The following is a 57,671-nucleotide window of genomic DNA, read 5'->3' as shown; positions in this document are numbered from 1 at the left end:
GTAACTTAATAGAAAATTATTGTTTGACATGTAAAATTTCTACTATAATAGGTTATCAATAATGAACGGTGGTTGTTATGTCAACAGATTACAATATTAGCTTAACTGACAATGCATTAAGGAAAATCCACTCCCTTGTAGAACAGGAAGGAGATGAGAGTTCTATTTTGCGGGTTGCAGTTTCAGGTGGTGGATGCTCTGGCTTCAAGTATAATTTTCTTATGGATCAAATAAATAAGGAGATGTTTTTGGATGACGATTTTGACGATGACGAAGATAGCGAGGATTATAGAAGCCACTCCAGTTTTAGTGAAAAAGGTAAAGATATAGTAATTAATGATGAGAATGGAAACCCTGTATTAATGGTTGATAATTGTTCAGCGAAATTTTTAAATAACTCAACTATAGATTATACTGAAGATCTAAGTGGTTCTGGTTTTCAAATCAAGAATGCTCTCGCTAAGTCTCGATGTGGGTGTGGTAACAGTTTCTCGGTCTAATTCTCCCTCCTGGATCTTTTTATAATATGGGTGGTGGTGTAACACTAGGGCTAGCTTCTGTAAGTAAGAGCTTCAAAAAAAGTCCTGCTATTGTAGAAGATATCAATCTGAGTCTTACAAGAGGGCAAGTAGTTGCATTGATTGGTAGTTCGGGATCAGGAAAAACAACTATACTACAAATTGCAGGTCTATTGGATAAGCCAACTTTAGGTGTAGTGACAGTAGATGGAGTAAATTGTACGCAAGCCAGCAATAAATATAAAACTCATGTAAGAAGAAATTTTCTTAGCTTTGTTTATCAATTTCACTATTTATTACAGGAGTTATCAGTGTTGGAAAACGTTATGCTTCCTCAGCTTATTGCAAGAAAAAGCAAAACTGAAGCAAAAAAAAAATCGCAAGCAATATTAGAGAAATTTGGTCTGGAAAATAAAGCAAGTAGTATATTATCTGAAATTTCTGGTGGAGAAAGGCAGAGGGTTGCAATTGCAAGGAGCATTGTAAACTCTCCAAAGCTTTTACTTGCAGATGAGCCAACGGGAAATTTAGACCCAATAAATTCTTTGAATGTATTTTTGCTGTTACATTCATATGTAAAGGAAAATAACAGCTCTATGCTTATAGTAACACACAATTATGTTCTTGCAGAAAAAGCAGATCACATTTTTCAGCTAAAAAACCGATCATTAGTAAAGCTGTGAATGGAAGAAACAGTACAATACAAAGCTACCTATAACTTGTACTTATTTAACCAATGATCATTAACGGAGTATAATTCGCACGAAATACTTTTATTGCTTTTTATACACGGACTCTTTAATTTACGCTGTTTACTTAGGAAGCATCCTGACAGCATAAACATCGCTAAAACGAGAAATAATAATTGCCTAAACATAACAAGACTTTTTTTATTTATATTAATACATTCATTTCTCTCATTTGTAAAGTTAGGCATATTCTTTTACCCTTATATCTTTTTTACTTTTTTTGAGGAAGTGACTGCACTGTTTAAGCGTAGTTTTATATAATTATCTATAATTTGAGCTACTTCCTCTTCTTTATCCCTTAAAAAGTGGTTAGTATCGTCTACTATATGGTATTCCATATGGTTATTTTTTACCGAATTTATTAACCTTTGTGCTAATTCTGTTACATCGCTTTCTTCTGAAATTGTATCATTATTACTTTGTATTATAAGTCCAGGAACTGGGCAAGGAGAGAGAAAAGAGAAATCGTATTTAGTTGCTGGAAGAGAAAGGGCAACAAAACTTACTATCTCTGGACGGCGCATTGTCAACTGCATAGCTACCCATGCTCCAAAAGAAAAACCGACTATCCAAATTGGAACGTTGTTAGAGTTATGCTCCTGAAGCCAATCAATAGCTACTGCAGCATCAGTTAATTCTCCTATACCCTTATCAAAAATTCCGGTAGATTTTCCGACGCCACGAAAATTAATTGTCAATGCAGAAAAGTTATTATCGATAAAAGATTCATATATACTATGTATAATCTTACTATCCATACTACCACCATATTGGGGATGGTGATGTAAAATTAGCACAACCGGTGCATTGGTATCTTTGCTTTGATGGTATCTACCTTCTATCTTTTTTGTTGAATTGTTTAAAAAGACTTCTACCATGATGACTCCTAATAAAAACTTGTTTTGACAGGGGTTGATAATGTAAATTATTTATTAATTATGTATTAATTTTGCTGTTTTTGCAATAAATTTTTATTGTGTTAAAGTTAACATACATAATTGGTTGATGGTAAGTGACAAATAAGCTTGTGAGTTTATTCTCCCTGGAAGATAGTAGTTACGTGTATGCTGATTATAATGCAACTGCTCCAGTGAGTAAAAATGTAAAAAAAAGTATACTTGAGATTTTGTCAAAACAAACACTAAATCCATCATCCCTGCATAAAAGAGGACAAGAAGCGAGGAAGATTCTTAAAGAGGTAAGAGATAACGTACGTGATGCTCTTAGCATTTCAGATGATAAAGAAATAGTTTTTACGTCTGGTGCAACTGAAGCAAACAACCTCATCATGAGAGGAATGAAAGGCTATCTGCATGTAATTTCAGCTACAGAGCATCCTTCAATTCTTAATTCTGCATATAATCCACATATAATACCCGTTAATCAAGAGGGTATTGTTGACTTTTTAGAGCTAGAAAAAATTCTAAGCGAACTTGAAGGGAATAAAGTAATAATTTCAGTGATGATGGCTAATAACGAAACTGGAGTTATCCAGCCTGTTAAGGAAATAGCTAAAATAGCACATAAATTCGGGGCAATCTGTCACACTGACGCTGCTCAAAGTGTTGGGAAAATCGAATTAAATATGGAAGATTTAGAAGTGGATTTACTTACTTTATCTGCTCACAAATTTGGTGGTATAGCAGGTAGTGGAGTTTTAATATTTGACAAAAAGCTTGTAATAGAACCTACTATAATAGGTGGTGGGCAAGAAAAAGGATTGCGTGGTGGTACAGAAAATATTATTGCAATAGTAGGTCTTTCTGCTGCATTGCAAAACATTCCAGATCTTCTATCAAAGATGGATGAAGTAGAGAAGCTGCGTGATCAATTGGAGTGTGGGTTATTAAGTCTTGTCAGTGATATCAAGATCTTTGGCAGAAATTCTAAAAGATTGCCAAATACAAGTTTCATTTATATGCCGAGAGTGAAGAATGATCTGCAGCTCATGCACTTTGACTTAAATAATATTGCAGTCAGTAATGGTTCTGCATGTTCTTCTGGAAAAGTTGGACCTTCTCATGTTTTGCTTGCAATGGGAGCAACAAAAGAGCAAGCAGAATGTTCAATTAGAATCAGTATAGGTCCAGAGGTTAAACCGCGAGACATAGAAAAAATAGTGGATTGTTGGTATAGTGTCTATAAGAAGAATGCTTTAGTAAATGCAAAAACTACTTTCACCATTCCCCTTAAATCATGATAGAGGGAATGGTGAAAGTAATTTCTATTGCCAGAGGTTGTTATAATAGTTAAATGCTGCTGAAAACCGATTTACTTATAGTTATGGAAGAAATTCTCTAATTGCATACCACACCATTCAATTGTAGTATGTCATTTTTTACTTGATAAAAACGCTGTATTATATTATAATATATCATCAAGAGATAATAAGGAGTTACATATGTCTTATATGAAAAACGAACAGGATATTCGCTCTCAGGGCTTTTATTATAGTGCTGGACTCAGGAGTTACCTAACTAAAGTATACAATTATATGGCTTTAGCTTTAGGTGTTACAGGGCTTGTTGCGTTTTTAACAGTGTTTTCTGGTCTTTTCCAGGTGATTTATTCCAATCTTGTTCTATCGCTTGTGGTAATGCTATCTCCAGTTGCATTGGTGTTTTATATGTCTTTTAGGCTTCAACACCTAAGTGCTCAGTCAACACTTACTGTATTTTTTCTATTCTCAGTTTTAATGGGAATTTCTTTATCTCATATTTTTATAATTTATACTGCAGAAAATATAGCGAGAGCATTTTTCATTACATCGATCATGTTTGGTTCTATGGCTTTATATGGTAATACTACAAAAAAAGATCTGACCAGTATGGGTTCTTTTTTGATTATGGGAATCTGGGGATTAATCATTGCATCTATAGTTAATCTGTTCCTTGGGAGTAGTCCACTCTATTTTGCAATATCATTTGTGTCAGTAATAGTGTTTACTTTAATGACCGCGTACGATGCTCAGAGAATCAAAGATGTTTATTATAGGTATAATGATGGCTCAGAGGTTGCAACTACTAAGCTGGCAGTACTTGGTGCAACTAATCTTTACTTTGACTTCATCAATATATTCTTCAATTTACTCAGGTTACTTAATTTATTCAACAATAAGGATTAGATGATTTCCATTTTTAATGGGAAATAATGAAAATTCTATAGTTTTTTTCCTAGTATCTTTAGTGGTATTGATGCTGTGTCTTGCATATGCTTCAGTGCCATTGTATAGTATCTTTTGCAAAGCTACTGGATATGGTGGCACAACGAGAAAAGCAACTAATACGACAATAAATGCAACTGACCAAAAAATCAGGGTTTACTTCAATGCTGATGTAATGTCCGGTCTGCCTTGGGAATTTAAATCAGAAACTAACTACATTGATACGAATATAGGGCAAAAAAGTTTAGTGTTTTATTATGCAGAAAATTTATCTGACCAGCCTTCACTTGGAATGGCAGTGTATAATGTCACACCTTTTAAAGCAGGTAAGTATTTTAATAAAGTTGCATGCTTCTGCTTTGAAGAACAAATTTTGCAGCCAAAACAAAAAGCAGCTATGCCAGTATCCTTTTACATAGACCCTGAAATAATTCGTGACAATAGTACAAAAGATTTAAGTGAAATAACGCTATCGTATACGTTTTTTAAGCTTAAATAACAAACCTTTTTCTATAAATAAGTTATGCAACAGATCTATTGAATTGAGCAGCGGCTCTTATTTACTTTTTGTACACTGACTACTTGTGTTTCAGTGCTTGGTGTAATCAATTCCCATTTCTCATTATTTACTTTACAAGTATTCTAGTAATCAGCTAACTCTTTATTACTTTTTACAGAGACTGGCATTTCTATGTTGGGATTTTTTTCTAATGTATGCTTAATTAGAATCTCATAGCAATTCTTGTATTCAATTGGCCTATCTCTACCATATAATTTAGCAACATAGTCTAAGGTGGTATTTCCACCGTAGTTTTCATTTGGGCTATCATTTACTCCCGCTTTTATTAGAGCCTTTAATATGTCCGGAGAATGGGTCAAAACACAGGTATGTAAATATCCTTTTTCGTTTTGCACATTAGCTCCTGCTTTTATTAAAACTTGCGCTAGATTTGTTAAAGTGTACGGTTTATAGTTAATGGCGATGGAAAAAAGACTATCTATTGGAAAGCCATCATAATCTTTCAAGTCAAATCTGTGATTAATATCAAATCCTTTTTTTCCTAAGAAAGATATAAATATTTACAATACTCTCCTTTTTTATCTGATTTTTGCATTTTACATTTTAACCTTTCTTTTATTTTTATTATTGGTATCTAAATCGTCATCTTCATCCACTTCACACAACACATTGAATAAAACACCATAAAGCCAAGTTTCTCTATTTGTCATAATTTGTGCCTAAAAACTATTAACATACGCTCATGTAGAGTATAAACTCTAAATAATATTTTACAAAATATTAATTGCTAGATAACATAATTAAAGTTTTTGTCTTACATTTATCATGATTAGAGCTATACAAATTAAAAAAACTGGGGGGCCAGAAGTATTAGAATTTGTAGATAAGAGCATAGGTGAGCCAAAAGATGAGGAAGTCTTAATACGTCATACAACTATCGGCTTAAATCGTTATGATTTAGAACATAGAAAAGGTATGCGCAAAATTAAAGATCTGCCATCAGTACTTGGAGTAGAGGCAGTAGGAGTTGTTGAAAAGCTTGGTAAAAAAATTAGTGATGGACTTAAGGTTGGAGATAGAGTTGGATATTGCACAGCTCCTCCAGAGGCATATTGTGAAAAGCGCATTGTACATCAGAAATATTTGATAAAAATTCCGAATGATATACCTGATGAAGTTGCTGCTGCAGTATTGTTTAAAGGTATGACAGCTCACTATTTAGTTAATCAATCTTATAGAATCAGGCCTGGTGCTTTTGTACTAGTTCATGGAGCTAATGGTGGTTTGGGGCAAATAATATGCCAATGGGCAAAGGATAAAAAAGGTGTAGTGATAGGTTCTATAAGCTCTGACGAAAAAATGAAGATAGCTTTACAAAGTGGCTGCACATACGCAATAAACTACAATGATAAAGACTTCGTTTCTAAAATCATGGAGATTACGAAAAATAGAGGAGTAGGTGCGGTGTATGACCCTATAGGTTACGCTACAAGCAAGCTCTCTTTTGAATCTTTAGGTAAGTTTGGCATATATGTTTCCTATGGGCAGATATCAGGTAATGCTCCTATTAATTTCTCTTTACTTAGTTCGCGTTCGTTATTTGCAGCTGGAACTTTGATATATCACTACAAGCACAATAGACTTACGTTAGTGCTTACTGCAATGGAAATTTTTGAAATGATAAGAAAAAAACTTTTAATTGTACGAATTAATAAAAAATATAAATTTGATGAAATAATAGAGGCTCATCGTGACATGGAAAATAGAAAAGTAAGTGGGCTAAATATTATCAAAGTTTCTTAAATAACTTAGTAACCTAAAATAATTATTCATTAAGTCATATCAACAAGAATTTCACATGGTTAATTTTCTTTTTGGGAGAGTTAAAAGCATACAGCTGTAGCTAAACTGACTGAGATTTTTACCGGACTAGTTTGAAAAACTTGTCATTCTGCTACTCTTTAGTGGCGTGGTAATGCAATGTTTTATCTATAGATACTATGTTCACAGTAGTTTCAAAAGAAGCTTAGTAAATAAGTTATATTTCAAATTAGATTTGGTGTCACATCTAACATTATAAGTATTATCACTTCAATAGTATATGGAGCTGTTATTTTTCTTTTAAATGAATGATTTTTTTCTATTTTACTCTAGTTTTAGAGTTGAGGTTATAGTACTTAGAAAGTTTACATTGCTTTATGAATTGTCTCTGTTGTTCTGATATATCCAGTAATCATAAGTTCTCCTTTAATGGCATTTTGTTCTCATATTTTATATACCATTATACTCTGGGACCATACATATAAGGCTAAAGTGTGCTGAAAGTTAATTAAAATTACTTAATAAATTGACTATATAAACTAAAAATGCTAGTATTATATTATTAATTTTAAATAAGAGTAAATATTATGGGCTATACAAGAACACAACTAAAACAGGCAAGGCAAGCAAAAAGTAACCTAGAAAAGAAAATTGAATCAAAACTAGAACTAGCAATAGCACTAGGAATGGCAGCTGTTACTGGGACTCTTGCAGGTTTAGCTCTAAGTTATGTTAACTTGCCACATCTCATTGCAGGTAGAATCATTGGTTCTGCAATGTTATTAGTATGCTGTGTAATCAGTGCTTGTTCTTTCTCAAAAACTACAAATCTCAACGATATACCAGAAAGCATGTCCGAAGAAAATAAACAAATTTTGAGAGAATATAGCAACAGTGCTGAATATAAAATTAAAAATTATGCATGTACTATCAGTAGTATTGGTGTTTTTTTTTGGAGTTGGAGCAGGACTAGTTGCTCTTGGTTTTACATCACCAGCAGCTATAGGTGCTTTAACTTTTGTAGTGAGTATGATTCCTTGTATTTCTTTAAATTTCTTAATTGATAAAGCAATTGAGTGCTTTTTTCCAGAAGGAAATAAACAGCCAGGTAGCTCATTTGATAGCGATGTGAAGATTGTTGATGATATGTGCAGGAAAGTATTTTAAGAAACGATAGATAGAAGTTTTTGAAGAGGATTTAGCCCATTTTTTTGTGTTAAGTATAATTGAATTATCCGCTCAAGTCCTAATCCTGCATAGCTAGTTGATTTTCCCATCCAAGAATCATTTTATTGGCTTGCCTTAATGTTTCAATAGAAGGCAAATCTTCTGTGCTGAGTGGTAGACGGACAGTTTTGTGTTTTATAAGCCCAATATCATGCAAGAGTGCTTTAGTAGGTATTGGGTTACTGGCGGTAAATAACGCTTCGCAAGTCTGTTGCCACACATCTACCTGAGAGTTTTTACTACTCAGACATTGCTTAACATATTTATGTACTACACTTGGCCAAACATTGGCAGCAACAGAAATCAGACCAGCTGCACCCTTAGCAGCCATATCAAATATCATATTATCGTCCCCACAAAACACCTCAATATTTGGTGCAACTTTCTTATACTGAGTTAAAGTATCAACGGTGCAACTTGAATCTTTGATAGCCCAAAATTTTTCGTGGCTGGATAAATTACGTACAGTTTCAGCGTGAAGACTCACTCCTGCTCTTGATGGAATATTGTAAAGCATTGCTGGCACATGTGCTTTTTCAAGCAGCTTTTCAAACCATAAAGTTTGCCCCATGATTCCAGGCTTTGCATAAATGGGAGTTGTCATTAGATAGCCATGAATAGGCATACCCTTGCAAAAATCAAGCCATTCAAAAGTCTGATATAGATTCACTCCTGGTACACCAATTATAATTTTCGTATTTAATTTTAGCTCACATACAAATTCAACTAAGGTGCGCTTTTCAGAATCAGTAAGTGATAAGCTTTCACCTGTGCTACCGAGCAACACTACACCATTTTTAGCTTGAGCCTGCATTGCAAGCAAGCACTGCAAACTTTGGTAATCTATGCTATCTCCATTAGAATTAAAAGGAGTAACATAAGCAGTCCATAAAAATGTAGGTTTCAATTGAAGTTATTAAAATGGTATTTCATCATCGATTAGTTCATCTTTTATATCGTTGTCAAAACTTCCTTGTTTATCTTTTTGTTCTGTTTCATTTTGTTTGTATTCACTTGGCTTGTAATCAAAGTTTGACATACTGTTTCGTGAATCTAAAAGGGTAAGGGCACTATTAAAGTTGTATAGCACCACCTCTGTTGTGTACTTTTCAGTACCATTTTGGTCAGTCCATTTTCTAGTTCTCAGAGAGCCTTCAACGTATACTTTACTACCTTTCCGTGCAAAGTCTTTAATAATTTTTACTAGTCCTTCACTAAAAATTACAATATTATGCCATTCTTTCTTTTCAGAGCGAGTACCAGAAAATTTGTCAGTCCAACTTTCAGACGTGGCTATTGAAAAACTTGCTATCTCTTTTCCATTTTGTGTAGTCCTAATTTCAGGATCTTTTCCTAAATTACCAACTAATATGACTTTATTTATAGTACCATTAGACATAATTATGCTTTAAAATAAACATCTTTATTATCTTATGTGAGAGTATTATTGTCAAATTTAATTAGAAACGCGCTTGGAGGGATTCGAACCCACGACCTTTGCCTCCGGAGGGCAACGCTCTATCCAATTGAGCTACAAGCGCAGATGTATTAGATTATTTAATAGATAAACTGTCTAAATCAAATTTTTGTTCTGGATAAAGAGTAAACATAATACCTTCATGTCCAAAATTTACATTTTTAGAATTGCTTATCCTTTCTTTTGTTATCTTTTGGTTTACAGCCCATGAAAAAGTTACATAATTTTCAGTTACTGAGTGCACTTTTAAATCCTTAGTATTTATAAACAACTTTCCATTTACCCATATTTTCCATGTATCAGGGGAAAAGTATAAAATTGAATCTAAACTGACTACTTTACAATTGAAATTTTCTTCCTCTGTAACTCCTGAAGACTGTAAGTTAAATTTTTCCATCTCACTAACTATTCTATTAATCCGCTCTTCATCAAATAAAATGCTTTTTATGCTACCATATTGCGATAAAGTACTTTCTGCTGCCTCTTTTATTATATCGTCTCGATCTATATAGCTTAGTTTATAATTGTTGATAAAAAAACACTCCTTCGCACGCAAATTTGCTATATCAATAGAATCATTTATTTCTTGATTTCCAACTTTTAAAATACTTTTTAAGTACTTCTTTTCTATAATCATTCCATTATTGGAATGATGACAGACCATTTCATCATTGCCTTGTCTTTCTATATATACACATAAATTTTCACTATTTAACCCTAATATTTTATGCTCAATAAAATCTTCATCACTAATATGCTGTTGGCAAGAATATTTTTTACAAATCCCTATATTTTCTACAAGATCTTCACAATTGCAATATGCACTAACATTAAAAAATAGCAGCGTAAAAATAAAAAACAACTTTATATTCATCTACTTAATATAGTATACCAATCAAAAAGTATACTAGCTCTCACTATCTCTATCATATTACCACTTAAAATCTGGTTTATATCTGCAGAATCTATATTTCTCTGCTTATTCAAGGTAAGAGATCTGATCATAACATAATCAGGAAGATTTGGAATAGACTGTAGAAATAAAAAAATATGCTTATCGCTAATTGAGCTTAAACTTAGAACCACTTCACTTCTTATTACTTTTGTACGTTCACTTTTATTGTGGAGTTCATCTTCTTCAGGTATAGAAATTGATATTTCAGGTTCTAACATGTAGTGTTTTTTATATAGCTTGTGAAGCTCAAAATTTAAATTTGTAACATATCTGCTACTATGTAAGTTTGAAGAAGAAATTCTTTTCCATAAATCTAGATTTTTATTTAGAACGACTTCTTTCTTTTGAATTTCAATGATCTGTAAATTAATAGAGTGTATTTCCTCAGCTGCAGTTTGATTTTTATTATAAACCTTTTTGTTATAGAGAATAAAACACGTTGATAACCCTATTAATACAATAGATAATAATAAATAATATATGCACTGAATTATAGCTTTTCTTTTTAGTTGAGAGATAGTCATCAATCTACATTGCCTCTCCTATTTCAACAAACACGTCCAACCAATATTCTATTAAATGATTTGCTTTTGATGAAACAAATAGATACCACCAGTTTTGATTAAATTTATTCGGTTTTTCGACCAAGAGAATAGAATTTATATCGTTATTATGAGCAAAATGCTCTACTTTTGTTTTTGCTGATAGATAAGCACTAATCCTATTTACTCTTGGGATAGAATGTAGCAAATAGTTCTGATCAGTGTGATTGAGAACCAGATATAAGGGTGCTTTTTTATCTGATGAGAGACATGAAATTAAGTCAGAAACAGCTTTATTATTTTTGTCCTTAGCAAAAAATCTTTTATTTAAAGTATCATTTTAAAAATATAGTAACATTGTGCCTTCTTTTCCTATAGAAAACATAAACTTACTTTTGGGTTTTGACCTAAACATATTAACAAAGTGTATACTCATCTAGAATTAAAAAGGTAATTTATTGAAATTCATTAAACATTAGATGACAATATTACTTATATTATAAGTTTTTATTAAAATTAGTAGTAATATTAACCTTTTTGTATGATGAAGGTTTTTTATATTTGTGCTAGACACAACTTAACCTGACAAACGAGGATTAATTATATCTCAGCTTGATATTTTATTCTCCAACAGACTGAAAATTGAGTTGAGCTAAAGACTTGATTTGACTCACTTTGTTGCACATTACCATTTAGTATACTTGAACTGAACATTTTCAGTGAATCCATCTGTCATGACTGAAACTTTTGTATTCATATTTATTTTTAAGTAATTTACTAGCTCATCAACTAATATATCAGGAGCAGAAGCACCTGCAGTAATTCCTATTTTTTCTGCGCCCTGCAACCAATTTTTGTTCATACATTTATAATTATCAATCAAATAGGCTCTTTTTCCTCTGGAAATACACAGGTCTAATAAACGGTTTGAATTTGAACTGTTTTTGCTTCCTACAATTAACACTACGTCTGTAATTTTAGCCAATTTTTTAACAGCGTTCTGCCTATTTTGTGTTGCATAGCATATATCTTTTAAGTCGGGGCCTGTAATGCTTGGAAATCTGAGCTTCAGTGTAGCAATAATTTCTTTGGTATCGTCAATACTTAACGTGGTTTGTGTTACATAAGATAAATTATCTGGATCTTTGATTTGTAAATTGTATACGTCTTGCATAGTTTGCACTAGAGATATAGGATTACTTACTCTTCCTATAATTCCCTTAACTTCTGGATGATTTTCATGTCCAATTAGAATTAATTCTTTACCACTATCCTCATACCTTTTTGCCTCTTTATGTACTTTGCTAACTAATGGACATGTTGCATCAATCACTTGAACACCCTTTCTTTTTGCCTCATCCTCTATACTTTTCGACACTCCATGTGCGCTAAAGATCAATATTCCTCTATTGTCTTTAATGTCTTCTATGCTGCTTACAAAAACCACTCCTTGTTTCTTGAAGTCCTCTACTATATACTTATTATGAACGATTTCGTGTAGTACATAAACTTGGCGTTCATTTTTGTATTTCTCTAAAGTGATTGCTAATATGTCTACAGCTCTTTTAACCCCTGCACAGAAACCGCGTGGTTCAGCTAAGATAATCTCCATTTTTTTTTAAATCAAGTAAGTATGTAAACATTGCTAAAAAGTAAGCTCCGCTCACTATGTTTCATATCATGACTGCTTTACTATAATTTTAAATTTATCATTACCAAGATTCTTATTAATATACCAGGAACCTTCATCTTTAATTACAAATTCGGGACCCTTGAGGTCTTTTGTTATTGTCCTTCCATCTTGGTAATCCATGGCAATATGGATATCGAATGTAACGATGTCTAGATTTATTATAGCTTTTTTCCCACTGTATGAATTTAGACTAAACTTGCCCAACATGACATCATTGATACTCACTTCTCCTGCATAAGTATCACACTTACCATCTACACAACAATCACTTTCAATATAAAAAAGATCTGACATATTTATATCTATAAAAAAAAGAACTAAACTTACATACTAAATATAGCTTACCGTTAATAAGCAATTACAGATTACTTTGGCTACAACAATAATGCAACTGGAAGTATAACATAATTAATTGTATAAGAAACTACACTTTAGAGAAATGGTTGTTTGGTTTTTTTATTAATTTTTTTCACCATACCGTCAATCATGTGTTTTATTCCTTGATATACAGAGTGTGTACTTTCATCACTACGCATATAAGCAGAGCAGGAAAATATATTATGCTTTTCGTCTTCTATTGATAGCTTTGTATCGCATGTTATATGTTCGCCGCCGAGCTTCTCTATCAACTGGTCTTTGTCGTCTCCTATAGTTACCTTAATCTTACTTTCTTCTTTACCTATCTTGCTACTTAAAATAAAAACAATAATGGCTGAAGATATACATATAGCTCCTATTGTTTTTTTTGCAACAAAGAACTCTGAGACTAATCTTTCAAACTCAGGCATTACTGTTTTATTTTCGGCTAAGTCAGATAAATTTTTCGCAACTCCATATCCACCAGGTACGACTAGCATGTCAAAATTTTCAGCTTTAGCTTCTCTTAAATCATTTATCTCACCTCTTGCAATTCTTGCTGCTTCTACAAGTACATTCCTTTTTTCTTTTACTGCTTCTTTTGTTTTGTGATTCATAACTTGTGTGATATCAACATCAGGAGCAAAACATGTGACTTCAACTTCCTGCTGATCAAGCACAAGCAGAGTTAAGACTGCTTCTCTCACCTCTGTGCCGTCGAGGTAGCCACATCCTGATAACACCACAGCAGCTCTTAATTTTTTCTCACCCATAAAATACCTTGATTTCATATAATCTAGGTATTGTAATACAAATTCCATATTTGGAAAGGAGTAATTATTTTATTTCAATTATAATATAATGAATAATTAGTATATATAATGAGGCATATTTATAATTGATGGGAATTGAATATGGTACAAGGCGGTATAGCAAACCCACCCGATAGGGATAGATTCATTGAGAATTTAGTAAAGTATATTAGAACCTGTACATGATCTCAAAAAAGGGATAGAATGAGAGGATAAAGTAGGATATGGGAAGTTTATATCCAAGTGATATAAGTCGAGGAAAGTTTGAGATTATTGTAGCAGATCTGAAGTCTTGCAGGAAGAGGACAAAAAGTGCTATTTGCTCAACAAATTCACTGGTATTGGTATGGCTAAATTTGAAATCATTACATAAATTTGTCGTAAACCATCACTGCTTAAGGTGCTATGCAACAAAGCCATCCCAGTGTCAAGCGCTGGGATGACACCTTTTGTTGTAAACTCACTTTTACTCTATGGTTATACTACCTTGCCGCTATCCTGAACGGATACCAATATTTACCCATTAAAAACAACAACATTTTTCCGAATAACTTTAATTTCAGGCTAAATCAACGCAAACTAATTTCTACTTTTTTCAATGATTTCTTTTGCTTCTTCTACATCAGCCCATTCTCCAACTGTCACCGTTTTTCCCTTTTCTAAATCTTTATAATGAGAAAAGAAATGAGCAATTTTATCTAGTAGATTTTTAGGTAAGTCAGAATAGTTCTTTATATTGTCATAATAGCTATCAACACTGGAGATAGGTACAGCTAATATTTTTTCATCCTCTCCTTTTTCATCTTTAGTGAGCAATGCACCCACTGGACGCACCGATATCAAAACTCCAGGCGCTAAAGGAAATTGAGTTAGCACTAAAACATCCACAGGATCACCATCACCTGCACATGTATTTGGTACAAATCCATAATTGCAAGGATAAGTCATTGAAGTAGACAAAAATCTGTCAACTTGTAACAACCCAAGCTCTTTATTAAATTCATACTTTACAGGTTCAGCATTTGCACTTATTTCAATTACTACACTGATTGCATCTGGTTTTGTTGTTATTTTGCTTAAATCCATGGATTACCTCGTTATTCAAGAGAAGATATTATATAGCATACTCTTTAAGAGTGCTACATTTATCATTTATAAGTAGAGATTCATGAACGCCTGGACTGTGTAGGACCATTTGCAAAATCATTAATAATTGCACCATTGACTGCTGAATGTGGCGGTTCTTGAGGTGATTTTAGTAGTTGAAATAAAGCATATACTATTACGATAGTAAGTACTGCAGCAACTATGAAATTGATGAGATTATTTTGTGGCAAAATATTTGTTATTGAGTTGAATAACCTTTGCTCCATAAGAAAATAATCAACAACACATAACCCAACAGATAATATAAACATACCTAAAGCTAGTTTACAGAACGTATTTTTATGATTTTTCTTGCTGACAATGAAATTTGGCCTACATTTATTCTCTTTTTGTGGAATTGAGCAGTATACATTCTCGGGGTTTGTGACTAATTGTTCAAATTCATCACTGTTTTGGGTTTTTAACAGTTGCTCTATAGTACGTTTGATATTTTTAGGATATAGGAAATCTTGACTGTGTTGCTCTCTTTGAGCTGTAAATGTCTCCTCCAATGCACTTATATCTCTATAATTAAGTGTATACTTGGTGAATCCATTTCTATGCGGTAACTCAATTTCTTGTAATACTTGTAGTAACTTCTGAATGTAATCGTAATACAGTGGTGTATTGATTGCTTTAGCTTTCTCATTAATATATTGATTAAGTGGTAAAATATCTCGATTTTCAGTACATGTAGAAAATATACCATAACTAGAAAATAGTAATGCTATGTCTTTATCCACTTTTATATTATGTATGGAATAATAATGATTTATTACCTCTTTACATAAGCTAAACTCTTTATCAAATTCATTTGCATAGCTTATTTTGAGTAACTTTTTAACATTATTGAGTACTTGTTTCTCAAAGTCATCATTATTGTTAAATAGAGCTTCACCTTTCGGATTTGCTAGAATATTAAAAAGCTTTAGTTTTTTTTGATCTTCTGTCAATCCTACTTGATCTACAATTTCCCTTAGCAATTTCTTCGAAGTGTCACAAAGAGTAGGTATTTTTTTACTTTCAACTGCAGCATATATTTTATCAATTACTTCTTGAGTATTGAACTGAGCATTTTTTGCAAGAATTGTATAAGCTTTAACATAAATTAAAAACAATCCTTGTAGACTAAATTTTAAGTTAAAATATTTATCTAATGGCTCTTGTTCTTTTTTATTAATGAATTCGGATAGACCTATATGATTTCTGCAATCCATGCAATGATGTAAGTCAGCATGTTGAAAGCTGCCCAAACGAATAAATGCGGCCTCTAGTAAATTGCCCTTATCAACAATTTTTATTAACTCTTCAACTTCTTTAACCATCCCTCTAGTCCACAATATAATAATTACCTTTATAGTATAAAGAATATAGGATAAAACAGCAATAAATTTTATTGTATGTTTACATTCTGCATTAAAAAATTAAACCACCAAGTTAGGAGCATATCCAACCTCCACCGATAACTTGTTCGCCCTTATATGCTACACAGGCTTGACCTGGACTAATGCCAAAGTAATCGTCGTTTAAAATTACACAGGCTTTGTTCTTTTCGTCAGTTGAATATATTGTCGCTAAGCTTCCTGAATGTGATGACCTGAGCTTAACAGTTACTTCCATGCCTTCTTTTGGTTGTTCTAACCAATTTAACTCTTTGACCAATATCTTTTTTTGCATTAGAGCATTGATCGGGCCTACTACAACTTCATTATTTTCTGTATTAATTCTTACTACATAAAGAGGCTCACTGTGTGCAATGCAGAGGCCTCTTCTCTGCCCCACTGTAAAATTTACTATGCCGCTGTGCTCACCTAGCACTTTTCCATGAATATCTACTATTTTACCTTTCTGTACAGATTGTGGAGCTAATTTAGCTATTGTTTTACTATAGCTTTCGGAAACAAAGCATATATCTTGACTATCCGGCTTTTCAGAGATTTGTAAGCTAAAATATTTTGCTAATTTTCTTATATCACTTTTATAGAACCCACCTAGTGGAAATCGCAAAAGCTTTAACTGCTCCTCAGTTGTAGCAAACAAAAAATAACTTTGATCTTTACTTTTATCAATACTTCTGCACAACTTTACCTCACCATTTTCTTCTAATCTTCTTACGTAATGTCCTGTTACGAGCACATCCGCACCAAGATTTTTTGTGACTTGCAATAGATCACGAAATTTTACTGTTTGGTTACATCTTACACATGGTATGGGGGTTTCCCCACGCATGTAAGTATTCGCAAAATCTTCTATTACTTCCTTTTTAAATGTTTCTTCGTAATTCAAAATATAATGAGGAAAGCCAACACTTTCAGCTACGCGTTTGGCGTCATAAATATCTTGTCCAGCGCAGCATGCACCTTTTCTTGCATTAGCATTGCCATTAGTGCCATATAGCTGAAGAGTCACACCTATCACTTCGTACCCAAGGTTATACAGCAGTGCTGCAGCAACGGAGCTATCAACTCCCCCGGACATTGCAACAATAGCCTTAGTTTGATGCGGAGCTTTATCTTTTAATAAAGGTTCAATTTCAAATTCTTTTAGCATATAATTTATAAACACAAACCTGGTGTCAAGCACTGGAATCCAGTTTCTATTACACAATTTCATCGAAACAGCATACTTATTTGTAGTCAAGTTCCAATGTCAAGTGCTGGGATGACATCCCTTCCTGCTGGAAGTTGCCTTTAAATTACTTGGTGCGTGACACTGGGATCTCATTTATATTACATAATTCCATCAAAACAATTCGATAAACTGCCTTCAAAAACAATTTAATCTTGCTTGAATAAAACATGGCCAAAATAGTCCATGTTTTCAAGTACTTTTCCGCTACCTAGGGCAACACAACAAAGTGGATCATCTGCAACACGAACTGGTAATTTTGTTGTTTCACTAATAACTTTACTCAAGTTGCGCAATAACCCACCTCCACCAGATAAAATTATTCCTCTATCAAATATATCAGAAGAAAGTTCGGGTGGAGTACTCTCCAGTGCAGTTCTAATAGCAGAAATTATCTGATGTACAGGCTCTATTAGGCTCTCTGCAACTTGATATTCTGATAAAAGCATTTCTTTTGGCATACCACTCACTAAATCCCTGCCTTTAATTATCATTCCCTCTTTGTTGTTTTCAACTGGCAGACTGGCTGAACCGATGTTTTTCTTAATTTTTTCAGCAGTTGTTTCGCCAATCAATAACTTATGATTTTCACGAATGTATGACTTTATTGCCTCATCCATAATATCACCACCTACTCTGGCAGAACGTGAATAAACGATTCCACCTAAAGAAATAATTGCAACTTCAGTTGTACCACCTCCTATGTCAACAATCATAGAACCTTCAGGTTCGGTAACTGGAAGTCCAGCCCCAATTGCTGCAGCCATTGGTTCTTCAATTAAGAATACTTCATTTGCACCAGCACTTTCTGCTGCATCTTGTATAGCACGTCTTTCAACTGGGGTAGATCCAGATGGAACACATATGATAATACTAGGCTTATTAACAGTGAATCTTGTGTTTGCGCTACGTATGAAATATTTTAACATTTCTTCCGCGCTTTTAAAATCAGCAATAACTCCGTCTTTCAAGGGCCTTATCGCTTCTATTTCTCCAGGTGTTTTTCCGAGCATCATCTTAGCTTTTTTGCCAAAAGCATAAGGAACGTAACTTCCTTTTTCTTTTACTCTTGCTACAACTGAGGGTTCATCAAGCACTATCCCCTGACTTTTCTGATAAACTAAAGTATTTGCAGTACCAAGATCTATAGCAATATCGCTAGCAAATAAACCTTTGAAAGTAAAAAAATTTCTGATTAAATTCAGAACAAAACTCATACACAACTCAAGAAAACCATTTATTGAGATAAATTATACTTTTCAGATAAGTAACTAGTGTAGCACTCAATATCTAAATCCCTACCTGTTACCTTTTTTAGCTGTTCCAAAAAGCCATAATTTGCACTATATACATTTTTAGAGAACCAATCGATAAGTAAACTGAAATCTCCTTTTACTATAGAATCTAAAAATTCGTAATGATTTTTCTTAATGAAAGAAAAAAACTGCACAGCAGCGATTAACGCTATGACTTTAATAGGAAAGTAGCCTATAACACCACTTATCCAATACTCATCTTGAAAATAAGTGTCTAGCTCATTTTTAGCTTTTACTGAAATCTTGTAATGCTTCATACCTTCCAACCATTTATCGTGTAGATCTTTAACTTCTAACGTACCATTTATTAGATCTTGTTCTAATTTAGTTCTTAGCATAATGTGAGCCAATAAACTAAATTCATCCGCATTCTTCAAAAAAGATGAAAGATTTACTTTATTGAAAATCAAATACAAATTTTCAACACTACTATTAATTTTGCCTTTTGTAGAAAGTTTCTCCTTTATGTGTGGTTGAATGAACTCAATAAATTCTCTGGATGTTCCAATGATCCTTTCCATGAATAACCCTTGAGTTTCATACATAATATGTTTTGTAATTGAGCTCTTTATAGAATTTTGCGCTAAACATTTTTGATGAATTGCATAACCAGTATGCCGTAAAAGTAAAAATAAACCATAACAAAGGTCAGATTCATCATAATCGATAGGATCGTAATAAGAAATGGAAATCTCATTTGGTGTAACACTCATTTGCTGTAAGAATAAGGAACCAAGTTCAATCTTTCTCTGAACCGTAACTTTTTGTATATTAGTAACCTTATCCTTCTTCTGCTTTTGAGTTACTTTCTCTACATTTTCACTAAAAAATTTACCTAGCTTAGGAAATATTTCCTTTATGTTCTTTTCTGTGATATTAGAGTCATAGTCAGCAAGCAATGACTCATAGTTTGAGCGCTTTAATTGTTGCGATTTTATAGAAGCTGCTTCACGAGTAAGCTTAATTAGGTTAGTAAAGCATTCTTTCAGCTTTTCTAAGTTACTAATTTCAGAATTAGTTAGCCTCCATAAGTTTTGGCATTCAATCTTAGCTTTGGACAAAGATTTTACTAAATCAACAGGAATAGCACTACTGCTTTTGTATATCCCCTCTATTAACTTTAGCTGCTGAATATTTGCACTCTTTTTATTCCTAAGAGCATTTGCTAATGATTCCTTTATTGCATCATGAGAGATAATTTCATGTCTGATTTCCTCTAGAAGACACATTTGTTCAACTTTGTCCTCTACATTTAATTGGCTTTTGCTTAGTAGTTTTAGTATGTTTTCGATATTCCTTACCTTATGTAATACTTCCTCTAAAAACTTATAAGATCTCATTTTTATTCATTGCTTTGAAACATCTGCTTAATATCGTAATAGATTAATAATAAAGTTAAAAGTATATTTGCTTAAAGTACAATAAAAAATTGTATTTTTATTCTTTTATTGTACTTCATTGCTAAGAATTGAACATCTTATCAGAAAATTAATAATAAGATTGTAAAGAAAACATTTAGTATTTTATTTCCCTTGACTCTATTCTAGTATAGAGGGATTATTAGTACTAAAATTAAAATTACGCACTATATTTTAAATTTATGGAGGTTTAGTGATGTGGAGTAGACTGATTATAATGTGTTGTTTTTGTTTACTACTTACTGGTGTAAGTTCTTGCCCTAAAAAAGGAGTAAATACGACAAATAAAATGAATGCTGTTGTTAAGCAGATAGGTGATAAAAGAGTTTTCTTTGGTTATGATGAATCTAGTATCAGTGAAGTGAGTGCAGATGCATTACTTGACGTGATGGAAGTTTTACAAAATAATCCTGACGCAAAGGTCACTTTAACTGGTCATACTGACAATCGTGGTTCTCACGAGTATAATCTTGCACTAGGAGCTAGAAGAGCAGATGCAGCTAAAAAATTTATGGTCAGCTGTACACCTTATCTAGAAAATAGAATAAAAACTGCTTCTAAAGGTGAAACTGAGCCTTTGGTTAATGTAAAAGATGATTCTAGAAATTCTAAATATGAAAAAGAGCATGCTAAAAATCGTAGAGTGGAATTTTCATTTTCTGGAATAAAGAAGTAGTTTCTTGCATTCAAACCTGGATCCCAGTGTCAAGGACTGGGATGACAAAAGAGAGCAATTACGCTGCTTGTTAGCGGGATCTATATATACCACAAATAAGTCGCTGTATGACGTAGAGACTATCTGGCAATCAAGAAACATAATGAAATTAGAGTTATTATTTCAAAATATAGCTAATAGCTTTGCTTTCCATAACCAAATCGCAGTTGCAGTATCAGGTGGTGTAGATAGTATAGTCTTACTGCACTTAATGACTAACTGGGCAAAAAAAAACAAGCTTTCACTTCCTATAGCATTAACAGTAAATCATAGGTTACGTTCAGAGTCTCAAAAAGAAGCTGATTTTGTTATAAGTTATGCAAAAGAACTTGGAGCAAAGGAATCGTTCATATTAAATTGGGAGAAGCAAAATATTAAGGGTAACATTCAGTTACAGGCACGAAAAGCACGATATAAGTTACTAGAAGAGTGGTGTAAAAACAATAATGTTAAATGTTTGCTCGTTGCTCATCACAAAGATGATCAAGCAGAAACGTTCTTATTAAGATTGGAGCGAGGTAGTGGCGTAGATGGATTATCATCAATGGATTACAAATCTTTCTTAAATGGTATTTATATATTTAGGCCGTTGTTAAATTTTAGTCGTAGTGAAATAGAAAAGTATGCTAAACTTCACCAATTAAGATGGATCGAAGATAGAAGCAATTATGACTTAAAATACAGACGAACTTTATACCGTAACTTACTTAAAGCAAGTGATAATCAAGATGTTCTAACAGAGCGAATATGCCTTACAGCACTTCATATGAAAAGAGCTGCAAAAGCGTTGATGCACTACACACGCCTTGCACTTAATGACTGCGTTAATATTCATGATCTTGGTTATATTGAAATTAAACTAGATGAACTTTATAAACTGCCAGAGGAAATAGCTTTAAGGCTTCTTCTTTGTTCTATAATGGCAATTATCAATAAGCACTATAAACCAAGGTACCGTAGCCTTATCGCAATATTTAACAAAATATCGCAAAAAGATAGTGATATTAACTGTACACTCTCTGGGTGCAAAATAAGAAAATATGGAGGGAGCATCTTGATAATGAGAGAATCATCAAAGATACAGGAAATTACTGTACACCTAACATTAAATGTCCCTATTGAATGGGACAATAGATTTAGCTGTACAATACTTAGCAATCAGAAGTGTTCAATAACTATTGCTCCGCTAAAAAAAACACAAAAAGTTCCTGAATTTCTGAAGGATTACAACTGCTGCCCTGAAGTTTTCTACTCTTTGCCTACAGTACAAAAAGATGGAAAGGTGCTTGCTTATCCTGATATAAATTATAACGGAAAAAATACCAATGACGATAAGGTTCAATGCATTATTAATAGCACAATAAAGCAAAATTTGGTAAGCTTGATTAGTATTTAATTAGAAATGTAAATGAAAAAAATTTTAGAAGGCTTATTGATCTGGTTAGTGATTATTGTTCTTATTTCAGTTGCTTATATTCAATTTAGCGGAAGTATAGGTAAGAGTAAAACAACCATACCTTTTTCAGAATTTTTAACTAGACTAGAAGATAATGATATAGAAAATATTACAATAAGAAACCAAAGCATCGAAGGGAAGTTTAGGGATGGGTCAGCCTTTAACTCAAGTGGTGTTATATATAGTGACTTAATAAAAAGTTTGCATGATAGGAAAGTGAAGTTCTCCTTTTCAATTGGAGACTCTGCAATAGGTATAATTGGTGGGTTACTTATTCAATGGGTTCCGACCCTTATCTTTATCGGTTTATTACTTTTCCTTTTTAAACAAACGCAAGCAGGAGGTAATAGAACTATAAGCTTTGGCAAATCAAAAGCTAGGCTTATGACTACTGGAAAAAAAGTGACATTTGATGATGTTGCTGGGATTGATGAAGCAAAAGAAGAGTTGGTTGAAATTGTTGATTTTCTTAAACAAAGGCAAAAATTTCAAGTGTTAGGTGGGAAGATACCAAAAGGATGTCTTTTAATTGGTTCCCCTGGAACTGGTAAAACTCTACTTGCTCGTGCAATTGCAGGTGAAGCTAATGTACCGTTTTTTAGTATTTCTGGATCTGATTTCGTTGAAATGTTTGTCGGTGTTGGTGCAAGCCGTGTCCGGGATATGTTTGATCAAGGTAAGAAAAATGCTCCTTGTATAATTTTCATAGACGAAATAGATGCAGTAGGTAGGCATCGCGGCATCGGTCTTGGTGGCGGTAACGACGAAAGGGAACAAACATTAAACCAGTTACTGGTTGAGATGGATGGTTTCGAGTCTAATGAAGGTGTGATAATAGTTGCTGCAACTAACCGTCCAGATGTCCTAGATCCAGCACTACTTAGACCTGGTCGTTTCGATCGACAGATTACTATTTCTTTACCTGATATAAATGGGCGTGAGAGAATATTAAATACGCATATAAAGAAAATATCGATAGCACCAGATGTAAACGTAAAAACAGTTGCTAGGGGAACGCCAGGTTTTTCAGGGGCTGATCTAGCAAATTTAGTGAATGAGTCTGCGCTTATTGCTGCAAGAAGAAATAAGAAAATTGTTACCATGGATGATTTTGAGTATGCACGTGATAAAGTGATGATGGGCATGGAAAGAAGGTCTTTAGTCATTACAGAAGAAGAAAAAAAGCTTACTGCTTACCATGAAGCTGGTCATGCAGTAGTTGCAGTTAATATGCCTGCTTCTGATCCTATACACAAAGCAACAATTATTCCACGTGGTAGAGCACTCGGTTTAGTTATGAGACTACCAGAAACAGATAGAGTGTCCCTCACAAGAGAAAAGATGCTAGCAGATATAACTGTTGCAATGGGTGGACGTGTGGCAGAAGAGCTAATTTTTGGCTATGATAAAGTCACAAGCGGTGCATCTTCAGATATAAAACTAGCATCAGATTTATCACGTTCTATGGTGACAAAATGGGGAATGAGCGACAAAATAGGTCCGATCTATCATAATCGCGAACAAATCACACATGATTCTGAGACAATTTCTGAAGATACGTTAAGACTTATAGATGAGGAAGTAAAGAAAGTCGTATTTTCTTGCTATGAAAAAGCAAAAGACATTTTAACCAAGAGTAGGAAAGACTTGGAGCTCATTGCTGAAAATCTATTGGAGTTTGAAACTTTAACAGGAGATGAAATAAGAGACATATTAAGTGGAAAAAAAATTATTAGAAATGAAAATGAAGGTAAAGAAGAGATAAGAAGATCCTCTCTCTAATAAGATCTGGCTTTATTTAACCGCTAAAACAAAAATTTTTAATTAATTAGCTTAAGTTATAAGATCATAGTTAAGCCGATGTATTTTATAAATGGACTTTTTTAAACATTCTTTCAATTTTTTTCTAAACAACTCTTTGCCTATTTAAATAAGTATGTTCAGTATTAGAGCTTTCCAGACCGTTACTAGGAGAAAGATTAGGTTCTTGCATCTCTATTAGCTTTAATACAGGAGCAGTTCCTGCTACAATAGCTCCTATAACAGCAGTAGCACCCATGATGAGAAGAATCGGTTGTGCAGTGGTGATTACACAAAGCTCAATACATAAACCAGCAATGACCATACCAACCATTGTGCCAATGAAAGCACCTACAATTATGGACGAAACTACAACAATTAATTGTCCTATTTTTGAACTAAGTGGTACTTCTCTTTCACGTCTAATATAGTGTGACCTCATTTGTCCTCTTGGCCTTATTTGTTCTTTAATTATTATGTTTTCCTCAAAGAGATTTAGTGGTACTTCTCTCTCACCTCTAATTCTAAGAGACTGTACATGATCTCAAAAAAGGGATAGAATGAGAGGATAAAGTAGGATATGGGAAGTTTATATCCAAGTGATATAAGTCGAGGAAAGTTTGAGATTATTGTAGCAGATCTGAAGTCTTGCAGGAAGAGGAGATGGGTTGTTGAGAGATCTTTTGCTTGGTTGCAAAAATGTAGGCGACTTTGGAAAAATTGCGAGCGGAAACTCAACACTAGCCTGCAAATGGTCGTTCTTGCTTTCGCTGCTTTGCTTCTGAAAAGATTGTGAACAGGTTCTTGCTCTAGTAATAACCTTACTATACTTTCTATTTCATTTTCATTTATTGGCTGCGGTGCTCTTCCCTGTGATCTCCCTCCAACATCCTTAATTGCTTTTTCAAATTTTAATAGCGACTTGTTGTTTAGTCTAACATGATCCTGAGAATCACAAGCAACGATCTAGTCTAAAATTGGCATTTTTTGACTATCAAATCCTGTACCATGTACTATATCATCATTAATGTGTTCTTTTATTTTTTTAATTATCTCTACTGCTCTTGTTTCCATATCTTCTATGGCGCTATCTTCACTTTCTATGAGTATATTGAAAACAATTCCTAATAACTCCTATTGTAAATCCTTTTGTTCTTTAATATTCATAATTAGCCTCAATTTTTATATGCTATTTTGCTAAAGTAATTTTAGCAAATAAGTAATATATATACAATAATTTTCGTTTAAAAATTTTTTTACATTGGCCTATCTAAGTTATGTTTTAGGATGTAAAAGCTTCTTACTTTAATACTTTATTAAAGTAAACCATATATGGATTGCTATTTAGGAGCAGCTGTTGTACTTTAATCAGAAGATACAGTAATGTAAGAAGGAGGTACTTTATGTCTTTAAAAAATGAAATTTCTGAGTTGATAGAGCAACAGCTTGGCATTAAATATCATGACAATTGCTTAGCTTACATTATCCATAATTCGGTTGCAGGTGAAATATCCGATTCTATTTCTCTTTGCATAGTTGGCTGTGGCGATTGTGAGATTAAGTATCAAGGTATTGCTAATTCATTTAACATAACGAAAGAAGAAATTAACCAAAGTAATATAGAAAGCATAAAAAATAAGATAGAAAGTGAAGCTAGAAAAGAAGGTAGTGGATTTTCCGAGTTGATTTCTAGAATGGATCAATCGCTGAAAGAACAAAGTGAAAAGTCTATTACACAGATTTTAAATTCATCTGCTGAAGAGATGTTAAGGAGTTTTTGTGGTAGTTCTATACAGAGAACAGAGGATAAAGAAGTTAGTCTGTCCTCTGCTTCACATGAAGAGCCTGCTACAGAAGATTCGGAAACTACTATTAATTCTGATCTTTTATCAATTTAACCAGCTCCTCATATAAATTTTTTCTGTACCCAAGCTATATGTTTGTGAGAGGATAGTAAGCACTACATTTTTCTATTTCCATTATAACAGATTCGTCTATTTTTATGATGATCTTACTATTTGTACTCTGTCTAGGACTAAGCAATAGAAATAGTAGGATAACAGTAGTCAACCAAGATTCCATCATCACGTACTAGGATGATATAAGTATCATAATTTACGATTAGATTGACATAGGGTAAAGAGTAAATTAAAAATTAAATAGATCTTTTAATGCAGAATAAATGCCTATAGAAATATTGATGCCCGCTCTTTCCCCAACAATGAGTAAAACTGGAGGAAAAATTGTAAAGTGGTGTAAAAAAGAACAAGATAAAGTTGAAATAGGTGATGTAATCGCTGAAATTGAGACTGATAAAGCCATAATGGAGTTTGAATCTGTCGATGAAGGAGTTTTGGCAAAAATTTTAGTGTCGGAAGGAACAAGTGGTGTGCCTGTAAATCAACTGATGGCTCTAATGTTAGAGGAAGGGGAAGATAAAAGCGCACTTGATTTAGCTTCTGCCATCAATACCAAGGTTGAGAAGGAGGTTGAAGCCGATTTTTCAGTATCATCCAACTCTTCGATTTTATCTAGCTCTTCAATGTCATCCCAGTGCGTGACACTGGGATCTAAAAAAGAGGATAGAGCAACAGAAAATAGAATAAAAGTAAGCCCCTTAGCTAAAAAAATAGCTCAAAATGAAGGTGTTGATATAAAGCGATTAAAAGGTACAGGTTCATATGGTCGTATCATCAAAGCTGATGTATTAGAATTTTTAGATCAAACTAAAAGCTATGAGAGATTTGAGGAAAATACAACAGTTGAAGTAAGTAATATGCGCCAAGTGATAGCGCAGCGCCTAGTTGAATCTAAGCAAAATATTCCACACTTTTATTTAACTGTAGACTGCCACGTTGATAAGCTAATATCGCTCAAAAATGAGGTTAATTCAGCAAATGAGAACAATAAAGTAACAATTAATGACTTAATTATAAAAGCTGTGGCTTTCAGCATAAAAAAATTTCCTGATATAAACTCATCGTGGATAGATACTAAAATAGTAAGATACTCAAATATAGATATCTCAATTGCTGTAGCGCTTGAGGATGGACTGATTACTCCTATAGTAAAAAATGCTGATGAAAAAAGTATTTTATCTATATCAAAAGAAGTGAAAGATTTAGTAAATAGGGCAAGATCTGGAAAATTAAAGCCTGAAGAATTTCAAGGAGGAGGATTTACTATCTCCAACTTAGGCATGTTTGGTATAAAAACTTTCAGCGCTATAATCAATCCACCGCAATCTTGCATTATGGCTGTTGGTGAATCTAAAAAACAGCCGGTTGTCATAGGTGAAAAAATAGAGATAGCAGAGATAATGACAGTTACTCTCTCTGTTGACCACAGAGCAGTTGATGGAGCACTCGGAGCAAAATTTTTAAATGCCTTTAAGTACTATATAGAAAACCCTACGGTGATGCTTCTTGAGCCTTTATTATTATAATAAAATTAATACCTCTTAGTTTATACTTTTGTTAGTTAATAGGTTTAGAGATAAAATATGACTGATAAAAAGATAGAAAAACGTAGTATATCTTTTGATGATACAAAATCAAGATTTTCAAACGATAGGTTTCAAATAGATTCCTCATCTAATGAGTCAATAGATACCATTGGTAAAAAATTTAAGTATGAAGTGAAACTTCCAGGTGTTATTCACACTACAACAAGAAAAAATAATGTTGGAAGCGGATTAAATGAGTTAGATCTAAAAAAGAAAAATGAAAACTCTTTCAAGACACCAATAAAGAATATTGAAGAATCAGATAGTAAGAGAAACCAAAGTCATTTGCTGTTTCAGGAGGACTCATTTCCAGAACTACCAGCATGTGCATATAAGCCAGCACTGCTGCCAAAACCATCAAAAGAAAAAATAAAGGAAGCTGTAGATAAAATGCGCAATAATAGAAAAGCTCATAATTCTGCAAGTGTTGAAAATGGTGTTAGTTCAGACAGGTTCAAAGTGCGCCCGTTCTTATGTAGTGATATAGATGGATATGTAGCTCCTGACAAACGTGACCGTAATCTAGAAAGGTGTAGGGTTACACATGATAGCAGTAAGCTTGAAGCACAAATGGAAAGAAAGCATGAGTTTCAATCAGATCCAAGTGTTAAGCATGTAAAGGCTGATACTGTAGTATGTTCTATTACTAAAGGTCATGACAAAAAAGGCGTTAAATCTGATGTCTCATATACACAAGAGCCTACATCAGAAATGTCTAAGGTCAATGTGAGAGAATTAGCAAATAGGTTACGCGGCTAATCATTATTGGATTTTTCGAATAACAATTGCTTAAGATTTTATAAACTGTGCATATAGTACTCTATAAGAGAAAGAGAAGTGTGACAGCTTCTCTTTCTTAACCACTTGCTGAAGAACGTTTATCTTCTGTGGCATCTGGTGATGGAGCAACTAATCTGCTCAAAATCTCATCTTTTGGTCCCATATCATAAATAACACCATCTGACATGATAATCACTTTATCAACTACGGATAGTAACGGTAGCTTATGAGTGATGATAAAAGTGGTAGTATTTTGCTCTCTTGCAACATTAATTGCATTAATCAAGCACGCTTCTCCATTACTGTCTAAGTTAGCATTCGGTTCATCAAGCACTAAAAGCTTAGTATTACCATAAAAAGCCCTTGCAAGTCCAAGAAGCTGTTTTTGGCCACCAGAGAGTATTACTCCTCCAGGTCCTCCTATTGTTGTATCATACCCATTTGGTAAGCTCAGTATTAATTCATGTATTCCTGCAATTTTTGCTGCTTTGATTATTTCTTCAGGATTTGGATCTGGTCTCATGCGGTCAATATTAGCTTTAACGCTCGTGTTAAATAACTCAATATCTTGAGGTAAGTAACCAACATAATTACCAAAGTTTTCTCGATTCCAAGTATATACATCAGCACCATCTAGTCTGACTACACCTGATATGGGTTTCCAAACACCAACGGTTAGTTTTGCAATGGTCGACTTACCAGAAGCACTTGCACCAATAACACCAACAACATCCCCTGGTTCTATTACAAATGAGATTCCTTTTACTGTTGGCTTATTGCTCCCATAAGGAGTAAAAAATACCCTATCAAATTCCAACTTCCCTTCAGGCTCTGGTAGAGCCATAGTTTGCTCTCTTTTTGGGGATGTTAGGATAAGTCTTTGCAGCCTGCCATATGACATCTTGGCTTGATTTAAAAATTTCCAAGTATGAACTGCTGCATCAAATGGAGCCAATACTCTACCTATCAAAATCGAGGCAGCAATAATGCTACCGGCAGTTTTGTGAGCTGTGATTGCAAGTAATGCACCTGTTCCAATTACTGAAATTTGGAGAGTTGAACGTAAAAATTTAGTAATACCAGTAATTACATTAGAACGATTCTGTGCTGTGACTTGCATTGCACGATTTTGATCATTCCGTTTACACCAATCAGAAACTATAAATTCTGACATACCCATAGCCTCAACCACCTCTGCATTTCTTGTTGCAACATCTATAGCATTAATATTACGTATAGTTTCTTCATTGGTTTCTCGCAATATACGCTTAGTGGCAAGTTCATTCCATACTGCCATTGAAACTAATATAATGATCCCGGCAATAGCTATAAACCCTGTAGAGGTATGTATCATAAAGATCACAACAAGGTAAATTAGCGACCATGGAGTATCGAACAGTGAAAATATACCATTTCCTGTAATGAAATTTTTTATTACTCCAAGATCTCGTATTGCTTCACCACTTGAAGTTGAGCTTTGTACTGATGTTAACCTGATTGACCTTACTATTAGATCTGGTGTTGCAGTTTTATCAATCCAATCACCAATTTTAGCCATAGCTAAATATCGACAAGTTTCAAGCATTGCAGAACATGCAAACGCAGATAAAGTAATAATCGTCAGCATAACTAGTGTTGACACACTCTCGCTCGATATCACTCGATCAAGTACCTGAGAGGTATAAAGTGGCAAAAATAACATTAACGCATTAATCCCTGAGCTAAACCAGAAAATAAACCAAAACGCACTCTTGCACTTCTCTAGACAAGTATATAGTATACTTTGCTTTAATTCCTTTTTTATTGACGGAGTGATTTCCACAATCTTCCTTTTTATTTAATTATATGTACCATATATAGTTTTTATTTCAAAAGTATTAACAGTTATTGCCTTGCCATATCATTAATGTAATAAAATATTAATGATATGCGAATATAAACTTTTTCATGGAAATTTAGCAAGGCTATCTAATTTCTTCTCTACTATAACCTTATACGATAGCCTTGCCAATTGTTCTACGTTTTTCTTATCTACTACTAAATGAAAGTTTACTAGAATGCTTACTATCACTCCTCTGAAAGTTGATGCTATCAGAGTCAGTGACTACAATCTGCATCTCTTTTCCTCTTTCTATATGATCAGGAAGTATTATATATACCAATGATCTAGCTGTAATTGCTCTTTTTCTCACACAAGATGGACTTGAATATACCCTTGGTCTATATCTTTCGAATTTAAAACAGTCAACAGTAATCCCCTCCTCAAAGTTAGAAAGTATTAGAGATGGAGATTTACTAACTTCCTTATCACTCACAGAATTATTTGCACTACCATAACTCACATGACGCGCTGCACTATGATTGTTACCACACTCTTCTCTTGAGGTTGAACCGCTTGGATTAAAAGGAGTCGAAAATATTGAATACCCATTGGTATCACCAAATCGTTTTATCAACCCACAGTTTTCTTCATTCATTTTTGTAATATTCTCGTAATTAGCACCTTCTGATAAGCTTGATGAAGCAATAAGATCTTCTTTTTTCTTACTAAAGATATTGCCTATTTTTAGCTTAGTTGCAACATTCTTGAATTTGTTTTTCGGAGCTTTTGGTTTAATTTCTGGATGCTCATTTATAGTAATTACACATGATGGATTATCTAACTTGTCCATTGTATTTTGTACTCTACTGTTGCGTCTTGAATACAGATTAATTTTTGTTGTTAAATCATTCAAAACAGGTGAACTTTTTCTACCTTCTAAAGACTTATTCGAACATAGTACTGCACTACCACCCCTACTCATTTTCTGAGGAGAAATATTGAGTTTGTCTTTACTCTCTAATCTAGTTTCATGCGTAAACTTGTAAAGTTCATTTTCCAATTGTGAAATATCTTCTGCGTTCTTTATTAATAATTCTAATATTGAGTTGTATTCCTCCAAATCATGATCTCCTACTTTTGTCTTAGCTAACTTTCCTGTAGCCTCTTCAATTCTGTTCATTTTTTCAGTATAGTTTTCTATCTTACGTTTAACAGGTTCTTTTTGAAGGCCAATCACTAAGTTGTATAAGATAAGTAAAAATGATATTGAAGAAAATGCAATGGAAATCCAGGTAGGAATTTCTTCCTTTTCAGATTCTGCATTATTATACTTAACGCAAACAGAAATAATGACACTTGATATTGACATGGCCAGATTATAGTATTCTAGAAGCTTTTTGCTTCTTTCTTGACCTTCCATATTAAGTTTATCATATTTCCTTTTTTTGTTTTTCCTTATTTCATAAAAGAAATCTAAAAATAACCTCAAGATATTTGTGTCACCATGTTTAAAAGCATAATCTAAAGCTGTTTTTTTTGCATTATCCTTTATATCAAAATTTATCTTCTTATTTACAGTTTTCTCTCCGGTGCTGATTGTTAGGTAGAATAAGGCTTTAATAGCTTTTTCCCTTAAGTGCTCATTTTGTTTACGCTTTTCTAAAACTAACTTTTTCAAAAATTGACCTTGCTTAAAATCCTCATTTATAGTTTTTTCAAAATCATTATCACTCATTACAAGATAGTGTAATGCTGTTCTTCCAGATTTAGATACAACATTTAACATTTTCTTATTATAGGGGTAATGATTATCTATCATAAAATATTCTATTAACTCAGCATTAAGGCTCATGGCAGCTAAATGTAGAGGTATAAGCCCTTGACTGTTTGTGTTTAAAAGTGGTACTGTATTCCTAATAGTTGACTTGGCAATACTTTCAATAACATTCTGAGAGAATTCTATGTCGTCGGCAAGAGCAGCCATTTGTAACGGTGTATTGTCATTTTCATCATATAACACTTTGATGCTAGCAGCCACCTTTTTACCTACAAGTTCTCTTGACACAAATTCAAGACATTCCTTATTGCCGCTCAAAATAGCTGCAAATAACAACCTTTTTTGTGTATTTTGTTCTAAAAAAATACCCTTTGGGCTTTTTTTTACCAAATACTTAATGCATTCTACTCTTCCACTGAGAATAGATAAGTGTAGTAAAGTTTGTCCATCCTTATTTTTCTTACTTAATATTTCTCCCACTCTCTCTTTTTTAAAAAGGTGCTCAAGGCATGATTTATTACCAACACGTGCTGCCATATGAAAGACGGTGTAACCGTTGCTATTCTCACGCAAAACCTCTTGATAAACGTCAAATTTCTTCTCTTCCAACTTTTTTTCTATCATGCTTAAAAACGATAAATCAAGTTGGGCAGCAAAATGTAAAGGGGTGTTTCCTTCATTATTACTCTTATTTACTTGCATGCTTCTGTCTATTAATAGACTCACACATTTTTTTCTTAGTTCTGTTTCTGTATTACTCGATAGAGCTAAGTGTAGGGCCATATTTCCTTTGCGTGTTTCTGTGCTTAAATCGTAATCAGGAAATTTCTTGAGTAAAGATGTTAGACAATCATACTTCCCGTACATTGCAGCTAAATGTACAAGATCTCTTCCATAATCACCTTTGGATTGAAGTATGCTATTTCCTATATTTTCATAAAATAGCTCTATACAATATGAATTACCATTTATAATAGCAATATGTAAGGGGGTGTTACCTTGTTTATTCTGAACAATTTTTGCACCTGATTGAATAAACAATTTTATTAGCTTGTTATTTCCATGTTTTGCAGCTATATGCAATGGGGTGTTACCATCTACATTTTCTTGATTAATTTCACTTTTTAGTCTACCTAAAAATTTTAGATGCTCTATAAGAAAATTTATGGCATTTTCTTGAGTTTCTGAGTTACCTTCAATCTTATGAAAAGGATTCTCATTATATTTATTTTTTAAAAATTGTACTTGATTATCAATGAAGCATTTTATGCACTCAGCATTTTCAGATTGCACAGCATAGTGTAATGCGTTATTTTCATATTTATCTGTTTTAATTTTCTCCTTATCAAAAATTCCTTTTGCTGTCAATATTTCTTTTAAATATTCTAGGATGTTAGGACTTCCGCTTCTGGCAGCATAGTGTAACTCGGCTTTATTATTGGTAGTGCAACTAAAATCTGCTTCATTTTCTATGAGAATTTTCAAGCATTCTTTATTGCCAGATTTAGCCGCATAGTGTAGTGGTGTTTTACCATCTCTATCTTTATTCCTTACTGCTTCTTTAATGTCAAAATTAGAATTTTCTATCACAAAACATAAAATATCTTCTTTACCCGACTCAGCTAAATAATGTAGAAGTGTTTTATCATTACTATCTGCAAAATTCTCCAATTTTATAATCAATTCTCTGCCCATACCAAGAATTAGAGATACAGCTATTTTAACATGAATATCATAATTCCTATTTTTCTTTTGTTCTTTCCCAATTCTTTCAATTGCCATTGTTAATAGCGAAGAACGATCATTACTTGTTATATTCGATCCATCTTGACGAAATTTTTCAGCTAATGAATCACTTATATTTTCTGCTAAAATCCTGCTTTTTATACAATCAAGATTATTAGTACATATATTATAGTTTTCTTCTTGAGTTACTTTATTAATATAATCATATATGATCATTAGGTCTTGCTTATTGACTTTATCTTCTGAATTGCCTTGTAATGAAGAGAGGTCTATCTCACTAATCGCTCTGGCCATACCAACGTTTCCCGCAACAAATAAACCTGAACTGAGTGTCTTTGCGCTTGTACTAGATTTAGCTTTGAAAACACTAGTAACTGTGTCAAATTTGTTTTTGAACATACTCTACCTCATAAATAATAATGCCGGTAGTGAATAAGGCTTTAGTAGATACCACTGTAATTTTTAAGCCTACAAAAATTCACCAGCGGCCGCATTATATAGTAGATAATTTTTTGTGCTAGTAATATTTTTCTAATTCCCACTTTTGCCTTGATGCAAAGTCAAGAGAGTCTACATAGTTTCTCTGTAACCTTTCAATTCCTGTCCATCCAATCATCACTGCATTGTCTGTACATAAATTGCTTGGAGGAGAAAGCACGTTCAAGTCTATGTGCTTTTTTAATCTCTCTTTCAGGAAATTATTTGCTGCAACTCCACCAGTAATTACAAAATCATTGATTTTAATATTTAAAGATACAGCGATACCAATAGCATTTCTGACTCTATCGAGTAATATGTCGCTAATACACTCTTGAAACGAAGCACACATATCACACACATCCTGTTCACTCATTACAAATTCTCGTGCTAAGTTTTTTACCGCTGTTTTAATTCCAGAAAATGAAAAGTCACATCCAGAACGTTTTATCATTGCTCTTGGCAGCTTAAATCTCATACCATCACCTTTTTTAGCTAACTCTTCAATTAATGGACCTCCTGGATAGCTTAGACCCAGCATCTTAGCGACTTTGTCAAATGCTTCTCCTAATGAGTCATCAAGCGTTTCTCCAAGTTTGATGTATTTACCTACATCCTGTGCAATTAAAAATTGGCAGTGACCACCTGATATCAGCAGGACTAAAAACGGAAATTTAACCTCATATAGTAGCCTAACAACTAACGCATGTGCTTCTAAGTGATTAACTGCAATAAACGGTTTTTGTGTTACGTGTGCAATTGCTTTAGCCATCATTGTACCAACTATTAATCCACCTATGAGTCCTGGTCCTGATGTTGCTGCAATTGCATCCAAATCACAAAAATTAAGGTTATATTTTTCCATAGCACTTTTTATTAAACCACTTAAATGCTTCATATGAGCACGTGATGCTATTTCAGGAATCACTCCACCGCACTTTTTATGCTCTGCCTGAGAAAGAATTTCGTGAGCAAGCACTTGCTTATCACTATTTACAATCGCAACTGCAGTTTCATCGCAACTTGTTTCAACCGCTAAAATGGTTTTCATATATATTTGAACTCTTTAAATTGCGAGAACTATAACTTAAAATGTTGAAGAAGTTAACTATATTCTGCTGAGCTAATTATCATCTTCAAATATAGAACCAATTTTTTTGCTTTCAGGAGAAAATTTATTAGTCCAACTGCTTTGTACTTTGTTTATATCTTTAAAAGCAGTTTTATCGCTATATTCCTTTACTTCTTTATCTATTCTCTCCATTATTTGTAGATCCAGGTAGCTCTTTTTCCATTGGTTAGTAGCAAGAAATGCTCTGTTTAAATCTTGAGTGCGAATTAGATATTCTTTATCTTTAGGATAAACTTCTTGAGCCCAAGCAAACAGCTCAAAATAGCGTGCGAATAACTCAGACGCACGTGATTTTGGAGTTTGATAAGCTTGTATCTCTTCAAATATAATTTGACCAATAATTTTTTGTACCAGAATATTTGACTGCTTTAAGTTCTGCTCAATATCATGATAAACTTTATAGAGAAATTCTTGTTCTAAGCTTAAGTTCAGTTTATTTTCAACCATATGTGAAAGTTCATGTACTATGATGTAAGGATTTGACCTTCTTAGCACAATAACATACTTATTTAAACCAGAAGAACGAATTGTCTTACACACTCCCTCTTCCATTTCCACTAATCCTTCTTGATATATTTCAAACGAGAGTCTATTTTGCTTTATTAGTGACAAAGTGAGGTTTAATGTATTTCTAAACTTCTCAAATTGATAGAGATGTTTGACATATTGTATTACGTTTTCACTATTTCCTACTTGAGTTGCTTGTTTTATTAAGTTCCTGATTAGCATGCTTCATTATTAAAGGAATTTTCTTTATGCTCAAGAATTATAAAGTGTTTTCAGGAAGTATAGCTAAAAAAGTTTAATTTACTTACATTCCGCTACTTATTATTAGCCAAGAGGTATCACGTCAGTATGACTTAGGAATGTACTAGATATAAAAGTGCAATATCAAATATATTTTACTAAAAATCAATCAACTTTTCACATGTTTGCTCTTCATAAAAGAAGCTCAATGTTATCATAGTACCAAGTTTTGCTTCACTTTGAATGTTGAAAGTTCCACCCATTAACTCTACTAATTTCTTGCTTAGAGGTAATCCGATACCTGTGCCTTCGTTTCTATATCCCGAATCTGCTTGGCCAAAAACGGACATAACTTTATATATGTCCTGTTGCATTATCCCTATTCCATTATCATGAAACTCAATAGTTAATAATTTTTTTTCTATATTCTCTTTAATAATCATTCTTATTAAACCACCTTGAGGAGTGAATTTGATTGCATTTGATAACAAATTTATTATAACTTGCTTCATTCTTTTGGGATCGGCGATAACTAATAATTGTTTATCAGATATCTCTTTCTTTAAACTAATACCTGTTTCTTTTAGTTTAGGTGATAACATTTTTAAGCACGAATCTATTATCTTATTCAGATTAAACTTCACTTTCTCTACTGTTAAACTACTTGATTCAGCTTTAGAAAAATCGAGCACATCATTAATCAAAGTAAGTAAATGTGTACCAGCATTATATATATCGTCTACGTATTTCTTGTATTCAGAGTGATCTACCGAACCTAAAGTTTCATTTTTGATCAACTTTGCAAATCCAATAATAGCATTAAGAGGTGTACGCAACTCATGTGTAACACTTGCAAAAAATTTTATCTTATTTGCATTTTCTTGCTCTAATGCCTCTTTAACCCTTTGTAATTCAATATTAGTTTTATGCTGCTTGGCTAGCATTTGGGTGTTGGAAAGGTGCAAATAAAGCATTATTAGTATTAAGATAACCAGTAATAAGCCCATTAATATTGAAAATAGACTATATACCATAATATAAGAGTCATTATAGCTTTGAATGATCTTCAAAAAAATGAAGGCTTAATGTCATCTTCATGAAATATAGGGAAAGTAGAAGTTAATGTATTTCCTGTAGCGTAAAATATTTCTTGATTGCTTAGCAATTTATCAATTTCATCATTTGTAAGCAAATGCTCATAGTCATGACCTTGAGTATTAAAATTACTGAAAATTACTCTGGCATTTTGATCATACAGTATTAAGCTAAAATTTCTTACTTTGCTTACTGATTATAACAATTCAGCACGCAATTTTACCAGCTGGTTTATGTAATCAAAACTGTTATATTTAACATGATGTTTTTCTATTAGTAAATAATGATATTTTTTTATTATACTATTTTCCAATAGATCTTTTTAGTTTGCATTTGAATTACGGTAAAAAGAAAGAAAATTATTCTTTAATGAATAATTGCGGTATATTGTGCCCAATAAAACCACAAAAATTAATAAGAATAGCGAGATAATTTTTGTATATCTATTTGTTTTTAGTGTAGTAAACATTAATTTACTTAATTTATACATATTCTTCTTATTGTGAAATAACGTCTTTTATTGTATTAATAAAAAATTAGCATATCATACTTTTATGACAATTTCTCCTATCTTGCCAGTTTATTCTCCTATTAACATAAATTTTTCTTATGGCAAAGGTATTTACTTGTATGATATCGATAATAAGCGCTATATAGATTTTCACTCTGGAATAGCTGTTAGCAATTTAGGTCATGCCAACCCACGATTAACTGATGTCCTAAAATTACAAGGAGAAAAACTATGGCATATATCAAATACCTATAATATATCTACTGCCAACAAATTTGCAGAAAATTTAATAAACAACAGCTTTGCTAATACTGTATTTTTTGCAAATTCTGGATCAGAAGCAGTGGAATGTGGACTTAAAATCGCTAGGGCCTATCAAAATGAAAAAGGTAATAAAAATCGCTATAGAATTCTAACATTTCATGGTGCATTTCATGGAAGGACATTTTTAACTTGTGCAACAAACGATAGACATAAATTTTCTGAATTACTGAATCCTTATATTGACTGGTGTGATAACATAGAGCCCAATATTGAGAGTGTAAAGAAAGCAATTTCTAATGGCATAGGTGTTATATTAATAGAACCAATACAGGGACAAGGTGGTATTAAAGTAATGAGTGAGGTCTTCATGAAAGAGCTAAGAGAACTATGTAACGAAAACGACATACTGCTATTTTTTGATTGCGTTCAGTGCGGTGCTGGCAGGACAGGAAAGTTATTTGCATATGAACACATAGGAATTAAGCCTGACATATGTGCTCTTGCAAAAGGAATAGGAGGAGGTTTCCCTCTGGGGGCTTGTCTTGCAACTGAAAAGGTTGCTAAGTACATGGCGGTCGGTATGCATGGTTCTACTTTTGGTGGTAATCCACTTGCAACTTCATTAGGTAATGCTGTATTGGATGAATTGCTCAGCCCTGGCTTCTTAGAAAATGTTGAAGTTAGAGGTAAGTCTTTAAAAAATAAACTAGAGGACTTAGCAAGCAAGTTTCCAATGATAGAAGAAGTGAGAGGGAAAGGGTTGATGCTAGGAATAAAAGTAAAAATGAATAACCAAAAATTTGCAGAAGAGCTAAGTCACCTTGGTTTACTTACTGTTGGAGTAACATCAGATAATGTTCTAAGAATCTTGCCTCCACTCATTATTACTGAAAAAGAGATTGATGAAGGCATTGAAATCCTCACTCAGTATTTATCTAAAAAGTTCTAGTTAAAAATTAAACCTTCCTGCTCACTAGTTGTTGGCTGTATCAAAATTGCAGATAAAGCAGTAGCTACAACTTTATCAGCTACTTCATTTGTACACTTTGCCTTTTCCTGTTCTCTTATCAGTGTAAGCTCATTTATATCACTTAGTGAGTCAAATTTTGTTATATCCTCAAATATAAATGATTGCACGATGTCTTTCGGAATATTGAAAAAAGCCGAGTTACCAAGCGATAATGTCATATCTAACAAACTTTTCATTGAGCCGTTTCTCAAAACACATTTAGACAGTTCTCCTAAAAGAATTGGCATTCCAAAAATAAAAAATGCTCCTCTCACTAAATAGGTCGTTATTTCATATAACAATGCACCACACAAGAGTGCCAGTGGTCCAAATATTATAAAACCGCAAAGTAAAGGCAATGGAATGGTCTGACCTGATGATATTCTACCTATAAGCTCCATTGAAATTATAAACCCAATAAGTAACATAGCTCTACCTAGATATGTCCTTTCTTTAGAGCGTTTGTTAAAGTTTTTCTCACGTAACTTAGAAAAATCATTGTTAACTCTGACTTCAAAAATATTATGGTTGATTTTTAATTTTAGCTCTAAGTCCTCTATTCCATGATGCCACTTATGACACCTTACAATTTCATCAATTATCGTACTAACTTGATTATTGATTTTGTATAATTTGCTTTCTTGATATAAGTTGCCTTGATAATATTTTTCTCTCAAGTCTACACAATTTAAATTCTTTAAATCACATAAAAAATCTTTGATTTCTTGTGCCATTTTATTAGCATCATCTTCGTAGCCTACAGCTTTCAAAATTGTTACCAAGTGTTTATTTTCAATTTGAGTAATTGTTCTATCTAATGCACTTATATATTGCTTGGATTGAAAATATGAGATGATTTTTTCTTTACATCTATCCTCATCGCCTTCGTACAAACTATTTCTTTTGAAACTGCTGTCATGTTCTTTAGCAATTTCTAATGCATGAACCAATACATTTTGCGCCTTCACACTACTTTCACAGTGACAGTTTCTGATTATGTGTACATACGCTCTTGCACTGGTATCTCCAGATTTATCTATATTGTACGCTTTAGCCAAAAAGACTAAATAGTCAAATCCTGCCCAAAGATAATACATTACTTTTGTTATAGCACTCCCCACAGAAAATAAAGCTGAGCGTGTGCAAGATAATTTACCGTTGTTTTTAATTCTGTTCTCATATGAACGAAGGTATGCCTCTGTACTTTTTAAAATCCTATGTAAATCTTGTTCTGTCTTTTTGACATCAAAATCATTTATATCATGAACTTTTTCATACGTTTCTTTTATCAAATCACTAGAAAACTTCTTCAGAGCTGAATCATCAATATTTCCTAATGCATCAATATTTTTACTAATATAGATTTCTATTTTTCTTCCAAGTTCTTCTCCCATTCTATTTTTTAGCAACTTATTGTATTTATTAGTAGCTGGAAACAAAACTTTCTGACAAAATTTCTGTGGTTCGTTTTTAAAATTTGCTAAGATCTTATTCACAAATAGCTCAACTTTTTCACCTGCAGCAGCGAAAAACCATGATTGTCTGCTCTCATTACGCTCTCTATTTCTTCCAAGATTCTGTAGGGCTTCAGATGGATTATTGAACTGACTAACCGAATCTGCAAATATTGATGCAACATGATTATATTCACTATCAAATCCACGACCTTTCGATTCATCTATAACCGTTGTCAACGCATATTTAGCTAATGCATCAAAATCTCTTTTTTCATAATCACAATAAATAGTTCGATATTTACCTATTTGATTACGTATTATCGCTGAAAAGGGTCTATTTTCTCCAATACCAAGATCATTTTTCCCAATTCCTGCAAAGATACATTTATTTTGTTTGCAAAAATCAATGAGACTATGTAGTATACCTTCCTCTCTTTTCATGAGGTCATGGAGCTCTTTGCTTAAGCGCCAATTATCAACTATTAAGCTGCATTGCTCGTTATCACTTTTACTCAATGCTTCAATTACTGTCTTTATTTGCGGTAAGAGCTCATCTCTAGCAAATTGCTCACTAAAGCCTTTTCTCTCTAGGTAGCTTATAATATTGTTATCATTAGTGGTGCTAACATTCTTTTTAACATCTTCTGTCAATTCACTCAAACCTTCTCTTCTTCTTTTATCTAAAGTAATATTATCACACTTCATTAAATATGAGAGAGTAAGATCGATCATTGAATGCATTACTCTATATTTTAGATATTCAGCAGTACTACTGAAATCCACCTTTTCTTTTAATTCAGATATTTGCTCTTCTGTCAGACTAGGATGTTGCTTTTTAACGCAGCTTATAAAGTTCGCTTCGCGTAACTTGAGCCTATAGTCTTGATAAGATATCCCTTCAGGCTGAAATTTATTATACACTTCATAACGTGTACTACCTTCATATACTAAATTATCTCTACCCTGCAACGCAAAGTTAAGATTAACTATACTATTTACATCATCAGCTAAAAGCAGAGCACTTTCTCCAATTGGGCTTTGCACATTCCATCTTATAGAAGTTAATAAATCATCGGTATCAACAAGCTTATTGTAATTAAAAACTTCTTCGCTCTTTTCAACATATTCATGAGCTGGGCTCGATTTTTCTCTAGTAAATAAGCTACGCACGTTAGCAAGAAATCTAGAAAGCAGTTCTTTTGACTCTACACCAGTTGCTTTAGTTAGTACCCACCAAATTGGCAACATTACTATACCAAATATAAACATAGAAATTGTATAATATAAGTTTCCAATTAAAGCAGAATACAGCCAATAATCTGAAGTGAGACCAATTACAGCAGCAACATTACTATTTATAATAGGAAACAATATAGCTAAAGATATGATGGAGGTAGCAATGTTCACTACAAGTGCTTGATTGAAATTTGTTATCCTATTGGTTTTTGCAATAACACTTGCTGTTTCGATGGCGTTTGCAATACAACGTCTACTCAATCTTGTCGGGCTGATAACTTTTACGCATCTATTTAAAATCCTTCTCTTTGGTGTTGCAGTTAGGTAAGTCGTAGGATATTTCTCATCAAGCTTGCACATGTTCTCAAAATCCTGCTGCTTGTTAATACTGTCTGCTTCATCAACACTAATCCACAACTTGGTATTTTGGTCTTTAAATTTACGATCATTTTCTTGCTGTAATAACAGGTCATGTGTCACTATAATTGTTGTAGATTTAGTTGCCTTCAGTGCATTTTTAATTTCCTCAACAGTTTTAGGTGTCCTAATGTTTACAGTAAATGCATTACTCATCATTTTTTTAGCTTGGTTTACTAGATCACTGCTTGGTACTGCAACCAGATGATGAAATCCTGCTTGGGCTAGTACATAACTCAGTATTCCAATGTCGTAAGTCTTACCAAATCCAGTTTCTGCATCGATCATAATATTACAGTTAGCAATGGAAGGGTTTTTGAGATGTTCCAATATCCCTTTAACAACAGATTTACGACGTGCTACTATTATAGATTCCTTTGTATCATCAAGTTTTATAGATTCACCTTTTAGCTTGTAGTTGATTTTTTCTAAGCTACTTATAATACTTTGCTTTTCTTGATTACTGATAGAACTCACACATTACCCACTATAATTATCACAATATTAATTATATGTTAATTCAGTAAATTGTCAATTCTATGGACAAAAAGCTGATTTCAACTATCATATTAATATGAATATATGCCTCGGAATAATTACTTCTCTCCATGGAATCAAAGGAGCTGTCAAAATAAAAACCTTTACTGAAAAGCCCGAAAATATTTTCCTATATGGTGAACTAATAATCGGAAGTGAAAATTATAAAATAAGCTTGGTGTCTGTTGTCAGTAATAATTTAGTAATAGCAACAATTAGCGGTGTGAATTCCCGTAATGAAGCAGAACTTTTTAGAAATAAAAAGTTATATATAGAAAGAAATAAGCTACCACAGTTAAATGATGAGGATGAATTTTACCAAGATGATCTTGTGAATATGGAAGTAAGACTAGAGAGTAATGAATTATATGGCTATGTGAAATCTGTAAATAATTTCGGCTCGGGGGATATATTAGAAATTTTGGTTATCAGCACAAAAAAAAACATTATGTTATCTTTTACTAAAGAAGTATTTCCATACATCAACATGAAGGAAAGGTATATAGTAATCAACATGCCAGAATTCATTGGCCAATAAAAATTTTGATATTTGTATAAAGTTATTTATAATAATCAGACCAAATTAAAAGTGTAATTATGGCAGAAAGGGCTAATGATATCAGGCCAGGTCAGGTACTAGAACATAACGGTGGTTTATTTTTGGTTATAAGTATTATGCATACTCAACCTGGTAAGGGTGGTGCTTACATACAAGCCGAAATGAAAAATATCAAAACTGGAGCAAAGCACTATGAAAGATTCCGCTCTGATGCAACAATCAGAAGGGCTATTTTGGATGAAGATGAATATGTTTATTTTTTTACTGAAGAAAATATCGTAAATCTTATGCATCCAAGTAATTACGAGCAGATTGTTATAAATTTAGACTTATTAGGAGAAAAGAAGGCTTATTTGCAAGATAATATGAAAATTAAAGTAGTAACTTATCAAGATAAAATAATTTCTGCACATGTGCCTGATCACGTGACACTAACTGTAAAAGAAACAGAGTCTGTTATCAAAGGGCAGACTGTTACTGCTTCTTATAAGCCTGCAATTTTGGAAAACGGAATACGCGTTAACGTGCCTCAATTTATAAAAGAAGGTGATAAAATTGTAATACATACTCCTGATAACAGCTATTACGAAAGAGTGAAAGAGTAAATGGCAATTTCATCACCACGAATCAATGTGATGCTTGATTCTGTACGCAGTGCCTCCAAGCAGCTTATACGTGATTTTAATGAATTGCAAATTTCAAGCGTTAAGTCAGCAGACTTTATCAATAAAACTTATTCGAAATCCAAGCAACTTATGTACGATTGCTTGAAAAACTACAATCAGAACTATGACTTTGTTTTTGAAGACAATGTAGGCCAAGATCTAAAAGAAGGAAGTTATACTTGGTTTATTATGCCTATAGAAGGCAAGGAAAACCTTTTTAGTTGTATGGTTTATTTTGCAGTATCAGTTTGTCTCATTCATAAAAACAGAGTTGTAGCAGCTGTGATTGATGCTCCAGCCCTTAGAGAAACTTTCTGGGCAGAGGAAAAGAAAGGAGCTTTTCTTGAAGATTTCAAATCTCGCCATGTAAAAATGCGGATGAAAGCTCGTGAAGGGGGAATAATAGACATAAGTGGTAATTTGTTAAATAAATTACCACTTGACAATAATAATCTACGCTCCCTTGGCTCAACGGTACTAGGTTTTGCATATCTTGCTGCCGGAAGATACAATGGAATAATTTACTCTGGAATTAATAAATATAAAACTTCACTCGGTAGGCTTTTTCTGCAAGAAAGCGGTGGGAGATTAAGGGAAGATAACGCGCTTATCATTGCTGGAGATATAAACTAAAGTTCATTCAAAAGAGCAAAAGTCACGTAGTGAAAATAATAAATGGTTATCTTTCCTTACCTACCCCTCATTGCAGCAGGGTGGCAAAATAAGATAGACGAGAAAAGACAACTATAGGAACAAATAGTCAGTGTGTGACAATGGCATCTAGTCCTTTTGCACAAAAAACGTTGTAAAGTGTTTACCAACTTAGTTGGATCTCAGTATTAGCTACTTTCATGACAAGAAATAAAGCACTGATTTTGTACATTAACCATGCTTTTAAATAGATACCTTATTCTTGGCAACTTTAAACTCAACAACAGACACAAACAGACAATTTCTCAAAAACTTTTACAAGAGATTTTGTTAAATGCTCTATCATTTCATTTGTATGGTAAGGCGTAGGAGTAATACGGAAGCGCTCAGTCCCCTTTGAAACTGTTGGGTAATTTATATGTTGTACATATATTCCATACTCATCAAATAACAATTTTGATGCTTTTTTGGACAACTCAGGATCGCCAATTATGATTGGAATTATATGAGTTTCTGTTTGCATAAAATTCACTCCTGCGTTTCTCAGTGAGTCTTTTACCTCTTCAACAGACTGCTTTTGCTTCTCTCTTTCAACATTGCTCGATTTTAAATGCTCAACGCTTGCCTTTGCTGCTGCTGCTAAAACGGGTGACATAGCAGTAGTAAAAATAAATCCTGGGGCTGAACTTCTTATTACATCCACCAAGCTCTTTGAAGACGCTATATATCCACCCATCACTCCAAAAGCCTTTGATAATGTACCCTGAATAACAGTTATTCTATCCATCAAACCTTCTCTTTCTGCAATTCCGCCACCGCGCGGTCCATACATGCCAACTGCGTGTACCTCATCCAAATAGGTAATTGCATTATACTGATCTGCTAGATCACATATCGCTTCAAGCGGTGCTACATCACCATCCATTGAGTATACAGATTCAAGTGCTATTATTTTCGGCGTTTTTATATCTATAGACTTTAGCAACTGCTCTAAGTGATCAACATCATTATGCCTAAATATGTGCTTCGGTCTTTTGCCTGACTTTATACCTTCTATCATTGAAGAGTGATTTTTCTCATCTGAAAAAATTACCACACCCGGAATAACAGACGACAAAGTGCTAAGCGTAGTTTGGTTGGCAAGATAGCCACAAGCAAAAGTTAAAGCAGCTTCTTTTTGATGCAAGTCAGCCAAAGACTTCTCGAGCTCAACAACTTCCTTTGTTGTACCTGATATATTTCTTGTTCCTCCAGCACCAACAGATGAATTTTGAATAGCAGCAATGACATTATCGTTTTGTGACATTCCCAGATAATTATTACTGCACCAGACAATAACCTCTCTATTTCTTTCATAATCCATAATATAGGGAAGTTTGCCAGGTAATGACGCAAAATGCGTAAATTCACGATAGCGCCCTTCTTCTTTTATATCTTTGATTTTATTTAAGAATATTTCTTCGTAGTTTACCAAGTTTTTATCTATTAACAATCAATATAATTATAATAAATCATTAAATGATAGACTACTATATTTATTACTTAGAATGACATTCTTCTGTCTTCATAACCTTTTTGACCTGATTATCCTCAACTAAGCTTTTAGGCCTATAGCAGTACGTAATTGTAGCTGCAATAAGACAACAAACTGCAACTGCTATTCCTATTGCTAACATTTCCAAGTAAACTGCAACAGCTGCTCCTAAGGCAATAACAGTTATTGCAAGCGCAGAAGCAGCTACGACATACTTTTTTGTGTTTTGTGGATCATTCTTTGAATTTCTTGGTACGGTTGCTGAATAGCCTAAAGATGATATAAATTCCAAAAATCCCTTATTTTCTCGTTTTTTTGCCATATCTAAAGAGCTTTCTTTCAAAAGAGTATCTAATGGTGTATTAATAATTGGATCATTTTCTAAATACGGGCTTGCACCATTGTCTAGTAGCAATTTTGCAGATTTTTTACGCCCTTCATTTATTTCTCGATTATAAGCTATAACATGCAACGCAGTACCAATATTATTGCTTTGCATATTAACATACCTTTCTTTATCTTCTGCTGCACTTATTAAAATAGCAACTACATCAGGATGGCCATTATCAGCAGCTAAGTGCAGTGCAGTTTCATCATTATTATTCTGTAAATAAAGATATGCATTGTTTTGTAAAAGTAATTCCACCATTGCCGAATTACCTTCTGCAGAAGCGTACATCAAAGGAGTAAAGTTATGCCGATCTTTAGCATCAACTGTTGAGCCACGCTCTATTAGCAATTCCGCAACATCTAAATGTCCACTATATGCTGCTTCAATGTAAAGGAGTTACTCTGCTGCTTGTACTGCTTACTGAATTAACATCTGCACCGTTATCGAGTAAAAGCTTCACAAAATCTTTATGACCATTTCTAGCAGCTAAATGAAGTGCAGTGTCACCACCTACTTTTGTTTTTGATTTAATCTCAATATTTGCACCACATTCTAGTAAACGCCTGCCAAGCTCAACATCACCTTTTTGTGCTGCAACGTGTAAACGAATAAATCCATCATTATCATAATCTGTGAAATATTCATTAATATTGTCTAGTAAACTTTCTCTATAAGCTTTTAATTCTTCAGGAATGATAAGTGTTACTTTACCATTTTCATACTCTACTTCACCGTTATGAAATTTAAGTGTGAATCTAAGTAAACTGTCTAATTCACATATCTCCTTCTCTGACTCATCAGGATTGAGTGCCACCATTGATGACTTATAGTTAATGCGTACATAATTCTCATCAGAACAATCGATGTACATGATCTTCTTGTCAGAATCGCTAGGAAGTACCTGATATTTTATTAATATACTATGTATTCGGATAGCAAGGAAAGCCATATACCCCGCTTGATTACAACTTGTGGTTAATTCCTCTATGAGGAAATCATTCGGAACATCTGCTTTAGCATGTTCAAATATTCCTGCGAAAATTTGCTTAGCAAACAGGCGATAGTTTTTTTGTCTTTATCATTTTTAATATATAATTTGTTGATAAAATTCTGATCTATCTCTTGACCATTGATTACAAAATCCATTTTAGGTAGGTCTTTATAAGCTACTTCACCAGACTTTACATCTTCATTATTCTCATTTGCCTTTACTTGACCCAGCAGAGATTGTGTTAGCTGAAATTCTAACGTAGTTACTGCACTCGATTTAGTATCAGAATTATTAACGCCAAATTCCTCTTGACTTTCATTACCTGAATCCTCAGAACGACGGCGCTCTTTTTTCTCTCGTTCTAAAATTTCAAACCCTTCTTCAGTGCCCGAATCTCTATAATTTGATTTCTTTAAAATTTTGTTTGATTCCTGTGATACAAAATCTGAACCTAACATGTTTTTCCTCCTAATTAGTAGCTAAGCTAAGTGTAGCATTAAATGGCAATTTTGTCAACTTAGCAAGCATCTCTTCGTAGTCCACCAAGTTTTTATCTATTAACAATCAATATAATTATAATAAATCATTAAATGATAGAATACTATTTCTTAACTTGCTCCTACAGCAGCATTACGAACAACCTCTTCAACATCTAGTCCTTTAAGTGGACCTGAAGGTGCCTTATTATAATAATGTACAGCTATAGCAGCAACTATACAGAAAGCTCCAATGCCTGCCGCTACTCCTGCTACCAGCAGACTAGTGCCGAGAGCAAAATATGCAGCTGATGCAGCAGCTATTGCAAGCATTCAAGTTATTGCAAACATCCATGTAGCTACGGTAGGCCATTTAACGCTATTCTCTTTTGTGTAAATTTCGTTGCTATTACTAGCTTGCTTATTAGCTACTGTTTTTGGCTGTCCATTTCCGTTAGCAACTTGTTCTACATGCCCAGTAGGTTGATTAACGCTAACAGCATTATTAACATCTTCAATTTCAATCGAAAGAAATTCATCTTCACTTGTTAATTCTATTCTTAAAGTACAAGGAACAGAATTACTAGAAACATTACCATTAGCTGTTGCTTCAGCTTCCACTGTGTCAATTACAGATATTCTTGTTTCATGACCTTCTTCACTAATTTTTTCAAATGGAGAATTACTATTAGAGTCTGAGGAAGTTCCGGCAGAGCAATCACTTTTATTATCTTCAAGTTTAGAAAAATCATCATCTTCAGAACTCGACGATGCTAAATCTGATTCACTTCCTTCAAGCTCCAATACAGGGAGTTCTTGTCTACTTACAGTAATTTCTACATCATTGCTCATTGATAATATGGCAATATTATCGAGTTCTTTTTTAAGAAACTCTTTAATTTTTTTTGAGCTTTTTTCTAAATGCTGTACTTTGTTGCTTAGCTCTCGCCTCATTAGCTTTCTTGAAAGCTTCATTCATGATAGGTGCTACATTATTGCCCTCTTGCTTTGCCTGCTCTACTAAAGATCTTACTTTTTTACAATCAAAACTAGAGATATCATCAAACAACATTTCTCCTACGGTTTTTATATTTTGATCACTACTATGCATTTTACCCCTCCTATAATTATTATTATCTATAGTTTCTTCTATTGAAACCTTTTTATTATTCATAATGTTTTCTCCTTTATCAACAATACTCCTTTGTGGCCGTTGATTTTTGGATTCTTTAGTATTTAGTTGATTATTATCTTCTCTATTCACTGCTTGGCTTGAGGTTGGAGTCTCATTTAGTATAGCCGAAGTGTCTTGAGCATTTTTAACAGGAGATTCTTCATTATAATCATTGGTACTTATTTTTATCAGATCAGACTTGATCTTGCACAAAGTCTCCTCCATCTTTTTAAGCTTTTCATAACCTTCTTGAGAAATGTAACCATCACAATACTGCTGCTTGACAGAATATATATGACTTGCAATAGGTACAGTAGGATAACATCTCCATGGCTTGCTTTGCTCCTTGGTAAAATCACTTACTATTTCTAATGTTTTCTCTACTATTGAAAAACCTTCCTTAGATGATACATGAGTAACATGATCTTGAAAAAAGCCTATGTGATTAGCCAAGGCATTAACATCCTTATCATCCACTGCTTTTTTTACTAATTCTGGAATATGGCCCAGATCAAAAACTGTATCCTCAGGAATAATATCAAATGAATCTGAATCCACCTCTGCTGGCAGATTTACAACAAACGACTTCGGACCTTCACCAATATTTTCAAGAAGAGACTCAATAATTGAGTTATCAGCATCTTCAAGATGAATCTTTATATCATCGAACAAATTTTTGCCATCAGCTTTGTAATTCTCTAATTGTTCAGGAATGGCAAGTGTTACTTTGCCGTTTTCATACTCTACCTTACTATCTCGAAACTTAAGGGTGAATTCTAAAATAGCATCAACCCTACATATTTCTTTACCCAGTTGCTTAACAGGCATATTTGGAAAATATTTAACGTTTAAAGAATCCTGATCACTACAGACAATTTCTATATGTCTATCATTAGCATCAGGCAATTGCAAATCGTGTCCCAAAAATATAGGAGAGAGCTGCATTAACAAAGAGCCATCATAATCAGCCTGATTGCAACTAGTAATTAATTCTTCTAATAGATTATCATTTGGAATTTTTGCTTTAGCATGTTCAAACATTTTTGTAAAAACATGTTTTGCGATTTGGCGTTGGTCATTTTGATTACATTTATCACGAAGCTGGCTGACGAAATTCTTGTCTATAACTTGACCATTAATTACAAAATCCATCCTGGGTAGGTCTTTGTAAGCTTGCTTGCCAGAATTTGCATTCCTATTATTCTCACTTGCCTTTACTTGACTTAGCAGAGATTGTGTTAGCTGAAACTTTAACGTATTTGCTCCATTAGAAGGCCTATCTTCAGTGTCAGAATTATCAACGCTAACTTCTTCTTGACTTTCATTACCTAAATCTCCAGAGTAGCGACGCTCCTTAATTTCTTCTCACCCTAAAATTTCAAACCCCTCTTCAGTGCCTGAATCTCCAGAATGGCGTCACTCACTTTCTCCTGCAGTATCTACTGCTGTCGGCATGAGCCCACCAAGTAAATTCCAACCACCCATGATTTACCCCCTGACCATTAGCTAAGTTAATAATAGCATTAAACAGAAATTTTGCCAAGCAAATTATTGAGTCTTTTAGCAAACAGACTTACGTCTTCCATCTCTTCACCTTCCACTATACAAGCTTGATAGAACAATAAGTAAATCATATCTCTAAGTGTTGGATTTTCACCATTTTCAGCGTGAGATTCCATTATGTTTCTTATCAAAGGATGCTTAATGTTAATTTCAAGTACTTTTGGCGTGCGGTAATTTAGCTGCTTCTGTTCACGTAAAAAACGCTCCATACGAAGATCCATAGTTCCTTCATCAACTGCTAGACACACAGGACTATCGGTTAATTTCTTAGAGATCTTTACATTTTTTACTAAGCTTCCAAGAACCTTGGTGAAGTATTCGAGTATAGAATCCGCGTTTTCTTCGCTTTTGTTTTCATCTGATTTATTTTCTTCATCTTTCTTACCTTCTTCTGAAGAGAATTTTTCTAAATCAACATCAGCACGAGTTACAGATTTAAATTTTTGATCTTTATATTCATGAATCACGCTAGTCCAGAAATCATCAACTGGATCAACAAATAGAAGCACTTCCAATCCTTTGCTGACGAATCCTTCAAGTTGTGGACTGTTTTTTACTGAATCGAGACTATTTCCTGTGAGATAGTAGATATGTTTCTGTTCAGGCTTCATTCTGCTTATATAATCATCAATGCTAACTAGCTTATCATCACTGGTGCTATGAAATCTGCAAATGGAAAGCAATGCTTCTCTTTCATCAGTTGGCATAGCTTCGCAAAGACCTTCTTTTAACACCGCACCAAAATTGCCCCAGAATTTTATGTATTCCTCTAAATTATCTTTTGCTTTTTTGCCGAGCTCTGATACCGCGCATTTAGTTAGGGATTTCCTAATCTGCTCAACAAAGCGATTATTCTGCAGTGCTTCTCTGCTGATGTTAAGAGGCAAATCTGGTGAATCAACCACACCTTTCAAGAAACGCAGGTATTGTGGTATAATTTGTACATTATCTTCAGTAATAAATACTTTATTGACATATAACTTTACAGAGCAGCGTCTACCTGGATGAAACAAATCATAAGGCTTGATAGAAGGAACATAAAGCAAATTCGTATATTCTATTGCACCTTCATTTTTATTATGCAGTATCATCCAAGGCTCACCACCTACGTGCGCAACACCGCGGAAGAAGTTGTTGTGCTCTTCTTGAGTAACGTCATTTTTTGGCTTAGTCCAAATTGCAGCTTTGCTATTTAATTTTTCACTTTTCCCTTCTTCATTTACAAATTCAACAGGAAAATTTATGTGATCTGAATAAGTAGTAACAATGTTTTCAATACGGAATTTGTCTAAAAATTCGCTTTCTTCAGGACGAATGATGAGCGTAATTTTTGTTCCACGAGAGATTTGACCATCTAACTTGCTGATTGAATATTCTCCATCTCCTTTAGATTTCCATACCCAAGACTCTTCTTCTCCGGCTTTCCTTGACTCTACTATAACTTCTGAGGCAACCATGAAGCTTGAATAAAAACCAACACCAAACTTTCCAATCAGTTCTACAGCTTGGTTTGAATCTTTATTATTCTTAATTGCATCCAAGAATTTTTGCGTACCAGAACTTGCAATCGTGCCAAGATTATCTATTAAATCTTGCCTGTTCATGCCAATTCCATTGTCGGTTATATACAGCTCATTCTTATCTTTACTGGAGCTAATAGTAATCTTCAATTCATCGCTTGAATCTAGTAAATTAGGATTTAATTGCGATTCATAGCGCAATTTATCACATGCATCTGATGCATTTGATATTAACTCACGCAAGAAAATATCCTTATTGGTATAAAGTGAATGAATTACTATATTTAGTACTTTGCCTACTTCAGCGTCAAATTTTAAACTTTCAGTTTTTTGTATGTTGTGCATTTTGAGCTCCATTATTAGCCTGCTATTCTAATAATTTAAGTATTGCATAGCGATCTTTCAAGGTCATATATGCTAAAATTTAGTCATGCAAGCTGAAATGATAAGAAGAGGGTTCTGTTCTACAATTATCTTTATTCTTAGAATAAGATATCTCTTATTTGCTTCAAAGATTTGTGAGTCTTTGATTCTTTTTCTTTAAGAGTAGTCTCAAGAGAAGTTTTAAGATTTTCCCATTCTTCCTGACCGTTTAGAATCAAAGCGCTCTCAATCTTCTCCAGTGCCTTCTGAGGTGATGAATATAATTCCTCATACAAATCAGTGTTTACTGACTGTAGTATTACTAAAAATGTAAATAAATTCGGATCAATTTTCGCATAACATAGCTTTATTTTCTTTACGCAGTATTCTATTGCCTGCAATGATAATGAGAAGCTTTCTGCATAAAATATAAAGCTATCTATAATTAAGCTCTTTGATTTTTTCGGCAATTCAATATTTTGAAACAGCTTTCTTGTAAATTTCTCTATTGGCTGTTTTGGCAAATGCAAAGAGAGATCAGTAAAAGATTTTAGGCTGAAATTTGGTCCAAGTATTGTGCTGATTGCTCTTTGCACGTTACTTTTATCTTGACTAACAGAGATAATGAAAATCAGTCCCTCAACATCAAGCATGTACTTTATGGATTCTAAAAAATCGACAATGAATTTTGGACGGCATATATCAAGATTATCGACCATTATATAAATGTTTTTACCTTTTCTGATTTTGTTAACCACATCTGCTAGTTGTATTTTAAAATCTCTAATGTTCTCTTTTCTCCTTTGGAGAAGATTTAATTCACCCAAGACAAAACCTATGTCTTTCTTATCAGCCTCTTTTGCAGCATCGAGAAATACTGAAAGCATAGCGAGTGGAGATTTACTGATTAGCTTTCCTAATGTATTGAGAGAAAATAGTTCTTGGTTTATGTTTTTAAATTGCTGTATAACACTTCTTTTTACTTCGTATGATGCAAATAGATCCTCAAATAGGAAATGTAAAAAAGAAGGCAATGGTTGATCTAGAGCACTAATATCCCATGCGCTGTAATAAGCTGCAATTTCATTTTGCTGCTCTAGATCCTTTACCCATTTTTTCAAAAAAAATGTCTTACCCCACTTATCATATCCTTCTAAGGATACGATTGAAAAAGACTTATCGATTGTCTTGATTGTAGAACTAAATTTACTTGCAACTTGTTTATAGCCTAAGCAATCATTCTCCCAAGTTGTTACCTTAGGAAATTGCTCCTCTTCTTTTTTTTTAAATGTTATTAGCGATATAAGTTTTTTTAAGCACATACCTTACTTTATATTTAACTCATACTCTTGTCTTGACGTAAGCGCTATCTTCAGCGTCCCTTCATCTAGGTAGTCAATTTCTCCACCTATCGGTATACCACAAGCAAGGCGCGATATTTTTACATTCGAATTCTTTAGCAATTCAATTATATATTGCGCAGTAACTTGGCCTTCTAATGTCGGATTGATTGCAATAATGACCTCTTCAATTTTAAATTTTGTAACTCTTTTGGGAATGTTATCAAGATTCAGTTCTTTTGGACCTATGCCATTTATTGCTGATAGCCTTCCACCCAAAATATGATACATACCTGAATATATATTCCCTTTTTCAAATGCCCATAGATCACCCAACTCTTCTACTACACACATTAACTTGGTGTCACGCTTTGGGTTAGTACAAATAGAACACGGCGATTTAATATCTAGGTTTCCACAAATTTTGCACTCTATTATAAGATCCGCTAGCTCTCTAATCAAAGATGCAAGCGGTAGCATGACTTTCTCTTTATTTTGGAGCAAATGTATAACTAACCTTCTTGATGACGATGGCCCTAAACTTGGCAATTTAGAAAAAGCATGAACTAAATTCCTTATATTAATGTTCATTCAGTAAATTCAAGATAGTTCAAAAATGATAACATCAAACCTTTCGTAAAGAAAGTAGTAAGTCTTTATCTTGCTTAGCTATAGAAAAATTTTTCCACTTTTCTCAGAAATTGTCTTGAAAAAAGTAATGTAATCATAATCTACTGTAACTTAAGTCTGACTCAGGTGTAACTGAAATTATCTCAGACATTTGAGTATTTGTTCTAGTATTTCTTTTTTAAAAATGACGCAATTTATTTTTCAACATATTTCTTTCTTCTACATAACTGTCTGACTCTTTATTCAAACTAGAATTTTTTTCTTCATACTTGGAAAGTATTGTATCGATCAAATAATTAAAAAATAATATTAGACCTGTAGTGTTGGTAATCAATGCAAGAGAATAATATAACATATCTTCGCTCACTTCTTCATTTATTATGTCATGGGAATTTCTATACATTCTAAAACAAGAGCCAAAGGCTGCTAAGCATACACAAGTAAGTTTTGTTTTGCTTAGGATGCACTTAATTCGCGCTAGTTTTTTATTATTATCTTCTAATTTTATACGCAACTCACTAATTTTACTACTATAGTGCTTAATAAACAATTCTATTGCCTCTTGGTTATTAGTATAATTATATGCTTTGTAAGATTCCTTATCTATGAGTTCAGTATCTATATCCTTTGATTTGAGAAGCTCTTTAATTGCTTCATTTTTGTTAAGAAGCACAGCTTCGTGTAGAGGTGTGTACTCATTTTTAACATCTTTTCTTCTGTTAATATTTTCACGAGTTAAGTAGTTAAAAAGAGCTGAAATGCATTCTGAATTATTACCTTCAATAGTCAGAGTAATTACGTCTTTTTCGTCTTTGTTCTTAGTATTAATAACTTTGAAAAGCGGCTTTTCATTCTCTTCCTTATGTTCAAAATATTTGTGCTTGTAAAACTCATTTGCACGGTATGGCTCCTTAAGAATACACAAAAGCTTTTTTACAAAATCAGCACGATTTTTTTTGATAGCTACATGTAAAGGTGTGTCCTGATTTTTTTCATCTTGCAACAATAAGGCATCATACAAATAACCCTCTTTATATAAAAAATTAATCTCTTGATCAAAAGAGATATCTTCTTCTCCTTCACAGATATTTAGTAGCCGTGACCCTATACTTTCTCTAGTACTTTAGTCAATTGCAGAACTACGTTGTACTTTAGATTGATAAAGGTTTATGTTTATACTACCCCTGCCTTTAAATAACCCAGCTATACCTGATTCACTCCGAGCAGCACAAGGCGTTTTATCTTGAATGTGAATCTCAACATTTTCATTAGAAAAAAGTTCTAAAACATGCGAGCTGCCTCTTCTACTGGAAAAAGGCGCCTCATTCTTTTTATCTTTATCTTTAACGCTATTCTCTAGCTTTGCATTCGAAGCACTTAGAGGATTAGCTAAATAATCAAGATCTGTAGCATTTTTAGACTCAAAGTCTTCTGCTTGAAAATTTACTGCAGCGTTTATTTGACCATCTATTGGTAACATAAAAAACTAATAATTAGATTACAAGAAGAATATCTCATCTTTGAAAGATTTCAACCTTATTTAAGATTTCTTTTGAAATGGTTTTTGATAAAAATATTTATGACACTAACTTTTTGGTTCTCTTGTTAAATTCCTACAAGACAGAATTATTAGCTAAAAAATTACTTCCGCATATTTTAAATCTGATTACAATTACAGTTAGAGATATTTATTGAGCTCAAAAATCTATCTCCGTTTGCAGACTTTTAAATCACACTCATTAAAAATGTAGCGTATCCTCTTCAGAGCATATCTTTCGTATGTGCACTGCATTTTTTCTAATCTTTTTTATACAGGCGGATCTTATGTTCAGAATTCCAGATACTTGACCTTTACTTTAGCTAATAAAAACCAACTGGTACCTGCAGTTTTTATAGCTACGCTTCCGTATCCGTTCAGCAGAGTGGTAAAATATAAAGTGGACGAGAAAAAATGGGTGTCATGCTAGTGCGTGACACTGGCATCCAGCCTTTTCGCGCAAAAAACATTCTAGAGTATTTACCAACTTAGCACCAACCTGGATCCCAGACTGGGATAACACTTGATTATGCAACAGATCTAATGTAAAAAACACACAGTTATTATTTAACTTCTGGTATTACCTACGATTTCAGAAGCTTCTGCATGATTGACAAGAGACGACTGAGGGTTAACAGCTTCTTCTATAGCTTTTTCTATCGATTTAGCCTGTTTATAGTCTTGACTTAGTAAATATATAGCCACTCCAACTGCTATTCCAGCAACAAGAACAGATACTGCGAGTGCGCATAATATAATAGTCATTGAAGGTACTAGAGCATTACCAATACCCAGTCCAACACCAAGAAAAACACCAAGTATGATACCAATCAAACCATTACATCTAGCACTTTCTTTTTTCGATTGAGCTTGGTCTTTCATGCATTCAATTAGCACTTTTTTTGTATATCCTTGAGCTAAATCTAATGGAATTTGCTTATTTACATTCTCTATCAAAGGATTTGCACCATATTTCAAAAAGGCTCCTATAGCATCAGTGTTATTATTTCTAACAGCTTGGTGTAATAACGTCTCTCGATTTTGATCTTGAAAATTGATCAATTTGTAGAAATACTGAGGAGTAACAAATCTATTCACCGCTTCATCTAAAATCTTCATCACGTTTTTAAATGACAATATCTCTTCTTTCTTAGACCTTGTACTATCGTATACAATGCAGTGTTGCAAAATAAGATACACCATCTTTTTTCTTATATCTACAGTATCCTCTATAGATAAAGCTGATTTAAATAACTCCTTGTCAATAGGTATTTCGATATTTTTATTAAGGAATGCCTTCAATTCTGTAATTTTTTTGTTATGCTTTATCCCTTTCCTACAGACGATTTCAAGTAAAGTCATATTATCTACCTATTCTTATTATATTAATAACATAATAAATTCTAATAAAAATTAAATTTTTAATTAAAAATTTAATACAATTAATTCTGT

52 protein-coding genes, 1 tRNA gene and 3 pseudogenes (1 of these 56 cut by a window edge) are annotated in these 57,671 nt (G+C 33.3%); 19 read left to right on the top strand and 37 right to left on the bottom strand.

What is annotated here, in order from left to right:
* Positions 1-30: the 5' end (the start) of a deoxyguanosinetriphosphate triphosphohydrolase gene (locus JSQ73_RS04235; protein WP_214249737.1), read on the bottom strand. 1,170 nt of this gene lie to the left of the window's left edge; only the first 30 of its 1,200 coding nucleotides appear in the window; its start codon is at positions 28-30; its stop codon lies beyond the left edge, outside the window.
* 47 nt (positions 31-77) lie between these two features.
* On the opposite strand from JSQ73_RS04235, the gene JSQ73_RS04230 reads away from it, so the two are divergent.
* Entirely contained in the window at positions 78-500 is a 423-nt protein-coding gene (locus JSQ73_RS04230) for a HesB/IscA family protein (RefSeq protein ID WP_214249736.1), read from the top strand.
* Between the two features lie 26 nt (positions 501-526).
* Positions 527-1,201, top strand: a complete 675-nt coding sequence (locus tag JSQ73_RS04225; protein WP_214249735.1) for an ABC transporter ATP-binding protein — start codon at positions 527-529, stop codon at positions 1,199-1,201.
* Between the two features lie 266 nt (positions 1,202-1,467).
* Here the strand turns inward: JSQ73_RS04225 and JSQ73_RS04220 are convergent, their stop codons facing one another.
* Positions 1,468-2,145: an alpha/beta hydrolase gene (locus JSQ73_RS04220; RefSeq protein WP_214249734.1), complete on the bottom strand. Its 678-nt coding sequence runs from the start codon at positions 2,143-2,145 to the stop codon at positions 1,468-1,470.
* 134 nt (positions 2,146-2,279) lie between these two features.
* On the opposite strand from JSQ73_RS04220, the gene JSQ73_RS04215 reads away from it, so the two are divergent.
* The 3 genes from JSQ73_RS04215 to JSQ73_RS04205 all read left to right on the top strand — a co-directional run bounded on the left by JSQ73_RS04215 (position 2,280) and on the right by JSQ73_RS04205 (position 4,929).
* Positions 2,280-3,467 (top strand): cysteine desulfurase family protein, encoded by a 1,188-nt coding sequence (locus JSQ73_RS04215; RefSeq protein ID WP_214249733.1) that lies wholly within the window; start codon positions 2,280-2,282, stop codon positions 3,465-3,467.
* 201 nt (positions 3,468-3,668) lie between these two features.
* On the top strand, positions 3,669-4,391 hold the full coding sequence (locus tag JSQ73_RS04210) for a Bax inhibitor-1/YccA family protein (protein WP_214249732.1): 723 nt from the start codon (positions 3,669-3,671) through the stop codon (positions 4,389-4,391).
* A gap of 16 nt (positions 4,392-4,407) precedes the next feature.
* Positions 4,408-4,929, top strand: coding sequence for a cytochrome c oxidase assembly protein (locus JSQ73_RS04205; RefSeq protein WP_214249731.1), 522 nt, complete (start codon positions 4,408-4,410; stop codon positions 4,927-4,929).
* A 143-nt stretch (positions 4,930-5,072) separates the two neighbouring features.
* Here the strand turns inward: JSQ73_RS04205 and JSQ73_RS04200 are convergent, their stop codons facing one another.
* Entirely contained in the window at positions 5,073-5,456 is a 384-nt protein-coding gene (locus tag JSQ73_RS04200; protein WP_234301662.1) for a hypothetical protein, read from the bottom strand.
* 319 nt (positions 5,457-5,775) lie between these two features.
* On the opposite strand from JSQ73_RS04200, the gene JSQ73_RS04195 reads away from it, so the two are divergent.
* Both JSQ73_RS04195 and JSQ73_RS04190 read left to right on the top strand, forming a co-directional pair.
* On the top strand, positions 5,776-6,753 hold the full coding sequence (locus JSQ73_RS04195; RefSeq protein ID WP_214249730.1) for a quinone oxidoreductase family protein: 978 nt from the start codon (positions 5,776-5,778) through the stop codon (positions 6,751-6,753).
* 912 nt (positions 6,754-7,665) lie between these two features.
* Complete coding sequence (locus JSQ73_RS04190; protein WP_234301661.1) at positions 7,666-7,938, top strand: hypothetical protein; 273 nt, start codon at positions 7,666-7,668, stop codon at positions 7,936-7,938.
* A 79-nt stretch (positions 7,939-8,017) separates the two neighbouring features.
* On the opposite strand, the gene dapA is transcribed toward JSQ73_RS04190, so the two are convergent.
* The 9 genes and pseudogenes from dapA to elbB all read right to left on the bottom strand — a co-directional run bounded on the left by dapA (position 8,018) and on the right by elbB (position 13,795).
* Entirely contained in the window at positions 8,018-8,905 is an 888-nt protein-coding gene (gene dapA, locus JSQ73_RS04185; RefSeq protein WP_214249729.1) for a 4-hydroxy-tetrahydrodipicolinate synthase, read from the bottom strand.
* A 9-nt stretch (positions 8,906-8,914) separates the two neighbouring features.
* Entirely contained in the window at positions 8,915-9,397 is a 483-nt protein-coding gene (gene ssb / locus JSQ73_RS04180; RefSeq protein WP_214249728.1) for a single-stranded DNA-binding protein, read from the bottom strand.
* Between the two features lie 68 nt (positions 9,398-9,465).
* Positions 9,466-9,539: transfer RNA gene (locus JSQ73_RS04175), tRNA-Arg, on the bottom strand.
* A 12-nt stretch (positions 9,540-9,551) separates the two neighbouring features.
* Entirely contained in the window at positions 9,552-10,349 is a 798-nt protein-coding gene (locus JSQ73_RS04170; RefSeq protein WP_214249727.1) for a hypothetical protein, read from the bottom strand.
* Complete coding sequence (locus JSQ73_RS04165; protein ID WP_214249726.1) at positions 10,346-10,954, bottom strand: hypothetical protein; 609 nt, start codon at positions 10,952-10,954, stop codon at positions 10,346-10,348. The genes JSQ73_RS04170 and JSQ73_RS04165 overlap by 4 nt, the downstream gene beginning before the upstream one ends.
* 16 nt (positions 10,955-10,970) lie before the next feature.
* Positions 10,971-11,387, bottom strand: a pseudogene (locus JSQ73_RS06790) (hypothetical protein); the annotation flags it as partial.
* A 270-nt stretch (positions 11,388-11,657) separates the two neighbouring features.
* Complete coding sequence (ispH, locus tag JSQ73_RS04155; protein ID WP_214249725.1) at positions 11,658-12,584, bottom strand: 4-hydroxy-3-methylbut-2-enyl diphosphate reductase; 927 nt, start codon at positions 12,582-12,584, stop codon at positions 11,658-11,660.
* A 66-nt stretch (positions 12,585-12,650) separates the two neighbouring features.
* Positions 12,651-12,959: a hypothetical protein gene (locus JSQ73_RS04150; protein WP_214249724.1), complete on the bottom strand. Its 309-nt coding sequence runs from the start codon at positions 12,957-12,959 to the stop codon at positions 12,651-12,653.
* Between the two features lie 137 nt (positions 12,960-13,096).
* A complete protein-coding gene (gene elbB / locus JSQ73_RS04145) occupies positions 13,097-13,795 on the bottom strand; it encodes an isoprenoid biosynthesis glyoxalase ElbB (protein ID WP_214249723.1) in 699 nt (232 codons plus the stop codon).
* A gap of 263 nt (positions 13,796-14,058) precedes the next feature.
* Between elbB and JSQ73_RS04140 the strand changes: the two genes are divergently transcribed.
* Complete coding sequence (locus tag JSQ73_RS04140; protein WP_234301659.1) at positions 14,059-14,277, top strand: hypothetical protein; 219 nt, start codon at positions 14,059-14,061, stop codon at positions 14,275-14,277.
* A gap of 136 nt (positions 14,278-14,413) precedes the next feature.
* Here the strand turns inward: JSQ73_RS04140 and ppa are convergent, their stop codons facing one another.
* From ppa to JSQ73_RS04115, 5 genes are all read right to left on the bottom strand, one after another.
* Positions 14,414-14,920, bottom strand: coding sequence for an inorganic diphosphatase (gene ppa / locus JSQ73_RS04135; protein WP_214249711.1), 507 nt, complete (start codon positions 14,918-14,920; stop codon positions 14,414-14,416).
* 80 nt (positions 14,921-15,000) lie between these two features.
* Positions 15,001-16,305, bottom strand: coding sequence for a WD1261 family protein (locus tag JSQ73_RS04130; RefSeq protein WP_214249710.1), 1,305 nt, complete (start codon positions 16,303-16,305; stop codon positions 15,001-15,003).
* Between the two features lie 112 nt (positions 16,306-16,417).
* On the bottom strand, positions 16,418-17,530 hold the full coding sequence (gene mnmA / locus JSQ73_RS04125) for a tRNA 2-thiouridine(34) synthase MnmA (protein ID WP_214249709.1): 1,113 nt from the start codon (positions 17,528-17,530) through the stop codon (positions 16,418-16,420).
* Positions 17,531-17,757: 227 nt separating this feature from the next.
* Positions 17,758-18,825, bottom strand: a complete 1,068-nt coding sequence (locus JSQ73_RS04120; RefSeq protein ID WP_214249708.1) for a rod shape-determining protein — start codon at positions 18,823-18,825, stop codon at positions 17,758-17,760.
* Between the two features lie 20 nt (positions 18,826-18,845).
* Positions 18,846-20,264 carry a gluzincin family metallopeptidase gene (locus JSQ73_RS04115; protein ID WP_214249707.1) on the bottom strand — a complete coding sequence of 473 codons (1,419 nt, stop codon included), beginning with the start codon at positions 20,262-20,264 and terminating at the stop codon, positions 18,846-18,848.
* A 274-nt stretch (positions 20,265-20,538) separates the two neighbouring features.
* Here JSQ73_RS04115 and JSQ73_RS04110 point away from each other — a divergent pair, with 274 nt between their 5' ends.
* The 3 genes from JSQ73_RS04110 (at position 20,539) to ftsH (ending at position 24,295) form a co-directional block, all read left to right on the top strand.
* Positions 20,539-21,018 (top strand): OmpA family protein, encoded by a 480-nt coding sequence (locus JSQ73_RS04110; RefSeq protein ID WP_007302208.1) that lies wholly within the window; start codon positions 20,539-20,541, stop codon positions 21,016-21,018.
* A gap of 142 nt (positions 21,019-21,160) precedes the next feature.
* The gene (gene tilS / locus JSQ73_RS04105) at positions 21,161-22,453 is read left to right on the top strand and encodes a tRNA lysidine(34) synthetase TilS (RefSeq protein ID WP_214249706.1); all 1,293 of its coding nucleotides are present in this window, start codon (positions 21,161-21,163) and stop codon (positions 22,451-22,453) included.
* Between the two features lie 12 nt (positions 22,454-22,465).
* On the top strand, positions 22,466-24,295 hold the full coding sequence (gene ftsH, locus JSQ73_RS04100; RefSeq protein WP_214249705.1) for an ATP-dependent zinc metalloprotease FtsH: 1,830 nt from the start codon (positions 22,466-22,468) through the stop codon (positions 24,293-24,295).
* 124 nt (positions 24,296-24,419) lie between these two features.
* On the opposite strand, the gene JSQ73_RS04095 is transcribed toward ftsH, so the two are convergent.
* Positions 24,420-24,755 (bottom strand): hypothetical protein, encoded by a 336-nt coding sequence (locus tag JSQ73_RS04095; protein WP_234301658.1) that lies wholly within the window; start codon positions 24,753-24,755, stop codon positions 24,420-24,422.
* Between the two features lie 216 nt (positions 24,756-24,971).
* Between JSQ73_RS04095 and JSQ73_RS04090 the strand changes: the two are divergent.
* The 4 genes and pseudogenes from JSQ73_RS04090 to JSQ73_RS04075 form a co-directional block, all read left to right on the top strand.
* Positions 24,972-25,109: pseudogene (locus tag JSQ73_RS04090) on the top strand (transposase); the annotation flags it as partial.
* A gap of 607 nt (positions 25,110-25,716) precedes the next feature.
* Positions 25,717-26,211, top strand: coding sequence for a WBM0748 family T4SS-associated protein (locus JSQ73_RS04085; protein ID WP_214249696.1), 495 nt, complete (start codon positions 25,717-25,719; stop codon positions 26,209-26,211).
* A gap of 284 nt (positions 26,212-26,495) precedes the next feature.
* Complete coding sequence (locus tag JSQ73_RS04080) at positions 26,496-27,758, top strand: pyruvate dehydrogenase complex dihydrolipoamide acetyltransferase (RefSeq protein WP_214249695.1); 1,263 nt, start codon at positions 26,496-26,498, stop codon at positions 27,756-27,758.
* A gap of 57 nt (positions 27,759-27,815) precedes the next feature.
* A complete protein-coding gene (locus JSQ73_RS04075) occupies positions 27,816-28,577 on the top strand; it encodes a hypothetical protein (protein WP_214249694.1) in 762 nt (253 codons plus the stop codon).
* A 97-nt stretch (positions 28,578-28,674) separates the two neighbouring features.
* Here the strand turns inward: JSQ73_RS04075 and JSQ73_RS04070 are convergent, their stop codons facing one another.
* The 5 genes and pseudogenes from JSQ73_RS04070 to JSQ73_RS06785 form a co-directional block, all read right to left on the bottom strand.
* Positions 28,675-30,420, bottom strand: coding sequence for a type I secretion system permease/ATPase (locus JSQ73_RS04070; RefSeq protein WP_214249693.1), 1,746 nt, complete (start codon positions 30,418-30,420; stop codon positions 28,675-28,677).
* Positions 30,421-30,625: 205 nt separating this feature from the next.
* The gene (locus JSQ73_RS04065; RefSeq protein WP_234301657.1) at positions 30,626-34,342 is read right to left on the bottom strand and encodes an ankyrin repeat domain-containing protein; all 3,717 of its coding nucleotides are present in this window, start codon (positions 34,340-34,342) and stop codon (positions 30,626-30,628) included.
* A 118-nt stretch (positions 34,343-34,460) separates the two neighbouring features.
* Complete coding sequence (gene tsaD, locus JSQ73_RS04060) at positions 34,461-35,471, bottom strand: tRNA (adenosine(37)-N6)-threonylcarbamoyltransferase complex transferase subunit TsaD (protein WP_214249692.1); 1,011 nt, start codon at positions 35,469-35,471, stop codon at positions 34,461-34,463.
* Between the two features lie 72 nt (positions 35,472-35,543).
* The gene (locus tag JSQ73_RS04055; RefSeq protein ID WP_214249691.1) at positions 35,544-36,281 is read right to left on the bottom strand and encodes a WD_0702 family putative metalloprotease; all 738 of its coding nucleotides are present in this window, start codon (positions 36,279-36,281) and stop codon (positions 35,544-35,546) included.
* A gap of 176 nt (positions 36,282-36,457) precedes the next feature.
* Positions 36,458-37,884 (bottom strand): annotated as a pseudogene (locus JSQ73_RS06785) (sensor histidine kinase).
* Positions 37,885-37,948: 64 nt separating this feature from the next.
* Here JSQ73_RS06785 and JSQ73_RS04045 point away from each other — a divergent pair.
* The gene (locus tag JSQ73_RS04045) at positions 37,949-39,118 is read left to right on the top strand and encodes an aspartate aminotransferase family protein (protein ID WP_214249690.1); all 1,170 of its coding nucleotides are present in this window, start codon (positions 37,949-37,951) and stop codon (positions 39,116-39,118) included.
* Here JSQ73_RS04045 and JSQ73_RS04040 read toward each other — a convergent pair.
* Positions 39,115-42,765: a DEAD/DEAH box helicase family protein gene (locus JSQ73_RS04040; RefSeq protein ID WP_214249689.1), complete on the bottom strand. Its 3,651-nt coding sequence runs from the start codon at positions 42,763-42,765 to the stop codon at positions 39,115-39,117. The genes JSQ73_RS04045 and JSQ73_RS04040 overlap by 4 nt on opposite strands.
* 97 nt (positions 42,766-42,862) lie before the next feature.
* Here JSQ73_RS04040 and rimM point away from each other — a divergent pair, with 97 nt between their 5' ends.
* From rimM to JSQ73_RS04025, 3 genes are read left to right on the top strand one after another with little or no spacing between them, the layout of a single operon-like run.
* Positions 42,863-43,363 (top strand): ribosome maturation factor RimM, encoded by a 501-nt coding sequence (rimM, locus tag JSQ73_RS04035; RefSeq protein ID WP_214249688.1) that lies wholly within the window; start codon positions 42,863-42,865, stop codon positions 43,361-43,363.
* A gap of 59 nt (positions 43,364-43,422) precedes the next feature.
* Positions 43,423-43,989 carry an elongation factor P gene (gene efp, locus JSQ73_RS04030; RefSeq protein WP_214249687.1) on the top strand — a complete coding sequence of 189 codons (567 nt, stop codon included), beginning with the start codon at positions 43,423-43,425 and terminating at the stop codon, positions 43,987-43,989.
* Positions 43,990-44,682 carry an inositol monophosphatase family protein gene (locus JSQ73_RS04025; protein ID WP_214249686.1) on the top strand — a complete coding sequence of 231 codons (693 nt, stop codon included), beginning with the start codon at positions 43,990-43,992 and terminating at the stop codon, positions 44,680-44,682. It abuts the gene before it with no gap.
* A gap of 295 nt (positions 44,683-44,977) precedes the next feature.
* Here JSQ73_RS04025 and hemA read toward each other — a convergent pair whose 3' ends face one another.
* The 13 genes from hemA to JSQ73_RS03960 form a co-directional block, all read right to left on the bottom strand.
* Positions 44,978-46,174: a 5-aminolevulinate synthase gene (gene hemA / locus JSQ73_RS04020; RefSeq protein ID WP_214249703.1), complete on the bottom strand. Its 1,197-nt coding sequence runs from the start codon at positions 46,172-46,174 to the stop codon at positions 44,978-44,980.
* Positions 46,175-46,238: 64 nt separating this feature from the next.
* Positions 46,239-46,973: an ankyrin repeat domain-containing protein gene (locus JSQ73_RS04015; RefSeq protein ID WP_234301655.1), complete on the bottom strand. Its 735-nt coding sequence runs from the start codon at positions 46,971-46,973 to the stop codon at positions 46,239-46,241.
* 34 nt (positions 46,974-47,007) lie between these two features.
* Entirely contained in the window at positions 47,008-47,574 is a 567-nt protein-coding gene (locus JSQ73_RS04010; RefSeq protein ID WP_234301654.1) for an ankyrin repeat domain-containing protein, read from the bottom strand.
* Between the two features lie 35 nt (positions 47,575-47,609).
* Positions 47,610-48,074 carry a hypothetical protein gene (locus JSQ73_RS04005; RefSeq protein ID WP_234301653.1) on the bottom strand — a complete coding sequence of 155 codons (465 nt, stop codon included), beginning with the start codon at positions 48,072-48,074 and terminating at the stop codon, positions 47,610-47,612.
* A 150-nt stretch (positions 48,075-48,224) separates the two neighbouring features.
* Entirely contained in the window at positions 48,225-48,425 is a 201-nt protein-coding gene (locus JSQ73_RS04000; protein WP_214249685.1) for a hypothetical protein, read from the bottom strand.
* Positions 48,426-49,046 carry a hypothetical protein gene (locus tag JSQ73_RS03995; protein WP_214249684.1) on the bottom strand — a complete coding sequence of 207 codons (621 nt, stop codon included), beginning with the start codon at positions 49,044-49,046 and terminating at the stop codon, positions 48,426-48,428. It lies immediately after the preceding gene.
* Complete coding sequence (locus JSQ73_RS03990; protein WP_234301652.1) at positions 48,988-50,418, bottom strand: hypothetical protein; 1,431 nt, start codon at positions 50,416-50,418, stop codon at positions 48,988-48,990. The genes JSQ73_RS03995 and JSQ73_RS03990 overlap by 59 nt, the downstream gene beginning before the upstream one ends.
* Before the next feature lie 371 nt (positions 50,419-50,789).
* Entirely contained in the window at positions 50,790-52,694 is a 1,905-nt protein-coding gene (htpG, locus tag JSQ73_RS03985) for a molecular chaperone HtpG (RefSeq protein ID WP_214249683.1), read from the bottom strand.
* A 137-nt stretch (positions 52,695-52,831) separates the two neighbouring features.
* Positions 52,832-54,034 (bottom strand): P-loop NTPase fold protein, encoded by a 1,203-nt coding sequence (locus JSQ73_RS03980; protein WP_214249682.1) that lies wholly within the window; start codon positions 54,032-54,034, stop codon positions 52,832-52,834.
* Positions 54,035-54,037: 3 nt separating this feature from the next.
* Entirely contained in the window at positions 54,038-54,637 is a 600-nt protein-coding gene (recR, locus tag JSQ73_RS03975; RefSeq protein ID WP_410543642.1) for a recombination mediator RecR, read from the bottom strand.
* 223 nt (positions 54,638-54,860) lie between these two features.
* The gene (locus tag JSQ73_RS03970) at positions 54,861-55,703 is read right to left on the bottom strand and encodes an ankyrin repeat domain-containing protein (protein WP_234301651.1); all 843 of its coding nucleotides are present in this window, start codon (positions 55,701-55,703) and stop codon (positions 54,861-54,863) included.
* A 102-nt stretch (positions 55,704-55,805) separates the two neighbouring features.
* The gene (locus JSQ73_RS03965; RefSeq protein WP_234301650.1) at positions 55,806-56,162 is read right to left on the bottom strand and encodes a hypothetical protein; all 357 of its coding nucleotides are present in this window, start codon (positions 56,160-56,162) and stop codon (positions 55,806-55,808) included.
* 624 nt (positions 56,163-56,786) lie between these two features.
* Positions 56,787-57,581, bottom strand: coding sequence for an ankyrin repeat domain-containing protein (locus tag JSQ73_RS03960; protein WP_214249680.1), 795 nt, complete (start codon positions 57,579-57,581; stop codon positions 56,787-56,789).
* Between the last annotated feature and the right edge of the window lie 90 nt (positions 57,582-57,671).

This window comes from Wolbachia endosymbiont of Anopheles demeilloni, from assembly GCF_018491735.2.
Taxonomy (GTDB): Bacteria; Pseudomonadota; Alphaproteobacteria; order Rickettsiales; family Anaplasmataceae; genus Wolbachia.
The sequence above is the reverse complement of the archived record's forward strand: the minus strand, read 5'-3'. Positions and strand labels throughout refer to the sequence as shown.

Excerpts from the sequence above, each read along its gene's own strand:
- JSQ73_RS03995 (WP_214249684.1), bottom strand. The coding sequence starts at position 49,046 with ATGAGGCGAGAGCTAAGCAACAAAGTACAGCATTTAGAAAAAAGCTCA.
- JSQ73_RS04230 (WP_214249736.1), top strand. The coding sequence starts at position 78 with ATGTCAACAGATTACAATATTAGCTTAACTGACAATGCATTAAGGAAA.
- JSQ73_RS03990 (WP_234301652.1), bottom strand. The coding sequence starts at position 50,418 with ATGGATTTTGTAATTAATGGTCAAGTTATAGACAAGAATTTCGTCAGC.
- ssb (WP_214249728.1), bottom strand. The coding sequence starts at position 9,397 with ATGTCTAATGGTACTATAAATAAAGTCATATTAGTTGGTAATTTAGGA.
- rimM (WP_214249688.1), top strand. The coding sequence starts at position 42,863 with ATGAATATATGCCTCGGAATAATTACTTCTCTCCATGGAATCAAAGGA.
- JSQ73_RS04025 (WP_214249686.1), top strand. The coding sequence starts at position 43,990 with ATGGCAATTTCATCACCACGAATCAATGTGATGCTTGATTCTGTACGC.
- JSQ73_RS04220 (WP_214249734.1), bottom strand. The coding sequence starts at position 2,145 with ATGGTAGAAGTCTTTTTAAACAATTCAACAAAAAAGATAGAAGGTAGA.
- ppa (WP_214249711.1), bottom strand. The coding sequence starts at position 14,920 with ATGGATTTAAGCAAAATAACAACAAAACCAGATGCAATCAGTGTAGTA.
- ftsH (WP_214249705.1), top strand. The coding sequence starts at position 22,466 with ATGAAAAAAATTTTAGAAGGCTTATTGATCTGGTTAGTGATTATTGTT.
- JSQ73_RS04130 (WP_214249710.1), bottom strand. The coding sequence starts at position 16,305 with ATGGTTAAAGAAGTTGAAGAGTTAATAAAAATTGTTGATAAGGGCAAT.
- elbB (WP_214249723.1), bottom strand. The coding sequence starts at position 13,795 with ATGGGTGAGAAAAAATTAAGAGCTGCTGTGGTGTTATCAGGATGTGGC.
- JSQ73_RS04065 (WP_234301657.1), bottom strand. The coding sequence starts at position 34,342 with ATGTTCAAAAACAAATTTGACACAGTTACTAGTGTTTTCAAAGCTAAA.
- JSQ73_RS04075 (WP_214249694.1), top strand. The coding sequence starts at position 27,816 with ATGACTGATAAAAAGATAGAAAAACGTAGTATATCTTTTGATGATACA.
- JSQ73_RS04225 (WP_214249735.1), top strand. The coding sequence starts at position 527 with ATGGGTGGTGGTGTAACACTAGGGCTAGCTTCTGTAAGTAAGAGCTTC.
- JSQ73_RS04165 (WP_214249726.1), bottom strand. The coding sequence starts at position 10,954 with ATGACTATCTCTCAACTAAAAAGAAAAGCTATAATTCAGTGCATATAT.
- JSQ73_RS04080 (WP_214249695.1), top strand. The coding sequence starts at position 26,496 with ATGCCTATAGAAATATTGATGCCCGCTCTTTCCCCAACAATGAGTAAA.
- JSQ73_RS04210 (WP_214249732.1), top strand. The coding sequence starts at position 3,669 with ATGTCTTATATGAAAAACGAACAGGATATTCGCTCTCAGGGCTTTTAT.
- JSQ73_RS04005 (WP_234301653.1), bottom strand. The coding sequence starts at position 48,074 with ATGTTAGGTTCAGATTTTGTATCACAGGAATCAAACAAAATTTTAAAG.
- mnmA (WP_214249709.1), bottom strand. The coding sequence starts at position 17,530 with ATGCTAAAAGAATTTGAAATTGAACCTTTATTAAAAGATAAAGCTCCG.
- tsaD (WP_214249692.1), bottom strand. The coding sequence starts at position 35,471 with ATGAAAACCATTTTAGCGGTTGAAACAAGTTGCGATGAAACTGCAGTT.
- JSQ73_RS04205 (WP_214249731.1), top strand. The coding sequence starts at position 4,408 with ATGGGAAATAATGAAAATTCTATAGTTTTTTTCCTAGTATCTTTAGTG.
- JSQ73_RS04110 (WP_007302208.1), top strand. The coding sequence starts at position 20,539 with ATGTGGAGTAGACTGATTATAATGTGTTGTTTTTGTTTACTACTTACT.
- JSQ73_RS04095 (WP_234301658.1), bottom strand. The coding sequence starts at position 24,755 with ATGAGGTCACACTATATTAGACGTGAAAGAGAAGTACCACTTAGTTCA.
- JSQ73_RS04140 (WP_234301659.1), top strand. The coding sequence starts at position 14,059 with ATGGGAAGTTTATATCCAAGTGATATAAGTCGAGGAAAGTTTGAGATT.
- JSQ73_RS04055 (WP_214249691.1), bottom strand. The coding sequence starts at position 36,281 with ATGCTAATCAGGAACTTAATAAAACAAGCAACTCAAGTAGGAAATAGT.
- JSQ73_RS04120 (WP_214249708.1), bottom strand. The coding sequence starts at position 18,825 with ATGAGTTTTGTTCTGAATTTAATCAGAAATTTTTTTACTTTCAAAGGT.
- JSQ73_RS04085 (WP_214249696.1), top strand. The coding sequence starts at position 25,717 with ATGTCTTTAAAAAATGAAATTTCTGAGTTGATAGAGCAACAGCTTGGC.
- htpG (WP_214249683.1), bottom strand. The coding sequence starts at position 52,694 with ATGCACAACATACAAAAAACTGAAAGTTTAAAATTTGACGCTGAAGTA.
- JSQ73_RS04045 (WP_214249690.1), top strand. The coding sequence starts at position 37,949 with ATGACAATTTCTCCTATCTTGCCAGTTTATTCTCCTATTAACATAAAT.
- tilS (WP_214249706.1), top strand. The coding sequence starts at position 21,161 with ATGAAATTAGAGTTATTATTTCAAAATATAGCTAATAGCTTTGCTTTC.
- ispH (WP_214249725.1), bottom strand. The coding sequence starts at position 12,584 with ATGGAGATTATCTTAGCTGAACCACGCGGTTTCTGTGCAGGGGTTAAA.
- JSQ73_RS04195 (WP_214249730.1), top strand. The coding sequence starts at position 5,776 with ATGATTAGAGCTATACAAATTAAAAAAACTGGGGGGCCAGAAGTATTA.
- JSQ73_RS03960 (WP_214249680.1), bottom strand. The coding sequence starts at position 57,581 with ATGACTTTACTTGAAATCGTCTGTAGGAAAGGGATAAAGCATAACAAA.
- JSQ73_RS03980 (WP_214249682.1), bottom strand. The coding sequence starts at position 54,034 with ATGTGCTTAAAAAAACTTATATCGCTAATAACATTTAAAAAAAAAGAA.
- efp (WP_214249687.1), top strand. The coding sequence starts at position 43,423 with ATGGCAGAAAGGGCTAATGATATCAGGCCAGGTCAGGTACTAGAACAT.
- JSQ73_RS04000 (WP_214249685.1), bottom strand. The coding sequence starts at position 48,425 with ATGCTTGCAATAGCTGCTGCATCAGCTGCATATTTTGCTCTCGGCACT.
- JSQ73_RS04170 (WP_214249727.1), bottom strand. The coding sequence starts at position 10,349 with ATGAATATAAAGTTGTTTTTTATTTTTACGCTGCTATTTTTTAATGTT.
- JSQ73_RS04115 (WP_214249707.1), bottom strand. The coding sequence starts at position 20,264 with ATGAGATCTTATAAGTTTTTAGAGGAAGTATTACATAAGGTAAGGAAT.
- JSQ73_RS04010 (WP_234301654.1), bottom strand. The coding sequence starts at position 47,574 with ATGGCTTTCCTTGCTATCCGAATACATAGTATATTAATAAAATATCAG.
- JSQ73_RS03965 (WP_234301650.1), bottom strand. The coding sequence starts at position 56,162 with ATGTTACCAATAGATGGTCAAATAAACGCTGCAGTAAATTTTCAAGCA.
- JSQ73_RS04150 (WP_214249724.1), bottom strand. The coding sequence starts at position 12,959 with ATGTCAGATCTTTTTTATATTGAAAGTGATTGTTGTGTAGATGGTAAG.